This window comes from Algoriphagus alkaliphilus (assembly GCF_900103735.1).
GTDB classification, from domain to species: domain Bacteria; phylum Bacteroidota; class Bacteroidia; order Cytophagales; family Cyclobacteriaceae; genus Algoriphagus; species Algoriphagus alkaliphilus.
The window spans coordinates 1-57671 of the sequence record NZ_FMXE01000002.1; the positions used below are offsets into that span (position 1 = coordinate 1).

The 57671-nt window shown below is 42.4% G+C and carries 46 protein-coding genes and 3 pseudogenes (1 of these 49 running past the window's edge); 17 read left to right on the forward strand and 32 right to left on the reverse strand.

Annotated features, from left to right (window positions below):
- Positions 1–108 precede the first annotated feature (108 nt).
- From BLQ81_RS00010 to BLQ81_RS00035, 6 genes are read right to left on the reverse strand one after another with little or no spacing between them, the layout of a single operon-like run.
- Positions 109–699: a hypothetical protein gene (locus BLQ81_RS00010; RefSeq protein ID WP_092727904.1), complete on the reverse strand. Its 591-nt coding sequence runs from the start codon at positions 697–699 to the stop codon at positions 109–111.
- 29 nt (positions 700–728) lie between these two features.
- Positions 729–1055: a hypothetical protein gene (locus BLQ81_RS00015; protein WP_092727905.1), complete on the reverse strand. Its 327-nt coding sequence runs from the start codon at positions 1053–1055 to the stop codon at positions 729–731.
- Between the two features lie 17 nt (positions 1056–1072).
- Complete coding sequence (locus BLQ81_RS00020) at positions 1073–1987, reverse strand: DUF4268 domain-containing protein (RefSeq protein ID WP_092727906.1); 915 nt, start codon at positions 1985–1987, stop codon at positions 1073–1075.
- A gap of 5 nt (positions 1988–1992) precedes the next feature.
- Positions 1993–2640 carry a hypothetical protein gene (locus tag BLQ81_RS00025; protein WP_139183534.1) on the reverse strand — a complete coding sequence of 216 codons (648 nt, stop codon included), beginning with the start codon at positions 2638–2640 and terminating at the stop codon, positions 1993–1995.
- Positions 2641–2658: 18 nt separating this feature from the next.
- Entirely contained in the window at positions 2659–3822 is a 1164-nt protein-coding gene (locus BLQ81_RS00030) for an HNH endonuclease family protein (RefSeq protein WP_092727908.1), read from the reverse strand.
- Positions 3819–4943: an adenine-specific methyltransferase EcoRI family protein gene (locus tag BLQ81_RS00035; protein WP_092727909.1), complete on the reverse strand. Its 1125-nt coding sequence runs from the start codon at positions 4941–4943 to the stop codon at positions 3819–3821. The genes BLQ81_RS00030 and BLQ81_RS00035 overlap by 4 nt, the downstream gene beginning before the upstream one ends.
- 421 nt (positions 4944–5364) lie before the next feature.
- Here BLQ81_RS00035 and ileS point away from each other — a divergent pair, with 421 nt between their 5' ends.
- The 4 genes from ileS to BLQ81_RS00060 all read left to right on the forward strand — a co-directional run bounded on the left by ileS (position 5365) and on the right by BLQ81_RS00060 (position 14099).
- Complete coding sequence (gene ileS, locus BLQ81_RS00045; protein WP_092727911.1) at positions 5365–8763, forward strand: isoleucine--tRNA ligase; 3399 nt, start codon at positions 5365–5367, stop codon at positions 8761–8763.
- 5 nt (positions 8764–8768) lie between these two features.
- Positions 8769–9389 carry a lipoprotein signal peptidase gene (locus tag BLQ81_RS00050; RefSeq protein ID WP_092727912.1) on the forward strand — a complete coding sequence of 207 codons (621 nt, stop codon included), beginning with the start codon at positions 8769–8771 and terminating at the stop codon, positions 9387–9389.
- Between the two features lie 204 nt (positions 9390–9593).
- A complete protein-coding gene (locus BLQ81_RS00055) occupies positions 9594–12530 on the forward strand; it encodes a DEAD/DEAH box helicase (protein ID WP_092727913.1) in 2937 nt (978 codons plus the stop codon).
- A 219-nt stretch (positions 12531–12749) separates the two neighbouring features.
- Positions 12750–14099, forward strand: a complete 1350-nt coding sequence (locus tag BLQ81_RS00060) for a PhoH family protein (protein WP_092727914.1) — start codon at positions 12750–12752, stop codon at positions 14097–14099.
- 127 nt (positions 14100–14226) lie between these two features.
- Here BLQ81_RS00060 and BLQ81_RS00065 read toward each other — a convergent pair whose 3' ends face one another.
- Together BLQ81_RS00065 and BLQ81_RS00070 are read right to left on the reverse strand one after the other, a co-directional pair.
- Positions 14227–14784 (reverse strand): hypothetical protein, encoded by a 558-nt coding sequence (locus BLQ81_RS00065; RefSeq protein ID WP_092727915.1) that lies wholly within the window; start codon positions 14782–14784, stop codon positions 14227–14229.
- Positions 14781–15866, reverse strand: a complete 1086-nt coding sequence (locus tag BLQ81_RS00070) for a hypothetical protein (RefSeq protein WP_139183535.1) — start codon at positions 15864–15866, stop codon at positions 14781–14783. Before BLQ81_RS00070 ends, BLQ81_RS00065 begins: the two co-directional genes overlap by 4 nt.
- Before the next feature lie 768 nt (positions 15867–16634).
- On the opposite strand from BLQ81_RS00070, the gene BLQ81_RS00080 reads away from it, so the two are divergent.
- A complete protein-coding gene (locus tag BLQ81_RS00080) occupies positions 16635–16865 on the forward strand; it encodes a hypothetical protein (protein WP_092727918.1) in 231 nt (76 codons plus the stop codon).
- Positions 16866–17008: 143 nt separating this feature from the next.
- Here BLQ81_RS00080 and BLQ81_RS00085 read toward each other — a convergent pair whose 3' ends face one another.
- The 5 genes from BLQ81_RS00085 to BLQ81_RS21880 form a co-directional block, all read right to left on the reverse strand.
- Complete coding sequence (locus BLQ81_RS00085) at positions 17009–17761, reverse strand: LytR/AlgR family response regulator transcription factor (protein WP_092727919.1); 753 nt, start codon at positions 17759–17761, stop codon at positions 17009–17011.
- Positions 17762–17885: 124 nt separating this feature from the next.
- Positions 17886–18620, reverse strand: coding sequence for a LytR/AlgR family response regulator transcription factor (locus tag BLQ81_RS00090; protein WP_092727920.1), 735 nt, complete (start codon positions 18618–18620; stop codon positions 17886–17888).
- A gap of 14 nt (positions 18621–18634) precedes the next feature.
- Positions 18635–19687 (reverse strand): sensor histidine kinase, encoded by a 1053-nt coding sequence (locus tag BLQ81_RS00095; RefSeq protein WP_092727921.1) that lies wholly within the window; start codon positions 19685–19687, stop codon positions 18635–18637.
- Between the two features lie 77 nt (positions 19688–19764).
- Positions 19765–22602 carry an excinuclease ABC subunit UvrA gene (uvrA, locus tag BLQ81_RS00100; protein WP_092727922.1) on the reverse strand — a complete coding sequence of 946 codons (2838 nt, stop codon included), beginning with the start codon at positions 22600–22602 and terminating at the stop codon, positions 19765–19767.
- Between the two features lie 371 nt (positions 22603–22973).
- Positions 22974–23171, reverse strand: coding sequence for an aminopeptidase P family N-terminal domain-containing protein (locus tag BLQ81_RS21880; protein WP_139183536.1), 198 nt, complete (start codon positions 23169–23171; stop codon positions 22974–22976).
- Between the two features lie 7 nt (positions 23172–23178).
- On the opposite strand from BLQ81_RS21880, the gene BLQ81_RS00105 reads away from it, so the two are divergent.
- On the forward strand, positions 23179–23487 hold the full coding sequence (locus tag BLQ81_RS00105; protein WP_092727923.1) for a hypothetical protein: 309 nt from the start codon (positions 23179–23181) through the stop codon (positions 23485–23487).
- Positions 23488–23871: 384 nt separating this feature from the next.
- Here the strand turns inward: BLQ81_RS00105 and BLQ81_RS00110 are convergent, their stop codons facing one another.
- Positions 23872–24813, reverse strand: a complete 942-nt coding sequence (locus tag BLQ81_RS00110) for a lytic transglycosylase domain-containing protein (protein ID WP_092727924.1) — start codon at positions 24811–24813, stop codon at positions 23872–23874.
- 183 nt (positions 24814–24996) lie between these two features.
- On the opposite strand from BLQ81_RS00110, the gene BLQ81_RS00115 reads away from it, so the two are divergent.
- Positions 24997–26181, forward strand: coding sequence for an ATP-binding protein (locus BLQ81_RS00115; RefSeq protein ID WP_092727925.1), 1185 nt, complete (start codon positions 24997–24999; stop codon positions 26179–26181).
- A 284-nt stretch (positions 26182–26465) separates the two neighbouring features.
- Here BLQ81_RS00115 and BLQ81_RS00125 read toward each other — a convergent pair whose 3' ends face one another.
- From BLQ81_RS00125 to tpiA, 7 genes are all read right to left on the reverse strand, one after another.
- A complete protein-coding gene (locus tag BLQ81_RS00125; RefSeq protein ID WP_092727927.1) occupies positions 26466–26693 on the reverse strand; it encodes a hypothetical protein in 228 nt (75 codons plus the stop codon).
- Positions 26690–28210, reverse strand: coding sequence for a GH3 auxin-responsive promoter family protein (locus BLQ81_RS00130; RefSeq protein ID WP_092727928.1), 1521 nt, complete (start codon positions 28208–28210; stop codon positions 26690–26692). The genes BLQ81_RS00125 and BLQ81_RS00130 overlap by 4 nt, the downstream gene beginning before the upstream one ends.
- On the reverse strand, positions 28211–28948 hold the full coding sequence (gene lptB / locus BLQ81_RS00135; RefSeq protein ID WP_092727929.1) for an LPS export ABC transporter ATP-binding protein: 738 nt from the start codon (positions 28946–28948) through the stop codon (positions 28211–28213).
- Position 28949: 1 nt separating this feature from the next.
- Positions 28950–30674, reverse strand: coding sequence for a single-stranded-DNA-specific exonuclease RecJ (recJ, locus tag BLQ81_RS00140; RefSeq protein WP_092727930.1), 1725 nt, complete (start codon positions 30672–30674; stop codon positions 28950–28952).
- A gap of 106 nt (positions 30675–30780) precedes the next feature.
- Positions 30781–30972 (reverse strand): hypothetical protein, encoded by a 192-nt coding sequence (locus BLQ81_RS00145; protein ID WP_092727931.1) that lies wholly within the window; start codon positions 30970–30972, stop codon positions 30781–30783.
- A 95-nt stretch (positions 30973–31067) separates the two neighbouring features.
- Complete coding sequence (gene prmA / locus BLQ81_RS00150) at positions 31068–31895, reverse strand: 50S ribosomal protein L11 methyltransferase (protein ID WP_092727932.1); 828 nt, start codon at positions 31893–31895, stop codon at positions 31068–31070.
- 87 nt (positions 31896–31982) lie between these two features.
- Positions 31983–32744 carry a triose-phosphate isomerase gene (gene tpiA / locus BLQ81_RS00155; RefSeq protein WP_092727933.1) on the reverse strand — a complete coding sequence of 254 codons (762 nt, stop codon included), beginning with the start codon at positions 32742–32744 and terminating at the stop codon, positions 31983–31985.
- A 71-nt stretch (positions 32745–32815) separates the two neighbouring features.
- On the opposite strand from tpiA, the gene BLQ81_RS00160 reads away from it, so the two are divergent.
- The 3 genes and pseudogenes from BLQ81_RS00160 to BLQ81_RS22885 all read left to right on the forward strand — a co-directional run.
- Complete coding sequence (locus tag BLQ81_RS00160; protein ID WP_092727934.1) at positions 32816–33316, forward strand: regulatory protein RecX; 501 nt, start codon at positions 32816–32818, stop codon at positions 33314–33316.
- Between the two features lie 99 nt (positions 33317–33415).
- A pseudogene (locus BLQ81_RS22880) lies at positions 33416–33550 on the forward strand (four helix bundle protein); the annotation flags it as partial.
- Positions 33551–33635: 85 nt separating this feature from the next.
- Positions 33636–33770 (forward strand): annotated as a pseudogene (locus BLQ81_RS22885) (four helix bundle protein); the annotation flags it as partial.
- Positions 33771–33848: 78 nt separating this feature from the next.
- Here the strand turns inward: BLQ81_RS22885 and crtD are convergent.
- Positions 33849–35312: a 1-hydroxycarotenoid 3,4-desaturase CrtD gene (gene crtD / locus BLQ81_RS00170; protein ID WP_092727935.1), complete on the reverse strand. Its 1464-nt coding sequence runs from the start codon at positions 35310–35312 to the stop codon at positions 33849–33851.
- Between the two features lie 304 nt (positions 35313–35616).
- On the opposite strand from crtD, the gene BLQ81_RS00175 reads away from it, so the two are divergent.
- Positions 35617–36525, forward strand: coding sequence for a hypothetical protein (locus BLQ81_RS00175; protein WP_092727936.1), 909 nt, complete (start codon positions 35617–35619; stop codon positions 36523–36525).
- 302 nt (positions 36526–36827) lie between these two features.
- Positions 36828–38296, forward strand: a pseudogene (locus BLQ81_RS00180) (IS1182 family transposase).
- A gap of 336 nt (positions 38297–38632) precedes the next feature.
- Here the strand turns inward: BLQ81_RS00180 and BLQ81_RS00185 are convergent.
- The 3 genes from BLQ81_RS00185 to BLQ81_RS00195 form a co-directional block, all read right to left on the reverse strand.
- Positions 38633–40174: a RagB/SusD family nutrient uptake outer membrane protein gene (locus BLQ81_RS00185; RefSeq protein ID WP_175454127.1), complete on the reverse strand. Its 1542-nt coding sequence runs from the start codon at positions 40172–40174 to the stop codon at positions 38633–38635.
- 116 nt (positions 40175–40290) lie between these two features.
- Positions 40291–43365: a SusC/RagA family TonB-linked outer membrane protein gene (locus BLQ81_RS00190; protein ID WP_092727937.1), complete on the reverse strand. Its 3075-nt coding sequence runs from the start codon at positions 43363–43365 to the stop codon at positions 40291–40293.
- Positions 43366–43858: 493 nt separating this feature from the next.
- Positions 43859–44407: a 2'-5' RNA ligase family protein gene (locus tag BLQ81_RS00195; RefSeq protein ID WP_092727938.1), complete on the reverse strand. Its 549-nt coding sequence runs from the start codon at positions 44405–44407 to the stop codon at positions 43859–43861.
- Between the two features lie 320 nt (positions 44408–44727).
- On the opposite strand from BLQ81_RS00195, the gene BLQ81_RS00200 reads away from it, so the two are divergent.
- Entirely contained in the window at positions 44728–45642 is a 915-nt protein-coding gene (locus tag BLQ81_RS00200) for a universal stress protein (RefSeq protein ID WP_092727939.1), read from the forward strand.
- Here BLQ81_RS00200 and BLQ81_RS00205 read toward each other — a convergent pair.
- Positions 45632–46552 (reverse strand): class I SAM-dependent methyltransferase, encoded by a 921-nt coding sequence (locus BLQ81_RS00205; RefSeq protein WP_092727940.1) that lies wholly within the window; start codon positions 46550–46552, stop codon positions 45632–45634. The two genes, BLQ81_RS00200 and BLQ81_RS00205, sit on opposite strands and share 11 nt — an antisense overlap.
- A 5-nt stretch (positions 46553–46557) precedes the next feature.
- Complete coding sequence (locus BLQ81_RS00210; protein ID WP_092727941.1) at positions 46558–47928, reverse strand: exopolysaccharide biosynthesis polyprenyl glycosylphosphotransferase; 1371 nt, start codon at positions 47926–47928, stop codon at positions 46558–46560.
- A 155-nt stretch (positions 47929–48083) separates the two neighbouring features.
- On the opposite strand from BLQ81_RS00210, the gene BLQ81_RS00215 reads away from it, so the two are divergent.
- Entirely contained in the window at positions 48084–48755 is a 672-nt protein-coding gene (locus BLQ81_RS00215) for a class I SAM-dependent methyltransferase (protein WP_092727942.1), read from the forward strand.
- Here the strand turns inward: BLQ81_RS00215 and BLQ81_RS00220 are convergent.
- The 3 genes from BLQ81_RS00220 to BLQ81_RS00230 all read right to left on the reverse strand — a co-directional run bounded on the left by BLQ81_RS00220 (position 48752) and on the right by BLQ81_RS00230 (position 52390).
- On the reverse strand, positions 48752–50539 hold the full coding sequence (locus BLQ81_RS00220) for an ABC transporter ATP-binding protein (RefSeq protein WP_092727943.1): 1788 nt from the start codon (positions 50537–50539) through the stop codon (positions 48752–48754). The genes BLQ81_RS00215 and BLQ81_RS00220 overlap by 4 nt on opposite strands.
- Before the next feature lie 68 nt (positions 50540–50607).
- Positions 50608–51744 carry an N-methyl-L-tryptophan oxidase gene (solA, locus tag BLQ81_RS00225; RefSeq protein ID WP_092727944.1) on the reverse strand — a complete coding sequence of 379 codons (1137 nt, stop codon included), beginning with the start codon at positions 51742–51744 and terminating at the stop codon, positions 50608–50610.
- 49 nt (positions 51745–51793) lie between these two features.
- Entirely contained in the window at positions 51794–52390 is a 597-nt protein-coding gene (locus BLQ81_RS00230; protein WP_092727945.1) for a hypothetical protein, read from the reverse strand.
- A gap of 167 nt (positions 52391–52557) precedes the next feature.
- Here BLQ81_RS00230 and BLQ81_RS00235 point away from each other — a divergent pair, with 167 nt between their 5' ends.
- On the forward strand, positions 52558–53754 hold the full coding sequence (locus BLQ81_RS00235) for a tetratricopeptide repeat protein (RefSeq protein ID WP_092727946.1): 1197 nt from the start codon (positions 52558–52560) through the stop codon (positions 53752–53754).
- A gap of 1 nt (position 53755) precedes the next feature.
- Here BLQ81_RS00235 and BLQ81_RS00240 read toward each other — a convergent pair whose 3' ends face one another.
- The gene (locus BLQ81_RS00240) at positions 53756–54982 is read right to left on the reverse strand and encodes an FtsX-like permease family protein (protein ID WP_245693113.1); all 1227 of its coding nucleotides are present in this window, start codon (positions 54980–54982) and stop codon (positions 53756–53758) included.
- Positions 54983–54992: 10 nt separating this feature from the next.
- On the reverse strand, positions 54993–55379 hold the full coding sequence (gene rbfA / locus BLQ81_RS00245) for a 30S ribosome-binding factor RbfA (RefSeq protein ID WP_092727947.1): 387 nt from the start codon (positions 55377–55379) through the stop codon (positions 54993–54995).
- Between the two features lie 85 nt (positions 55380–55464).
- Here rbfA and BLQ81_RS00250 point away from each other — a divergent pair, with 85 nt between their 5' ends.
- Positions 55465–56856 carry a hypothetical protein gene (locus BLQ81_RS00250; RefSeq protein WP_092727948.1) on the forward strand — a complete coding sequence of 464 codons (1392 nt, stop codon included), beginning with the start codon at positions 55465–55467 and terminating at the stop codon, positions 56854–56856.
- Positions 56857–56942: 86 nt separating this feature from the next.
- Positions 56943–57671, forward strand: partial view of a S8 family peptidase gene (locus BLQ81_RS00255; protein WP_092727949.1) — the beginning only. The gene runs 906 nt beyond the window's last position; the window shows 729 of its 1635 coding nt (coding positions 1–729); its start codon is at positions 56943–56945; its stop codon lies beyond the right edge, outside the window.

Below are 57671 nucleotides of genomic sequence, written 5' to 3' on the forward strand. Positions count from 1 at the left end.
ATTGTTGCTATGAAACAAGAAAAAGATCTCATTATCAACAAGATCTGAAAATTATATATCGCTAAGTTAACGCCAATGCCTGAAAGGGTTGAACTTAAAGGGAGAAAATTATTTTATTTCAAACCCACTCCAAATTGACCATGATGCAATTTCTTTTCCTGACTGTTTATCCAAAAATTCTATGGAGCTATTTTCCCCTCTTCCTTCAAAAACTTCAGTATAAATTAATAATGTTAAAGCTACTTCCTCTTTTCCTGAAATATCCACGGAATTCCAAAGATCTGGAGAAATATATACTTTATAATTTGACTCAAACTTTAAATATCCAAGAGAAATCCATCTCTCCACTCTATCATTTGATGTTTTTACGGCTTGGCTTGAATATTTAGAGCTATATGGGAGGGAAGGCTTAGTCGATTGTTCAGGAATATTCTCTTTTGTTTGTGATCTTAAAGTTTGTATCGAATCATTTCTTAATTTTGAAAATTCTATCTTTTCCTCTTTTAAAATTTCTGCTCTGCTTTTCAGGGCTTGTGCCTCTTGATAAGAGTCACTTGATTCAGGAATTTGGGAAAACTCATATATAGCACTTTCATATTCTTGCTTATCAAAAAAATCATTTCCTCTTTCAAGACGATTTTTATAAGAAGATTCACAAGAAGCAAAAATGAATAAGATTATAATTACAGAATTTCTCATATTTTTTGAAATTATAGAAATTTAAGAATTTATAATTTATAAGTATTAATTATTTCTTTCAATGTCTTTTTATAATTTGATACTATGTAAATAGAGAATCCTGTATCTTTATTTTGAATATTTTCAGAAATCCAGTAAAAATAAAAATCAAGTCTAATTCTTTTAGATATAATTGGGGATTGAATTTCTGGACTACCGCTTTTTTTATGAAGTTGATAATGCCAATTAAAATACTTTAACCATGAAAGTATTACTAAAAACTCATCTTCAGTTAATTCAAAGGGAGTTTGATTTATTATCCTGATGTCATCAGGTAAGCGATTTTGAATTTCCTTTAAAATTTTTTCCTTGTCCATTTCAGCTAGTTGAGTACTTAAAACTTACTAAACACATTTTGAAAATGAAGAGCATGTTCTCCCAGCCATTTAAAATATTCTGGCCATGATTCCACCTTGGTTAAATCTCCTTTTATTACTTTTTTAATTCTACTAGCCTTTTTTGCAGGTAATTCCATCCAATCCAACTCTTCAATTCTTGAATCAATCTCTGATTGGTGTTTCAAGAAAGTTTGATAGGTTTCTGGTGAATCTGGAATATAAACTTCACAGCCTAGCTCATTTTTTTGGGAATGAATCGTCAATGCGATATGGCAATCCGATCTTCCAAAACTTAAATCATACCAGTGTTGTGGATAGGTTTTTCTCAGTCTTAGTTTCCAATTATTTGTCTGTGCATAAGCTTTAAATCCATCCCAAAATTTATGTTGAAGCAATTTAGTATCTGTAAACTCAGCGTTTTGAACAGATTGTTTGACTGATTTACTCCAATCATTCGGCTTGGAAATTATGTGAAACTTTGGGGCTGGATCTGATTGTCCTATCCGCCAAACTTCCATTCTGATCGCAAAAAAATTAATATGTTCATCGGTATGCTCGTTTAACCAGTCAATAGCTTGTCGATGCTCTTCCAATACATCCTTCACAATCCAAATAATGATTTCAGCTTCTAGACCTGAAGCATAGGTAATCAACTTTCCTAAGTGATCATGATTTGTTTTTTCCAGTTGGTTTTCAATAATTACCTTTCTTCCCCCAATTGACTCTTCAGCGAAAATATCAACTTTAAATCTGCCTACATATTGCTCAATTCCAATCAAGGAGAGTTCAATATCGATCTCCTCACTTAGCAATTCTAGGTTCTCTGGCATAGCTAGCCAGGTAGTGAAGTTGTAAGCTTCATGCTTCCAAATCTCCTTTAACTCGACTTGTCTTAATCTTCCTAGGTTCATTTTATCTAATTTTTAAAAGCCTCAACTAGTTTATCCCAATCTATAATTAACGCTAATAACAAGGCTAAAACAGCAACCATAAGACCTAAAATTTCAACCCATTTGAAGTTTTTTAATTTCCAAAGAATATTCGTTTTTGGATTTACTTTTGATTGTAAGTGAATCCACTCATCAATTATTTTTTCAAAATTCTCAAAAGTAATATGTTGGTTCTGAGGTATAATTTTATCCTTGGGATTCTCCATTTTTGTTTTACATATCGGGAGAATTTGGTGTTTTATATGGGACAAGAAAAGAGATTTTTTCCCTTTATAGTAATGAAAATGATAATCCAAGAGTCCAGTACACCTGTATATAGGATTAAACCTTAAAAGCTTTTCTGAAAATAGTTTATCGATCGTGTGATTTAAATCTTGAAATTGAGCACTGGGATTACCTTTATTAAAATGCCAAGATGTGTATATAAATGATGGATATAAATCGATATCAAAAATTGTCTTTCCAGATTCATCTAATTCATAATTGACAGTTATCTGATCTCCATATATCAATTTGGATTCTTCTAAAAATACTTCCGTCCAATCCATATTTTCTGGATCTTTATTTTTGGGTAGATGAACCCGAAAAAAATCATGAAATTTTAATTGATACATATATATACAGTTTACTTCTTACCTATTCCCCTTCGCTCGATTATGACTCTTACAAAGCATTTCACAATTGGATGGATCGGTACCGCCTCCTTTGCTCCAAGCTGTGACATGGTCTGCATCCATATCTGCAAGTGCCCAGATTTTGGCTTTGTTGGATTCTGATCCTATGGCGCAATAGGAACAATTGGATATCCCTTTGGCTTCTGCCTCTGCTTTTTGCTTGGCATAGACAGATCGCTTGGTGGCTTCATCAAAGACTCGGATATCCAAGAGCTTGTGGTCTTTCATTCCTTCCAAAATGAATTCAAAAACTCCCCTTCGGTTTTTAACATAGGGATCTGCATATAGTCGATGGACTTCTTTGGAAACTTGCTTCGGATCGTAGGGATTTCGGCGGTAGTCCTCATACATTCTACCCCATTCCAAACCTCTCATTTCCTTTTCCACATCTTCAAATACGGTCGAAACCCAATCAATCACGGTATTGAAATAAGTTTTGACGGGATTGATTGAAGTCTCGTAGCGGTGGCGACTCATGTAATCTCCGATATTTCCTTTGCTGACCCAATCCAAAGCCCGCTCCAAGAATTCTTGCCTGTTGGCTGAACCTGAGATATAGGCACTCCATTTTTGGATATTGGCATTTTGGGAGTTGCTGAATTCTTCTTTCAACAGCGTGACAAAGGGGCCGGAATAGACTGCATTCAGGAGTTCTTGCTCATTAAGCGGTACTCCTGCGATATTGATCGTCTTAAACCATTCCTTGATTTCGCTTTCCTTTCCCTCACATTCGTAGATTAGGAGTTTGGTTTCCAGGATTTTTTGCTGTTTGTCGGCTGCCAATCCGCCAAAGTATTGAGGAATACCTGCGGCATCCATGATTGCAAACTTCCCCGTCAGATACCGACCGAAACTAGTAATCCGTTGCTGTCCGTCCAAGACTTCAAACTTGCCCGGAGCAACGGTATTGAAATAAATCAAACCTAAGGGATAACCTTTCAAGATCGATTCGATCACTGCCACATCCTTTTTTCCATCTGCATAGATGTAATTCCGCTGATATTCCGGTTGAATAGTCAGCTTTCCAGAGAGCCCAAAAAGTCCCTTCCCCTCCAACTCATTGTACACAAATCCCTCGCATATGTCCTTGACAGTAATATCAGTTCGAAGCGTTGTTTTCATGATTGCTGGTTTTTGTGTTTAATTAATAATCGAGCATAAACAGGCTTCAATTCCCCATCAATAATCAAAGCAGCTCTTCTATTCAGATCCCCATATTTTGGGGAGTCCTTTTTGGTATATGTTTTTGTTCGTATAGAATTATCTTTTTCTCGGTCTGTAATTCCTTCAATCTCAAATTGGTAAGGATTATATTTTTCTAAAAAACTAATTGGAACACCCATTATTCCAGTATAATCATTTGGAATTGCTTCAGTAAAGGGAACTTCAATTGCGTCATAATTATCATATTTGAAGTAACTCCCAGCATTGTTCTGAATTTTTTTATTAAACCGCTTATTGTCCAGTAATGTCATCAGTTTCAGTGGTTGATGTCTTCTTCCATGATCCAAATTTGTAAACCAGCAAACATTTCTGAATTTCACCAGACCTGTTTCCGGATTATAAACTCCTTCCCCATATTCCTCAGCAAATGGAGTTGAAAAAAAAGCGTTTCCTGCATGGAAACCATTGCCAAGCCACATTTTGTTTTCTTTGATCAAAGGGAATACTTCCTTGTATGTAATTGCATTCATGTTCCCAATAATCACAAACTGTTTCTCTGCTTCAATAATCCAAGCCAGAAAATCACGAAATAATGAAAAAGGAGGATTAGTTATAATTATATCAGCTTCATCCCGGAGTTTTTTAACTTCCTTACTTTTAAAATCCCCATCTCCGTCCATATAACGCCACTCTAGATCATTTACATCAATTTCCCCATCACCTGAGGTATCACGAGTGAGTGTGAAGATTTTTCCATGTTTGGTAGTTTTGAGCCGATCATATTGAGGGGCACTTTCTTCAAACATGGTTACTTGATATCCTTCTTTTATAGGCTTACTGTCTATGGCATAGCTGGTGCTGACAAGTTTTTTCAAACCCAATCGCTCAAAGTTTTGCGCGAAGAACTTGGTGAAGTTGCTCCACTCTGGATCATCACAAGGTAGGAGTAACGTTTTTCCCCGAAAGACATTCGGATCGAAATCGAGGTAAGCATTGATTTCTTTCTCGATGTCGTGGTATTGGGTGTAGAACTCGTCGTTCTTCGCTTTCTTCGCTGCGGTCAGGTTACTATTGGCCATTTTTCAGAATAAGGTATTGGAGCTGGTCATAAAAAAAGGAAATCAGAAACTGATTCTTAAAGATATTAGTTTACCTGAGAACGAAAAGCAGTTTCAGGGAGATAGACGAAAATTGTCGGGGAGCCGCAAAAAAACCTTCGAAGGCTGTGATTTTACCCATTACAGAATCCTTTAACTCCTGCCTGCCGGAACCGAAGATTGCCATTTTAACGGTATTCGCATTTTCTTTCCCCGAAAAGGGCTTTTCTTCTATCTTTGTGCCTTGTTTTGAGCGGGATGCCCGCGTGAGGGATAGAAGCGGCATCCCGACTCTCTGATGGTAATCAGGGAGACGGGATACAGCGGATAGCCCGACCCGCCTTTTTTCAAGGCGGGGCACGCCCAAAAAGTCCTTTTCTTCAAGTTCACCAGACCATAAACAGTGAAAACATACCAAGAATTTAAGCAAGTAGATTATCCGAATATCGGGGAGTCAGTACTTCAGTATTGGAAAGAAAATAAGGTTTTCGAGAAATCGGTCGCCAATCGTGATGGGGCAGAGACCTTCACTTTTTTCGAGGGCCCGCCCTCGGCCAACGGTACACCGGGAATTCACCACGTGATGGCCCGTACCCTGAAGGATATTTTTTGCCGATACAAGACGCTCAAGGGGTTTCAGGTGAAGCGAAAAGGCGGTTGGGATACGCATGGTCTCCCTGTAGAGCTCCAGGTGGAGAAGGAACTGGGAATAACAAAGGAAGATATTGGTAAAAACCCGACACCTGGCCGGGCAGGAATCTCAGTCGAGGAATACAATCGCAAGTGCCGGGAGACGGTCATGCGATTCAAGGACGAATGGGATGACCTGACGGAGAAAATCGGCTATTGGGTGGATCTGGACGATCCGTATATCACTTTTGACTCCAATTATATCGAGAGCCTTTGGTCTCTGCTGCGCAAACTCTACGACAAAGGCTTGCTCTACAAAGGCTATACCATACAGCCCTACTCTCCGGCGGCAGGCACGGGTTTGTCTTCCCACGAACTGAATCAGCCGGGCACCTACAAGGATGTCAAAGACACCTCAATCACGGCTCAGTTTAAGCTAAAAGGGCAGGAAAACACCTACATCCTCGCCTGGACTACTACGCCATGGACGCTGCCTTCCAACTCGGCCTTGGCGATCGGTGAAAATCTGGACTATGTGAAAGTGAAGACTTTCAACCCCTATACTTACGAGGCTACAAGTGTAATTTTGGCAAAAGCCAGAATGAGTGCTTACCTCAATCCGAAGGCTGCCGAATTGAAGCTGGAAGACTACAAGCCGGGCGATAAATTGATCCCCTTTGAAATCGTTGAAGAATTCAAGGGCAAATCAATGCTGGGCTGGGAATACGAGCAACTTTTCCCAATCGCGGGTTTGGCATTGCCTCATCCTGCCTTCACCGTAGTGGCTGGGGATTATGTGACGACCGAAGACGGTACCGGAATCGTTCACCTTGCCAAAGCTTTTGGCGCAGATGACTTCCGAACTCTGGTACAGAATAATGTACCTGGCGTATTTGTCAAGGACGAACTTGGAAATGACATTCCGGTGGTTGACAAGCAGGGAAAATTCCTTCCAATCGTGGGAGAATACCTCGCGCTAAAGATGAAGGAACATGGAATCATAGCCCATAAAGAATATGGTCCGAATGATTTCTTTGTGAAAAATTACCCAAAGGATGATGAAAGTGCCGCCGACTACAAAAACACGGATGTGATCATCTCCATCATCCTGAAAAATGAAAATAAGGCCTTCAAGGTCGAAAAATACGAGCACACCTATCCGCACTGCTGGAGAACGGACATGCCGATACTGTACTATCCGATGGAAAGCTGGTTTATCAAAACTACAGCCTACAAGGAACGGATGGTCGAGCTCAACAAAACCATCAACTGGAAGCCTGAAGCAACCGGTACGGGGCGCTTTGGCAACTGGCTGGAGAATCTGGTGGATTGGAATCTAAGTCGATCCAGATTCTGGGGGACACCTCTTCCGATCTGGAGAACCAGCGACGGAACGGAAGAGAAATGCATCGGCTCGATCGCTGAACTGAATTCGGAAATTGAAAAGTCGGTAGCTGCGGGTTTCATGTCCAAATCGCCTTATGAAGGCAAAGAACTCGACCTGCACAGACCTTTTGTGGATGATGTGATTTTGGTTTCTGCCAATGGAGAGAAGATGTTTCGCGAGCCGGACTTGATCGACGTGTGGTTTGACTCGGGTGCGATGCCTTATGCGCAGTGGCACTTCCCGTTTGAAAATGAGGACATCTTCAAAGCTAACTATCCGGCGGATTACATTGCCGAAGGCGTAGATCAAACAAGAGGATGGTTCTTCACCTTGCATGCTATTGCCGTGATGCTTTTTGACAGCGTGGCATTCAAAAACGTCATTGCCAACGGACTAGTCCTAGACAAAAACGGCAACAAAATGTCCAAGCGACTGGGCAATGCCGTGGATCCCTTCAAAACCCTGAAAGAATACGGCCCGGATGCTTTGCGCTGGTACCTGATCAGCAATGCCAATCCTTGGGACAACCTCAAATTCAACTTGGATGGTGTAACCGAAGTGCAACGACGCTTCTTCGGCACGCTTCAGAATACGTACAATTTCTTCGCGCTCTACGCCAATCTGGATGCTTTTGTCTATGACAAGGCTAAAGCAGTTCCGGTGACTGAGCGTGCAGAATTGGATCAATGGATCATTTCCAAACTTCAGACGCTAATCAAAGAAGTGGAAGAGGCGATGGACAACTACGATTCGACCAAGGCCACCCGTGCCATCATGAATTTCACGGTAGATCAGCTGTCCAACTGGTACGTGCGATTGGCAAGGAAGCGATTCTGGAGAGGTGAAATGAATGCGGATAAGCAGGCAGCCTATGAGACCTTGTATGAGGGATTGCTCACGCTGACCCAATTGATGTCCTCTTTTGCACCTTTCTATTCGGACTGGATGTACAAAAATCTCCACGAGACCAATGAAAACGGATTGGAGTCTGTGCACCTTACCGACTGGGTTTCGGCTGATCAATCCTTGATCAATACCGACTTGGAGGAAAGTATGGACTTGGCTCAAAACGTTTCTTCGCTGGTACACTCTCTGAGGAAGAAAGAAAAGCTGAAAGTCCGTCAACCGCTTCAGCGTATCCTGATCCCGGTGCTTTCTGCTAAAACCAAAGCACAAATCGAGCATGTGGAGGATCTAATCAAATCCGAGGTGAATATCAAAGCGGTCGAGTACCTGGACGATGCTTCGGGGATTTTGGTGAAAAATGTAAAACCGAATCTGCCCCTACTTGGCAAGAAACTTGGCCCAAAGATGCGGGTTGTAGTGGCCGCCATCAACGCTTGGGGACAGGAGGAAATAGCAGAAATCGAGCGCGAAGGTAAAATCGCAGTGCAGGTGGAAGCCGAGACCATTGACCTCCTCTTGGAAGAAGTCCTGATCACTTCACAGGATATTCCGGGCTGGTCGGTCGCTTCCGATCAGGGTGTGACTGTAGCTTTGGATGTTACTTTGACTGAAGAACTGAAGCAGGAAGGTGTGGCCCGTGACTTAGTCAACCGAATCCAAAATTTACGGAAGGAAATGGGATTGGAAGTACAGGATAAAATCAAGATCATTGTATCCGAAGACAATGAATTGGCAAAAGGTGCCATTTTCTCATTTGGTGGCTATATCCAGGCCGAAACTCAGGCGGTAACTTTGGCACTCGGTGTGGTAAGTGATGGGACCGTTTTGGACATGGATGATTTTGAATTGACTGTAAAAGTAGAAAAGGCTGAAACCTGAGTTAGATGAATATATACCTAAAATATTTCGGAATTGCCTTTTTGGTGATTGCCCTAGACCAAGTGGTCAAAATGCTGGTCCATTTTGAAATGGATTTTGGCACCCCGGGACAGATTCCGATTTTCGGAGACTGGTTCAAGCTTCATTACACGACCAACCCGGGCATGGCCTTCGGCATGGAGTTGGGTACTGAGTACGGAAAAATGATCCTCACCTCTTTTAGATTGGTGGCCATGGTGGGTATTGGATACTATTTATGTTATATCATTGAAAAGAAAAACCATCCGATATATATCCTTTGCATTTCCATGATACTCGGTGGAGCAATAGGCAATTTGGTTGACTCGGTATTTTATGGAGTTTGGTTAAACAATGCGCCCTACAATGCACCAACGCCTTGGTTTCATGGGCAGGTTGTAGACATGTTCTACTTTGATATTTGGGAAGGCTATATCCCTGATTGGGTACCGCTTTGGGGTGGCAGCTACACAGCCCTGTGGCCGATATTCAATATCGCAGATGCCTCTATTTTCATTGGTGTTGGCATTATATTGATCTATCAGAACCGTTTTTTTCCTGAGAAAAAAGAGGAGATCTCCATACCAGAATCAGGGCCCGAACTTTAACACGCAAAATATCACCGGTTCAAAGCCCGAAATTGAAAATATTCGGGCTTTTTTTTGCATTTCTGTTAAATAAAAGCGGCTTTTTATAAAAGCAAATGCCTTTTTCAGTAATTTCCAACTTGTATATTCTATTGTTAACCCAGTACTTATGAAATATAGTAATTGGAATATTTTCCTTTTGCTATATATGCTATAAAACTAACTATGATAGTTAATTCCGATCAACCCTTTCAAATAGTTTATTCCATATTCAGTCACGAATTTTTAGGGTTACTTTTTGAATCCTTTGTAGTCCAATTGGATGATAAGGGAAGGCTATCTCTGGCTAATCAGAATATCAGTTCTGCCAATGCCTCCGAATTTGATTCAGGCTTGGACAAAGCGGATTATGAGTTGATTAAAATCATGGATTCCATGCAGCCGGAGGTGGTAATCAAACCTTATATCAAAAAGGGTAATATCCGTCCCAAAGATTTTTTACCGAAAGTGTTTGACCCAAAAGTAGTGGATAGAACTATTCCTGATTTAGTACTTAAAAATCTCGAAATCAAACGGTCTCAGATCCTGCCACTCCTGATTGGGAAGCGGCTTTTTGAAATGGGATCAGACAATAATCCAACTTGGAAAGAAATCAAAGTAAATGCCGAGCGGGCTACAGTCGTATTTCACTTTGACAAAGGAGAATACAACACTCAATATTATCCAATCGTCAAATTTCGGGGGAAAAGACTCGAATGGCAGCACAAAAACGGCTATTTAATCTGCAAAGACCCGGCTTGGTTGATTGTTGAGGAGCAACTTTACCACTTTGAAAAGGGAATCGACGGCAAAAAGCTTCAGCCATTTCTGAACAAAAGCCGGATCATGATTGAGCGCAAGTTTGAATTGGAGTATTACAGAAAATTCGTCACCAACCTGATCACTCAATTTGAAGTCCAAGGCACAGGTTTTGAAATCAACACCGAACAGGGTACTCCTCAGGCTTTGCTCACCTTCAGTGAACTGCCGGGAGGGGCCAATGAAAATCTTTTCGGTGAGGAATTGGAAAATACGAATGAGGACATCATCGTCTTCGAACTCCGATACAAATACGGGGAATTTGACTTTGGCATCATGTCAAAAGATGGAGAGGGAAATGGAAATTCATGTCGGTTTGAGGAAAAAGACGGGAATTTCACTTTCTATAAAACTGTCCGTACTCCTCAGGTAGAGAAAAAATTTGAAACCATTCTGAAAAAAAAGGACATGGTATTCATGCATGGGAAATTTGCGCTTCCCAAGACCCAAGCCTTCGAATGGCTGGGCAACAACGAAGACTATCTGGAAGAAAATAAAATCAAAATCGTCCAGCGAAGTAGCCTCACCGGAAAAACCTTTCACATTGGCCGTGCTCAGATCACTATTGAAGTCAATGAAAATATTGATTGGTTTGATGTCAGGGCACAAATCAAATTCGGAGTTTATCTCGTCCCTTTTGCCAAAATTCGAAAATTAATTATGCAGGGGAAGTCAGAATTTGAGCTCCCCAATGGTGAAGTGGCTGTGATACCCGCAACTTGGTTTGTCAACTATTCCGAACTATTTAACTTTATCGAAGAGCGATCTTCTGAGGAATTGGTCCTTCGAAAGCATCACTTGGCTTTTGCCCGCGAATTACAAAATGGAGAGCTGATCAAGCTAAACCTCAGCTTGAAGTTGGAGCGTCTGCGAAAGTTTGATGCCATTGATGAGTATGAGCTTCCGGAAAGTTTTGAAGGCACGCTAAGGCCTTACCAACATGCAGGATACAATTGGCTGCGCTTTCTGAATGAATATCAATTCGGCGGTTGCCTCGCCGATGACATGGGATTGGGAAAGACGGTGCAGACTCTTGCACTCTTAGCCCACGAACGAGAGGAAAATCCAGGATTTACTTCCGTGTTGGTCATGCCGACTTCCCTGATTTACAACTGGGAATTGGAGGCCAAAAAATTTGCTCCTGACCTTAAAGTCATGGTGTATTCGGGCACTTCAAGACTCAAAGATCCCTGGAAATTCAGGGGCTATGATATTGTGCTGACCTCCTACGGAATCGTCCGATTGGATATTGATATTTTGAAGGACTTCTATTTCAACTACATCATCCTGGACGAATCCCAAGCCATAAAAAATCCGAATTCAAACATTGCTGTAGCTGTCAATAAGCTGAAAAGCAAACGAAGATTAATCCTAACGGGTACGCCTGTCGAGAACGGCACCATGGATCTTTGGTCGCAGATGAACTTTGTCAATCCGGGATTGCTTGGAAATCAGAATCTGTTTAAAAAACAATACCTCATTCCGATAGAAAAACAAAACGATAAGGAAAAAGCAATCAGGCTCAATGCCATGATCAAACCTTTTATCCTTCGAAGGCTGAAATCTCAAGTAGCGAAAGACCTGCCGGAAAAGCTCACCAATGTGAAGTATTCTGACATGACTACTGCGCAAGAGAAGGTCTATGAGGAAGTGAAAAGCTACTATCGGGAAAAAATCATCGGCGAACTTGCAGGAACAGGTAGAGGATCTCAGCAATTCACCTTGCTCCGTGGCTTGACCCAATTGAGACAGATCGCCAACCATCCCAAGCTGGTCAGGGAAGACTACGAGGGGGAATCCGGGAAATTGGAGGACATCACATACATGCTTCAGGAAACCATCTCCGAAGATCACAAAGTCCTTGTCTTTAGCCAGTTTGTAAGGCATTTGAGCATTGTCAGAAAGTACCTCGACGAACAAAATATTCCTTACGCTTATCTCGACGGATCGACAAGAGACCGTCAGGCCCAAGTGGAGAAGTTTCAGGAAAATCCCGAGGTAAAGGTATTTCTCATTTCACTTAAAGCCGGTGGTGTCGGTCTCAACCTGACCAAAGCAGAATATGTCTTCTTGCTCGACCCTTGGTGGAATCCTGCCGTGGAAGCTCAGGCAATCGACCGCGCACACCGAATCGGTCAGGAAAACAAGGTCATCATCTACAAATTCATCACCCGTGGGTCTGTGGAGGAAAAAATCATGGCGCTTCAGGATCGTAAGCTGGCCCTTGCCGGCGAATTGATCAGCAATGAAGAAAGCTTCATGAAGAGCTTGGACAATGATGATATTCGGGCGTTGTTGGATTAGGAGATTGAAAGTGGTAAGGTGGCAAAGTTGCAAAGTTGGGTTCACGAACTTTGCAACTTTTGAACTTTCCAACCTTACAACCCTTTTTTATCATTTTGATTCTCAACCCCCTAACCGGACTTGACAAATCTTAACCATTTTTTATTGGCAGTTCCTAGCTATTGATGGGGATATTTTTCTAATTTAATTGAACACAGTACCACTACAATTTACCTGCACATGCCTAGAGCCAAGTCCGATAACGATCGGAAAATATTTGTGCTGGACACTTCCGTGATCCTATACGCACACAACTCCATCATGAATTTTGCCGAGCACAATGTAGTGATCCCGATCACCGTGCTGGAGGAACTCGATCAGTTTAAAAAAGGCAATGATACCAAGAACTTCGAAGCCAGGGAATTTATTCGTCTGCTCGACAAACTGTCCAAAGATCAGCGGATTGATGAATGGTCTCCTTTAAACGGGAAGACCAGAGGAGATTTCAAAGTGATGATGTATCATCCTGTAAATGAGAAAAATGCCAATGTGATCTTTGGGGAAGACAAAAACGACCACAAGATCCTCAATGTCGCACTGCATCTTCAGGAAAAGGAAAAGTCCAAAAAGGTGATTCTCGTTTCCAAGGACATCAACCTACGACTGAAGGCTAAATCGCTCAACATCCAAGCGGAGGACTACGAGACCGGCAAAATCAAAAACATCACCGAACTCGAAAATACCGGGAAGTATGTGATGGACAATGTCGATCCTGAGGCAATCAACAAGCTGTATGAGCAGGGATTTATCGAAGCAAAGACGATACTTGGTACAAGAAAGCGAAAGTCAAATGCCTACTACATCCTCAAAAGCGACAAAAACTCCGTCCTGGCATTTTACAATTCGGAGGAAAATGTGCTGGAACGCGTGGACAAACGATTGGCTTACAACATCAAGCCGAAGAATGCCGAGCAGACATTTGCCCTGCATGCGATCATGAATCCTGACATCAAGTTGGTATCGATTCAAGGGGTGGCAGGAACTGGAAAGACGCTATTGGCACTTGCCGGAGCTCTTGAGCAGCGAAGAGAATACAAGCAGATCTTCCTGGCAAGGCCAATCGTTCCGCTTTCCAACAAGGACATTGGATATTTGCCAGGTGACATCAAGTCCAAGCTCAATCCTTACATGGAGCCGCTGTGGGACAATCTGAAGTTTATCCAAAACCAATACAAGGAGACGGACAAAGAGTTCCAAAAAATCACAGAACTCGTCAATCAGGAAAAGCTGGTGATTCAGCCCTTGGCTTACATTCGCGGGCGCTCGCTTTCCAATATCTTCTTTATTGTGGATGAGGCGCAAAACCTGACTCCACATGAAATTAAGACGATCATCTCACGTGCAGGTGAAAACACAAAAATCATCTTCACCGGTGATGTCTTCCAGATCGATACGCCTTATTTGGATTCACAATCCAATGGGCTGTCCTATCTGATCGACCGGGCAAAGGACCATCCCCTCTACGCACACATCAAGCTGGAGAAAGGCGAGCGATCAGAGCTGGCCAATCTGGCGAATGAGTTGTTGTAATCTTTGGAAATAGTTTTAAAACAAAAATATCCAAGGTAGGCTCGATCAACTTGCCTACCTTGGAATATAGATTTTTGATAAAAACTGGGATTGATTAGGTTACAGCAGATTTAGACTTCTAGTCAAATCAAAGCCGAATACCTAAGGCTAACGAGTTTATCCAATGAAAGCTGGCTTTCTCATAGGTATAGGAAAGGACTAAAGGCATTTTCAGGGGCAAAATATACCCTAACCTCAGTCCAAAAACTTCCTGCCCATGATCTGCGACGTCATACCGGATTACTTCCCCATTCCCATTTAACAGGGATGCCTCATTCCTTTCAAATCCCACCCTTCTATACCTCAGTTGGGCCATAAAAGTATCTTTAGACTTGACTTGGATCGTTTTGGAAAGTCCAATCCCCATCCAATATCCATTTTGAAACCATTCGGAATAGCAGGTAGTACAATTCGGCAATAGCTCATAACCAAGGCCTCCCAAACCATTCAAGCCGATTTTTTTGACTATCGGAAATTGATACTCAGCTCCGAGTCCGATACCGGAATCTGAAAAACCTCTTAACCTACTGGTTACCTGTAGGTAGCTTAGATTGACCTGAAATCGCTTTTCCTTTTGATCTTGAGAAAAAAGATCAGTTGGCCATAAAAAAAGGGTTAAGCAAATTATTACTATAAAATTTTTCATAGTCTTGTTAGTCTTGGTTCAAATGTAAATTGAGCCCTTCCATCTCTGCCTGTGAATTGCCAAATTGCATTCCCTCCATAAAGTCCAAGACCATTATCAATTTTGTGCCCCCCATTAATCTCAGCACATCGATACCATGTTTGAGAACCAAAGGACATTGTATCACCCTGAGAAACTGTCTGTTGCGAATTGGTTGTCGTCCCTGTATTTGGATTGAAACTAACTGAGGTAACAGTCTGTGTCATAACATGATTATTCCTCTGATAGGCAACTATCATTTGTATTGATATATTTGAATCATGCCAATGAGTAAGGATTGGTTGGGCCAGAAAATCGGTTTTCCATCCGAAATCGCCTCTGTTTATCTTTTTTTCGTGGACTAGCCTATTTACATTAAATCCAAGGGATGGCACACCCGAAGCATTTAAGTTATAAGTACCATAAGCTACCCAAACCGTGATAAAATTTCCTGAAGGCCATCCTTTGGTATTATCCAAAATTCTGAAATTTGGCATATGATATCGGACCACGTCAGTTGACTGAACCTGATCACACGTTATTCCTTCATTGTATGGTATTACATTGGTTAAGCTTAGATTTTCACTATTCAATTCCTTTTTGCCAAATGATCTGTCATAAAGCCCTTCTCCAAATGCTCCAAACACTATTGTAGGATTTTCCATCGCATACTCATCACTTCCCATAAATACCTCCAGCGTTTGATTTTCCAAACCTTCCAAAATTGAATCTAGAGATCGATTCTCTCCTAGTTTTATTTTAAAAGCGGGAGTCTCACCTTTCCAATTAGGATCTTTTTGAAATCCTTCATCCTCCATCTCCTGAGTCCACCAAGAAATTGTCAACTCATCAATTTCCTCGAGGGAGAAGTTCCTAGCTAGGTATGGTGCTAAAACTTCCAAATCGTTTTGTTTGATGAAATCAATAAAATAATCTGAGTCATAGGAAATGTTTTGAGTCCTTTGGAATGCTCCCTGATTCTTAAAAACTGAAACGATTGATGACTTCTTTCGAGACATGATGTCATTTTCAGTTTCAAAAACCCTTTTTAAACTAAATTCCAATTCACCTTCATTCCCATCAAGCCTGGAGTACCCATAAAACTCATTTAATACATCCGGGGTATCTAATATTGAGGCAAATATGGCCTAAAGATGAATCAAGTCATCTTCATTTATACTTTGAGAATCACTTGTCGAAATCTCGTCCAATTCCGACATCGATGGCTGTGGATCTATTTGATTACATGCCCCAATTAATAAAACAAGAGAGAGAGAGAGAGAGCAAAATTCTCCCTCTTCGTTTTTCATTTTTCATAAAATAGAAGTTTGTTTAAAAGTATATCTGAAAATTTTTGTAATGTAAATAAAGTTTCAGAATTTCCAATTCGGTCGTCAACTATTTAATTTCATATTAATAATTTTTTTTTAATCAATGCAGTTCTAATTAATTATGATAGAAAAAATAAGTAATTCCTTTTGTTCCCTTCATTTATTGCGTGGATATCTGTGTACCATGCATTGAAAAGGAGAAAAAAAAATCTGAGATGGATAAGCTGACAAATGAGTTATTGCAAATCGATTTAAAAGCTATTTTCAAAGCTGCCTTAAAGGCAACTTTTCATTTTTGTGTGTATTATTTGTTAAATTTTCGCAAACCGGGCAACCAATTATCATTCGGTAAATTTGTCCGCCACTGACAGAGTAGTGTTCGATAGCGTACAGTGTTTTTTGGAAAAAGTGCCCCTGAAGCTATTTTTAGGGTTTTTTCGAGTTTGGTCGCCTTTTGGCATATTCCCTACATACGAAAACAAACCAACATATTATTAAGCCATGACTACTGCAATCTTTTCTCAAAAAAACGTCTGTGCGGCACTGGGATTTGCAATGGCACTTACTATCGTACTCAAAGCAAAAGCTGAAACCAGTCTTGCACAGCAAACTGCCCGATTTGAAACTACTAAACCAACTCCACAAATCGGATCCAAAAATAAAAAAGGTCCTGAAACTCTTCAGGTAAACATCTACAAAACAGAAAAGTCCCGGGAGTCCGGGACTTGTTAAAGACAATTATCCGTAAGGGTTAATTTGGTTGATTGTTTGGTTAATCTAAAGAGGAGGATCCTGTCCGCCTCTTTTTTAGTTTTCACGGTCATGAAACTACCCTCCAAGGGTTCAGAACCCTTGGAGGGATTTACCATACCAACTCAACTTTCCGTAATCGTATTCAGTTTCGCCAGGAAGCTGTTGTAATACTGTCTTCCCACTTGAATCACCCCCCCTTGCCGCAGCATGATCTCTTTGGTATTGAAACTTTCGATCTGCCCGAGATGGACGATATATGATTTTTGAACACGAAGAAACAAATGCGATGGAAGGATATCCTCGATTTCTTTCATGGACTTTCGGATGCTGTAGTCTCTGTTTTTGGTATAAATAGTGACCATGTTACCATTGGCCTCGATATAAAAAATGTCATCGTAAAGAACTCGCTCAAAGGCATTATCGGCTTTTATAAACACTGCATCTACTACCAAAAATGGGCTTTCGTTACCATGTACTACCGCCACTTCCGGAGTAGGCTTTGTTCGTTTGTTATACAGCACGATTTCGACAATCGCATGAATATCGTTGGTATTGAAGGGCTTTACGATAAACCCCGCAGGAGCAATTCGCTTTGCCCGCTCGATGATGGTAGGGTCACTGTAGGAAGTCACAAACACGAGTGGGGCATCCACCATTTGCTTGACAATCTCACCTAGCTCTATCCCATCTTTATCACCTTTCAGCTTGATATCCATAAATATCAGATCCGGGCGATATTTTTTGATCACCTTAATGCACTGATTGGCTGAGTTAGCGATGTCAATATTTACATAGCCTAAGAGTTCAAGTATTTCCTGGATGTTTTCTGCAATACTTAAATCGTCCTCGACGATCAGAATTCGTTCTTCTTTCATAAGTTTAAGCAATTGAAGTGCTGATGGGGTTCAAAAATAGATATTCTGCTAATGGAGCGAATAGTTACCCTAATGTCAAAATTTTCTTTTGAAAATCAAATGCTTTTTTTTGTCTATGAAAGGTTTACAGACTCATCATTTCCTTGAAACGTGCTGCCTGTCTTCGACTTACCTCAATTCTGTCGCCTCCTTTGAGGGTCACTACAAGGCCTCCGTTGAACCAAGGTTCTATGGCTTCGACCCAACCCAGATTAATAATATGCTTTCTGCTGGCTCTAAAGAAGGATTTCTCATCCAAGCGTTCGTCCAATGCGTTGAGTGATTTATGAATCATTGGCTTGAAGTTGTCAAAATAGACCTTGATGTAATTGCCGTCTGATTCAAAAAGGCGAACATTGGACAATCTCACAAACCAGCATCGGTCGCCGTCTTTGACAAAAACCTGATCTTCCAAGGTCAGTTTCTTTTGATTAGAGAAAGCTCCTTCCTCGTCTCTTTTTGACCCACTCTCGATTTTTCCAAGCAACTTGTTAATTGCATCTTCAAGCCTTTTTGGTTCAATTGGCTTGAGAAGATAATCCAAGGCATTCACCTGAAAGGCCTTCAGGGCATACTCATCGTAGGCAGTAGTGAATATGACATGCGGCACATGATCCAATTCTTCGAGGAGATCAAACCCTGTTTTCTCAGGCATCTGAATATCCAAAAAGATCACATCAGGCTGAAGCTGTTCGATTTTTTCTTTGGCATCATCTACGTTAACTGCCTCTCCGACCACTTCCACGGTTTCAAGTTGGTTAAGCAGAGTGATGAGTTCCTTTCGGGCTAGTCTCTCGTCATCGATTACAATGGCTCTCATAGTTATTGAGTTTGTTATTCTAAAGTAACTCTTTGTTTCGGTATTTTTATTTCGGTGATCACGTATTGGTTTCCTGAATTGAATATTCGGAAGCTGGCCTGATCACCATAGAGCAATTTCAAGCGTTGACGGGTGTTCTCGATTCCATGTCCTCCATCATCCTTTTTGGATCTGGTAGTACCCGGATTGAGGTACCCGCTATTTTTCACCTGAATATACAACTCGTCATTCAATCCCTCGCGACATTTGATTTCGATCAGTCCTCCTTTCACCAAATTGGAGATTCCGTGTTTAATGCCGTTTTCCACGATGGTCTGAAGCATCATCGGGGGGATTTTGTAGCTGAAGGACTCGTCTTCAATATGGTAAACCACTTCCAGACGCTCCTCAAACCGGATTGTCTCCAAGGCAAGGTAATCCTTGACCGTCGACAATTCGTCGGCAAAGTCAATCACCTGTTTTTTATCCATCATCAGTGAGAACCTGAGCATATTTGAAATCCGCGTTATAGCTGATTTGGCTTTCTCAGGATCCTCATCTACCAGAGCCCTAACAGAATTCAGCGCATTGAAGATGAAGTGGGGATTAAGCTGACTCTTCAGATGGTTGAGCCTAATTTCATTGATTTTTGCCTCATACTTGAGACTGTTGTTGTAATTATCAAGGAAATGGAATAAAAAGTAAAGCAAAAACCAAAAAGCATAGTACAAAAAGCTAACGAACAGATTCACTGCAATCACTAAAGTCCTGAAATCCTCATCAGGCTTCAATGTGCCAAATACCAAATTAATGAGGATCTGTGCCAACACGTTTGCAACAGACATCGCCAACAATGCCAAAATAGTCTGAATCAGGAGACGTAAAATCCCCAACTTGAACCATCCGTAAGACTTGACCACATGACGCATTGCATGTGTAGAAAGCAAATAAAAAGCCGCCCAGACTACAAATGCCATGACCTGAACTGCCGTAATACCCTGAGAAAGTGAGGCAAAAAAGATATTGACAAAGGCGAAGCTTCCCCAACCTATGAGCTGCAATATCCAGTAAAGCTTGACCCTTTTCATACTTGCCTCAAAGGTAGAAATGGTTAGGGATCGGCCACTCTTAATTTGATAAAAGGACGAGGCACTTGATTTTTGCGTCAATTTCTGCGTTTGAGTTCGGCCTTCAGGAATCTTCCGGTATGACTTTTCGAATGTGCGGCAACCTCTTCGGGAGTTCCTTGAACCACGATTGCTCCTCCCTTATTGCCTCCTTCAGGTCCGAGATCTATCACTCGGTCAGCGACTTTAATCACATCGAGGTTATGCTCAATGATCAAGACGGTATTGCCCTTCTCCACCAGCTTTTGCAAAACTCCCATCAGTAAATCAATGTCTTGGAAATGCAAACCTGTCGTCGGTTCATCCAGGATGTAGAAGGTTTTTCCTGTATCTTTTTTCGAAAGTTCAGTGGCCAGCTTTACCCGTTGGGCCTCCCCTCCGGAAAGTGTGGTCGCATGCTGGCCCAAGGTAATGTATCCTAGTCCTACCTCACTTAGGGTCTTGATTTTTCGAAGAATTTTAGGCTGAAACTCAAAAAAATCAACCCCTTGCTCTACTGTCATGTCCAAGACATCGGAAATAGACTTTCCTTTGAAGCGAACCTCCAGGGTCTCCCGGTTGTAGCGCTTGCCTTTGCAGGTTTCGCAGGGGATGTGTACATCCGGCAGGAAATCCATTTCGATCAACTTCATCCCTGCGCCTTCGCAATCCTCACATCTTCCGCCTTTGACATTGAATGAAAAACGTCCCGGTTTGTAGCCCCGGATTTTTGATTCCGGCAACTCAGTAAACAATGTGCGGATATCCGAAAAAACCCCGGTATACGTCGCTGGATTTGATCTGGGAGTCCGTCCGATGGGCGATTGGTCGACTTCGATGACTTTGTCCAATTCCTTGAGTCCCTCGATGCTTTTGAATGGCATGGGTTCCTTTTTGGAATTGTAAAACTCCCGGTTCAAAATCGGATAAAGCGTCTCATGAATCAGCGTACTTTTCCCGCTTCCTGACACCCCTGTCACCAGAATTAAAGTGCCCAAAGGCAGCTCTAAAGTCACATTTTTCAAGTTGTTTCCGGTAGCCCCCTTCAGAATCAAACTTATTCCTTTTCCTATTCGACGCACTTTTGGAATGGGAAGCCCAAGCTTTCCGCTCAGGTATCTGGAGGTCACCGATCCATTGTTGAAGATTTCACTCGGATGACCTGCCGCTACCACATGTCCTCCGTGACGTCCTGCTCCGGGGCCCATATCGAGGACATAATCCGAGGCCAACATCATGTCCTTGTCATGCTCGACCACCAAGACAGAATTGCCCAAATCCCGCAGGCTTTGCAGGGCCTTGATCAGCTTTTCATTATCCCGCTGATGAAGTCCGATACTGGGTTCGTCCAGAATGTAGAGTACACCTACCAATTGTGTTCCGATCTGAGTGGCAAGCCTGATCCGTTGCGCTTCTCCACCTGACAGGGTCCGCAAGGGGCGATTGAGCGAAAGGTAGTCCAGGCCAATATCCAGCAAAAACCCGATTCGCTTACGGATTTCTTTCAGGACTTCCGCACCGATGATGTTCTGCTTATCAGTGATGCGGCTTTCCAATCCTTCAAACCAGTCGGACAATCCCCGGATATCCATCACCGCCAACTCACCGATGTGCTTTTCGTCGATTTTGAAGTGCAGGGCTTCTTTTTTCAGACGATACCCTTCACAGTCTGGACAAGTTTTGGTCACGGTGAATTCAGAAACCCAATCTTGAATCTTATCCGAGCTGCCTTCCTGATATTTCTGAAGAAAATTGACTATGCCCTCAAAAGTCGTATTCCATTTCGTCCCGGGATATTTCACCGAATCGACTGCCACCTCCACTTTGTCGCCAAAAAGCAACACCTCCACCACATGGTTCGGGAGATCCTTAATCGGTGAACTCATGCTGCACTTGTAGTGCTTGAGTATGGCTTCAATTTTCTTGAAAATCCAGATGTCGCGGTATTCACCCAAGGGCGCAATTCCCCCTCGGGTAATGCTGAGGCCTGGATCAGGAATAATGCTCTCCCGGGTGATTTCTTCGATTACCCCCAAGCCATTGCATGTAGGACAAGCTCCGTAGGGGGAGTTGAAGGAAAATGCATTGGGTGCCGGTTCATCGTAGGAAAGGCCTGTCTCCGGATCCATCAGGTACTTGGAGAAATGATGATTCTCTCCGTTTTCCTCACGAATCATAAGGATGCCTTTACCATGCTGTAATCCTGATTTTAGCGATTGAGTGATTCGGAACCGATCTGATTCATCCGCCACGATCCGGTCGATGACAATCTCGATGTCGTGTATTTTGTAGCGATCCACCTGCATTTTGGGTACGATGTCCAGGACGACTCCGTCGACACGTACTTTGGAGAAACCCATTTTCCGGATTTGCTCAAAAAGCTCCCGGTAGTGGCCTTTTCTTCCTTTGACTACGGGGGCTAGGATGTAGAGCTTTTTGCCAAGAAACTTGGTGAACAACTGCTCTATGATTTGGTCTTCGGTCTGCCGGATCATCCGCTTTCCGGTCAGGTAGGAATACGCTTCCCCTGCCCGCGCATACAGCAATCGCATGAAATCATAGATTTCAGTGACTGTGCCTACGGTAGAACGTGGATTTTTGGATGTGGTCTTCTGCTCAATGGCAATCACCGGGGAAAGACCATTGATCTTATCCACATCCGGACGCTCCATTCCTCCCAAAAACGAGCGCGCATAAGCCGAGAAACTCTCCATGTACCGACGCTGCCCCTCAGCATAGATGGTATCGAAAGCCAGAGAGCTCTTTCCGCTACCACTCAGCCCGGTGATCACCACTAGTTTGTTGCGTGGGATCTTGACATCGAGGTTTTTGAGGTTATGCTCTCGGGCTCCAAAAATTTCAATATATTCTTCCTGTGAAGCAGGGGATTGACTCATGAAAGTGGGGAATTATTAATCGGCGAAGGTACAATTTTTTGAGGGGAGGAGCGATGCCCGACCCAAAGATTGTAACCTGAAAGCGGAGGAGATGTTTCTCGGCAGTTTACACTTCGAAGTGGGCGAAGTGGTGTGTGTCTCCACACACCACGGCGGAAATTTCTGGACAAATTAGATTTCAAAGGGCTGCGAAATCGTTGGACCCGGCTTCGAAAACCAAACCGGTCCAGATTCGGTCATGTACACACAATCCTCATGTCTGACACCAAATTCTCCGACGATTAGATTTTCTCTCCGATTTTATTTCCCATCTGTATGATCTCCTCCAGACGGGCCTCCTCATACTTCGGACAGATATAGCTCACCTCACCCTAGGCCGGAATGACGGCCAACATCGGACGCTCGCTTTGCCCCCAAGTCATCGCCGTGAAGTAATTCATGGAAGTACCGGAATCAAGGACAATAGCGCTAAATCCATTTTTGTCCATCAGGCACTGCGCTTTAGCGATACGGAATCTTCGTTCCTCTAGCGATATTGGAACAATATCGAATGAGTTCGATGTTGGCAAATTTTGAATGGGAGAATTTGAACTTAGTGTTTCTTTGAAACTATATGCAGAACTTGTGAAAAAAGTAGTCCCTGCAGCGAGTGCAGAAATGTTTATAAAATTGCGTCTGTTCATTTTAAAAGGGGATTCTGGTTGGGGTTTGAAGGTAATTAAATTTCCCTTTGAAAATGAATTCCTTCCTTCGCAAACTCTGCTAAAAAGCTTTTTTCTCAATCCTAACTTTAAACCCGAGATCAATTTGCAGGGCTCAACTCAATTATCGTCTTTACCGTGGCAAATAATGTTGGTTGAAAATCAAGTAAGGATATCTTCTTGAATAGTTAGAATAATATCACCCCTTCGGGGTTTTGGGACCGTCATTTCCAACTGTCCTCTATAATTATTTCATCCCTTCGGGATTACAAATCCGGTCCAGCCAATTCAAAGAATGGGATTTGAATATATCCTTCTGTGCCAGTAGATAACAATGCACTAGCGTTGGATCGAAATGCTCACTAATCTTCGCTCGGCCACCGGATTTCAGGTTTTTAAAGAGAAAAACCCCGAAGGGGTGTAACTATTCTAGAAAAACACAAATTGAGATCGTGAATCAAACCCTGAAAGGGTGAAATTATATGAATGACAAGCCGGTTATTTCATCCCTTCGGAATTACAAACCCAGTCCTTCCAATTTAAAAATGGGATCTGATTATGAATTAAACTACTCCGGAAGTAAGATCTCATACGATTTTCCTCTTTTCACATTGAGATTCCGATCTCGCAACCACGGATTGTACAGCTTTAGGTCTTTGTAAGAACTTCCCTGGTCTTTAGCCCATTTTGGAAGATCTTTGATATCCTCATCCACACGAATCGTCCTCAACACCGGGGTTTGGTAATAATCACTTTCCCTGAAATGGTAACCAAAGGCCCCGGGATTTTCAAAAATTATTTTGAAAGCCAAAATGCGAAAAAGGTATCGGCTCGTCTCCTCGTTCAGGTACAATTCGTAATAATTGCTGTGTAGCTGCTCCTCTTGTCTTTTACTAAACCCTGATTGTCCCATATTGTAACTGGCTGCCACGGCAGTCCAATCGCCAAATTTGGCATGCGCTTTCTTAAAATACTTGGCGGCTGCCAAGGTAGATTTTTCGAAATGATAGCGTTCGTCTACATTGTTGGTAATTTCCAGTCCATATTCTTTGCCTGTGCTTTCCAATATTTGCCAAAAACCCCTCGCTCCTGCCGGAGAACCCACATTCATCAAAGCACTTTCGGCGATCGCCACATATTTGAAATCATCCGGAATTCCATTTTCCTTCAACATCCGTTCAATTTCCGGTAGGTATTTGGCAGACCTTTTCAGCAACAAAATCATATTGGATTCCCAATAGGCATTGACATAGATCTCACGCTCCAATCGCTCAAAAATGTCACCTTTTTCCAATGGTACTTTTTCTCCGGCAAAATCCAATTTCTTTGGGATATCAAACAACCGTATCGAATCGCGGGTAATTGTAAATGCCTGGACCGGATAGGATCGCTCGTCCAATAGATTTTCATTATTCCCCTTCTCGATTGGTGATTTCCAAATAGCCCAAGTACCTAGGCCAATTGCCAGAAAAAGAAGAAAGTAAATTAAAAAGAGGTGATTTCTGCTCATAATTCAAGTTAAACCCAGAATGGAAGTATTCCTAGGCTGTTTTGTAAACGGCAAAAAATTAACTCGAGTGTATAAGAAGGGGTTTTTGAATTTGAAGAATATTGTTGTTTGTAAACAACATTTTTATATATTGTTGTTTGAAAAAAACATTTAGTATTTTTGTTGTTTATAAAAAACAATATCATGGATCGGCTCTTGACAATTTCAGAACGCAAACTTCAAGCAAGCATGCCTGCATTTGTTCGGTACCTAATGGAAAAAATCGACTGGAACCAGCGTCTGATTTTGATTTTGGGCCACAGAGGGGTAGGCAAGACCACTCTGATTTTACAAAAACTGAAAACGGTCGTCGCAAAAAAGGTCTACCTTAGTTTGGATGATTTTTATTTTGAAGAAAACCGCCTAATCCTACTTATTGAAGAGTATTACCAACTTGGATATAGATATTTTTATTTGGATGAAGCCCATCGATATGCCCATTGGTCAACAGACCTCAAGTCGATATTCGACATTTATGATGATGCCTTTTTTGTAGTCTCAGGATCTTCGATTTTGGAATTGAAAAAAGGAAATGCGGACTTGTCCCGAAGAGCCGCAGTTTATCACTTGGCAGGACTTTCGTTTCGAGAGTTTATCAATATTGAAAAAGATCAAGTGCTCTCTGAAATCTCTTTGGCGTCAATAATAGAAAATCATACACGAGCGAGCGAGGAACTGACCGATCGATTTGATATTCTCCGGCTTTTCGAGCAATACCTGAAGTATGGATATTACCCTTTTTCCCGCATGGGAGCCGACTTGTATTATTCCAGATTATTGGAAACTACTCACTTGGTATTAGAGATGGATATCGGTCCTTTTGAAGAAGTCTCATACAAAACTGTCCGAAGTATGAAAAAGCTTCTTTACATCATCAGTGAGTCTGTTCCATTTACTCCAAACATCAGTAAACTGGCCGAAAAGCTGGAGACTTCAAGAAATACCATATTGAAAATTCTGGATATGCTTCAGCAAGCTCAAATCATCAATCTGCTGTACCAATCAGTTCACGGAATTTCTTTTCTCCAAAAACCTGAAAAAATCTATTTGCAAAACCCAAACCTTGCTTTCGCATTAAGCCCTTCCGAACCGAATACGGGAAACCTCCGGGAGACTTTTTTCCTGAATCAAGTGCAGGTCTCACATCAGGTGACATTGCCGAAATTCGGTGACTTTATGGTAGGTGATCAGTTTGTATTCGAGATTGGCGGGTCTAATAAAACCACACAGCAAATTCAGGGAATCCCAAATGCCTATTTAGCACTTGATCAGATGAAAATTGGTTCTGGTGCCAAAATTCCGCTCTGGCTATTCGGCTTTTTGTATTAATTGATCAAGAAAAAAATCTAAACTCACTCAAGCTCTATAATCCTGATAATTTCTCGTTCAGTCCTCAAATAAGCCTTTCGGTCTTCAAAAGTTAAGGGTGGATTACAGATTCTGAGCGATACCTTTCCATCTTCATCACGATTAGCCAAGACAAGGTATTTCTCACCCACCTTGAAACTATCCGAACAAATCGAAATAGGTCCTTGGTATTTAAAAAGATCCTGTCCCATCTCCTTTTTAAGATCTCCTTTCAGAACATCAATCACTCGAAATTGAGGGTGATATCATGACCTCGTTTTATCGAGCTGTTCAAATCCGTATTCTATATATGTTTGAGATCTTGGCTTGGCTTTGTCAATGTCTGCTATGGAAACCACCTCACCATAAAAGATCACAGAAGCTATTTCAACTTTTTGCTTCAGGGTCTCAGTAAGCTCCTTAATACGCTCACAAGCCCAAGTGCATCCGAGTGAAAGCCCCATCAAAGCAAGTGTCAACCCATATTTTCTCATTTCATCATCCCCAATATCTCCTCTAAAAACTCTCGGGTATTGGAAAGTCTCGGCACTTTATGCTGGCCGCCAAGTTTGCCTTTTTTACTCAGCCAAGACTCAAAAAGTCCTTCGGGCGCCTGATGCATGACTGGAAGAGTCAGCGCCAAATCCTTGTACCGCTTCGCATCATAGTCTGAGTTGATTTGCCTGAGTTTTTCGTCCAATAGACGCGTAAATTTGTCCAAATCAGCCGGAGGGGTACGGAATTCCACAATCCATTCATGTGCTCCTTTGGAGCCATTTCCCTCAAAATAAACCGGAGCAGCTGTAAAATTTGCAATGGTGGAGTGGGTTTCCTCTGCAGCAAACTGAATCGCAGCTTCTGCATTTTCTACGATCACTTCTTCACCGAAGGCATTGATGAAATGCTTGGTTCGTCCTGAAATTCTAATCCGATAGGGAATCGTTGAAGTGAATTTGACGGTATCCCCTATTTTATATCGCCATAGTCCTCCGTTTGTGGAGATGACCATTGCATAGTTTTTCCCGATTTCGACCTCTTTCAAGGAAATGACTTGTTCATTTTCTTTTCCCCACTCATCCATTGGGATGAATTCATAGAAAATACCATAATCGAGCAGCAGTAACAATTCATCCGAATCAGGCTGATCCTGAATCCCAAAAAAACCCTCGGATGCATTGTAGGTCTCCATGTAATGCATCTTTTCTGAAGGAATCAACTCCTTGAACAAACTGCGGTAAGGCCCAAAAGCAACCGCCCCGTGGAAAAACACCTCCAGATTTGGCCAAACTTCCAGAATGTTTTTTGCCTTTTTCAGTTCGAGAATTCGCCGAAGCAACACGATAGTCCAAGTGGGAACACCCGCTATGCAGGTCACATTTTCGTTCATCGTCTCCCGGGCCATCTTTTCGATCTTGGCTTCCCACTCCCCCATCAAAGCTGTTTCTAAGGATGGAGTTCTCGCATATTGCGCCCAAATGGGAAGATTTTGCATAATCACAGCCGACACATCTCCAGCCTTGGCAGTACCTTGGGGATTCAGTGGATTCTTCTCCAATGTTCCTCCGATGGTCAGGCTTTTGCCTGTGAAAAGCTTTGAGTCCGGATAATTGGAAACATACAGCGACAGCATGTCTTTTCCACCTTTGTAATGACACTCCTCCAGACTTTCCTCCGACACAGGAATATATTTACTTCGGCTGCCGGTGGTACCTGAGGATTTGGCAAACCATTCAATCTCAGTATTCCAGATCACATTTTGACTGCCCCGCATGGTTTTTTCGATAAACGGCTTAAAGGATTCGTAATCAAAAACCGGAACCTTCTCCGCAAAATCGCTGTAGGACATAATCCTGTCAAACTGATATTTTTTTCCGAATTCTGTCCGCTTCCCAGCTTCGATCAACTCTCGAAATGCAGCCTCTTGAACTTGGATGGGGTTTTTCTTAAAATTTTCGATTTGACCCATTCTATTTTTAAATATCCAGGTCATGAAGCTGTTGATCACATCCATCTATTTAAAAATTTTGCGTTTCAGCTCAAACTGACTGCCTAAGTAAACTTTACGAACCTGCTCATCGGCCGCCAATTCCTCAGCTGTTCCGGCTTTGAGTAGTCGGCCTTCAAACATCAGGTAAGCACGGTCAGTGATGGATAATGTCTCGTTTACATTATGATCGGTGATCAAAATGCCAATGTTTTTGGTTTTTAATTTGGCGACAATGGTCTGAATCTCTTCCACGGCAATCGGATCGACACCTGCAAATGGTTCATCCAGCAGTACAAACTTCGGGTCTACTGCCAAAGCCCGTGCGATTTCTGTACGCCTTCTTTCTCCTCCTGAAAGAACCATACCCAAGTTTTTCCGCACATGAGTCAAGCTGAATTCTTCCAAAAGGCTCTCCATTTTTTCCTTTTGCTGGACTTTGGGCAATTTGGTCATTTCCAGGACGGCAAGAATATTTTCTTCCACCGATAGTTTGCGAAAAACCGAGGCCTCCTGTGCCAGATAGCCTATTCCAAGTTTTGCCCGCTTGTACATGGGCAAGCTGGTGATTTCGTCATTTTCCAGAAAAATCTTGCCTTCATTTGGTTGGATCAACCCTACAATTATGTAAAAGGAAGTGGTCTTTCCGGCACCATTAGGGCCTAAAAGACCGACGATTTCCCCCTGCTCCACTTGCACGGAAATATCATTGACCACACGGCGGCCTTTGTAGATTTTGACGAGGTTTTCGGCACGAAGCATCATATCAGTCAAATTTGATGTCTTTAACGTAGAGTTGCAAGCTACTTTTATCACGAAAAAAATTCTCACGCATTTCCACGACCAAGTCAAAACGCATTTTCCCGCGAAGCATGTTGACGGTAGTCAAATCAGGGTCCTTTTCCCGATCGGCCATCCCAAATCCCAGACAAACGGGAGTAGTCACCTGACCGTCTTGGACGATTTTAAACCGCAAATGCCTGTCTTTCAGTACGGTGACTTCTTCAGCATAGACATTGGAAATCTGGAAAACCGGCTCGGTATTGCCAGGTCCAAAAGGAGCCATCTGCTTCAAAATATTGTAAAACTTGTAATTGATTTGATCCAAAAGCAATACATCATCGACTTCTATCACTGGCTTCAGATGAATTTCCTCAATTCTGCTGCGAACCACCATTTCAAATTTTTCTTGAAATGCGGGCACATTTTCTACTGAAAGTGTCAATCCTGCCGCATACTTATGTCCTCCAAACTGATCCAAAAGATCGGCACATTCTGCAATAGCTTCGTAAATATCAAAGTCTACGACAGAACGCGCGCTTCCGGTTGCTTTGTTATTGGATTCGGTCAGGATGATCGTAGGGCGGTAATATTTCTCAATGCATCGACTCGCCACGATTCCGATCACGCCCTTATGCCAATCCTGCTTGAAAAGAACTGTAGAGTTCCACCGGGCAGTTTCTTCCTGAATGGCAAGCATTTCGAAAGCCTCTTTGGTGATGTTTTCGTCAAAGTTTCGACGGGTGGAATTTACCTCATCCACAAGCTTTGCCCGCTCTATTGCTTCGTCTAGATTGGGCGCAATCAACAGTTCCACAGAGGCCTTGGCATGCTCAAGTCTACCGGAGGCATTGATTCGGGGACCAATTTTGAAGACGATGTCCGAGATTTGAATATCCTTTTCGACTTTGGCCTGAAGGATCAAGGCCTTTAGTCCCGGTCTGGGAATATTGTTGATTCGGTCCAATCCGTAATAAGCCAAAATTCTATTTTCCCCGGAAATAGGGACAATGTCCGCCGCAATACTGACGACCAAGAGATCGAGGTAATTGTACAGATTGGATTCTTCGATTCCATTGGATTTGGCATAAGCCTGAATCAACTTGAAGCCTACTCCGCATCCACTCAATTCCTTGTAGGGATACTTGCAGTCTTTTCTTTTAGCATCCAAAACCGCCACTGCTGCAGGTAATTCATCACCGGGAGTATGGTGGTCACAAATGATGAAATCCACTCCAAGTTCAGCCGCCAATTTCACTTTGTCGATGGCTTTGATTCCGCAATCCAAAGCAATAATGAGGGAAATACCTTTTTCAGCAGCTACTCTTACCCCTCGATCGGAAATGCCGTAGCCTTCCTTGTAGCGATCAGGAATATAAAATTCAACATTGGGATAGAAGGATTTCAAAAAGCCATACATCAAGGCGACCGCAGTCGTCCCGTCTACGTCATAATCACCATACACCATGATTTTTTCCTGATTCAAGACCGCCTTTTGAATGCGCGTGACTGCCGCTTCCATATCCTTCATCAGAAAAGGATCATGGAGTTGACTTAGACTTGGGCGGAAATAATCTTTTGCCTGATCGAAACTCTCCACGCTCCGATTGATCAGCATATTTGCGAGTGTAGGATTCACATTGATTTCCTTACCGAGTCGCTCGATTACTGCTTGTGAGGCTTTGGGTTTTTGTTTCCAGACGTATTCCATGATTCGAAATTACAAAAGTAATTGGGATGAGAATTATCTTGACATGAGTTGGGGGGATCACCTGTTGGCGGACAATTTGGACTAAAAGTATCCTTTCTGAATGGATTTACTTCTGTTTTTGCTTTTGATACTGCCACCAGAAAAATCCGGGAAATATCAAAGACTTGAGCTTCCAGGCATTCTTTTCTCTAAAATTTAAGCCTGCATCCTGATGCACAGCACGATACATCTTACCCGCCAATAGGCAATGGCCAATCAGCAGTACAAAAACGATCGCATAAATGATCAGTTCATTCATTTGGGAAGAATATTTGAAAAGTTATACCTCTCAAAAGTTTAACAGATGATCCGGTTTTTATTGGAAGGTTAACCACTTTTTAACCTTTTCACTCCTTAATCTTTTTGTAAAATGAGTGCCGCCCAGTTGTCTTTAGAAGATTTTTGTTGAAGAACCAAGCCATGAGGAGTCGCCGCAATAATCAAATCTTCGATGTCCTCTGTGTAAAATCCACTCAAAAGGAGAAATCCCTTCGGTGACAGCAATCCTACATAGATCTGAATTTCATCGAGGAGCACATTTTTATTGATATTGGCCAGAATTATCTCAAAAGGCCCTTGGGGATTGACCTCGCGAATAGTGCCAAATCCCATTCTGGTGCTTAAGCCATTCAAATCAAAGTTTTCGTTACCATTGTCCACACACCAGTCGTCGATATCAAAAGCTTCTACTTCCCTCGCTCCCAGCAGATGGGCCATGATGGCCAGAATGCCAGTTCCGGAGCCGATGTCTAAGACTCTTTTTCCGGCATGATCCAATTCTCCCTGATGTCGAAGCATCTGATAGGTCGTGGCATGATGCCCGGTGCCAAAGGACATTTTGGGATTGATCACGATCTCGTAACTAAAGCCCGGCTGCGGCTGATGAAATGAAGCCCTGACATACACTAAATCCCCAACTTCAATGGGATCATAGTTTTTTTCCCATTCTTCATTCCAGTTGACCTTTGGCATGACCTCCTCTGTTAGATAGATTTCTGCTGCTTCCTGATAACCAGAGATGATTTCGGTGAATTTCTCCCTGTCAAAATTACCCTGTAGGATATAGGCATCAATTCCCTCCTCGGTCTCTTGGAAGGAATCAAAGCCTATTTCCGCCAATTCTGCAATGAGTATTTCCCGGAATTCTTCCAGGCACTTGATCTTAAACTCCAGGTAATCCATGGGATTGGGTAATGAAAATGTAAATAATATACAGGTCTGCTTGGACACAGACCTGCTATAATTGTGTTGGTTGATTTTAAATGGTTTTTAAAAGGACTTGGCGATATCAATGAAGTCTCTAGACTTAAGAGAAGCACCTCCTATCAGTCCACCATCTACATCTTCTTTAGAGAAAAGCTCTTTGGCGTTTCCCGGATTTGCACTACCCCCATAGAGTATTGAGGTATTGTTGGCCAATTCCTTACCAAACTTAGAGGCAATATGCCTTCTCAACGCAGCATGCATTTCTTGGGCTTGATCAGCCGTGGCAGTTTTGCCGGTTCCGATGGCCCAGATGGGTTCGTATGCAATCACCACTTTTGCCATGTCTTCAGGACTCAAATCAAAAAGGCTCGCCGTCAACTGGAATTTCACGTTGGATTCGTGGGTTCCGGCCATTCGGATTTCCAAGGATTCTCCACAGCAAAAAATCGGGGTCAATCCATGAGCAAGAGCCTGCTTTACTTTCAGGGCCAATAATTCATTGTCCTCTTTAAAATATTCTCTTCGCTCAGAGTGACCCAAAATCACATATTGAACGCCGAAAGAAGCTAAGATTTTGGCAGAAACTTCACCTGTAAACGCTCCTGATTCCATTGCGGAGCAATTTTGAGTGCCGAGTGCAATACCGGGAGTATCGCCAATCAGTTTTTTGACAGGAAAAATATGGGGAAAAGGAGGGTTCAAGACAGCAATGACATCTTTCACGGCTTCGTCTTTAAACATATTTACAATTTCGGATGTGAGTTTTTGACCTTCATCAAAGGTCATGTTCATCTTCCAGTTTCCGGCAATGATTTTTTTTCGCATGGTAGGTATAAAATTTTGAGAGGTTGGAAAAATAGCGTGAGCTGAGGTACTTTGGGCTAAAATTACCAAAAATGTCCGGTTGGGGAAAAAATAACCCAGATCAAGCTCCAAAAAAGTATTGGTCACTCGATGAAGCCAAAGGAAAACTCGAAACCTATTGCGCTTATCAGGAGCGAAGTCAATGGGAAGTCAGGCGCAAATTGTACGAAAAAGGCATCAAGGGTGATGATGCCGAAGAATTGATCGCAGAAATGATCGGAACTGATTTTTTGAACGAGGAACGCTTTGCCCGGGCATTTGCAAGGGGAAAGTTCCGGCTGAAGCATTGGGGGAGATTACGGATCACCCGAGAACTTAAAATGCGGGATATCAGTCCCCGATTAATTCAATATGGGCTTTCGGAGATCGATCCGGAGGAATACTACGATACCCTTTTGACCCAGACAGAAAAAAAGTGGGATAAGACGCTTGAAAAAGATCTCTTCAAAAAGCGATACAAAGTGATTCAATATTTGATGAGCAGGGGTTTTGAGCAAGACTTAGTGCAGGAGGCGGTTTCTGGTTTGCAGTAAGCAAGATTTCAGATTGTCAACAGACCACAGTCCACGGTCGACAGCCTGCACAAAGGACTTAAGATTTTTATTTCATAAATTCATCCAAACTTTTTTCCTATGGCATTCAAATTCGAAGAACTACGGGTTTGGGAACTTTCCATCAACTTAGCAACCGAAATTAACGGACTTATAAAAACTTTTCCTTCTGAAGAAAGATTTGTGCTATCGTCTCAAATTCAACGGGCTGCAGATTCAGTTGCATTAAACATAGCAGAAGGGTCTACAGGCCAATCCAACGCAGAATTCAAAAAAATTCCTTGGGTATTCCAACCGATCAGCAATAGAAGTGGTTTGTTGTCTTCACCTAGGGCGAAAAAGAAACCTAATTCAGGAAGAAGCCTTTTTCAAACTCTATTCTTCCTATGAGCTGTTGATTAAAAAAATTCAAGCCTTAAAAAATTCAATAGCTTAAAATTACTATGGCACAATGATAGAAAAAGGACTGAAGTACTCGAATCGGAGCCGTGAACCGTCGTCTGTGGACCGTTGACTAACTTACCAATTCCGTCATAATCTTCGCCGAAAGCAGCGAAAGCGGAATTCCTCCTCCCGGATGCACTGAGCCTCCGCAGAAGTATAGATTTTTGATATCGGAGGAAAAGTTGGCGTGGCGCAGAAATGCAGCAAACTTATTATTTGAGCTATTGCCATACAATGCGCCTTGGGCGGAAGAAGTTTTGGATTCAATGGTTCTCGGATCCAGGATTTCTTCAACTTCAATCAGCGGTTCCAGGTCTGTTTTCAGAATTCTGCTGATTTTTGAAATGATGTTTCTTCTCGCCTCGGCGATCAGCTCATCCCAGTTTTGGCCTTTATTATTGGGCACATTGATCATGGTAAACCAATTCATGCAGCCTGCCGGGGCATCGTCTGCTTTGTAAACCGAAGTGATATTGATGTACACGGTCGGATCGGAATAGATCGAGCCTTTATTGAAAATGTGATCAAACTCCGTCTTGTAATCTTCCGAGAAAAGAATGTTGTGAAGATCCAATTCCGGAAAATTCTTTTTGATGCCCCAATAAAAGATCAATGCCGAACTGGATTTGGGTTGGTCGAGCAGAAGTTTGGGTTGTTTTTGTTTTCGCAGGATAGTCTTGTAGGCATTGACCATGTCCATGTTGTTCACCAAGATATCCGATTTGATTTCTTTGCCCTGAACCAGCACTCCTACTGCTTTTCCATTTTCTACCAATATCTCCTCTACGCGAGCATTGAAATGGAAGTGTACTCCCAGAGATTCCGCCAGTTTGTATAAACTCATGGTGATATCGTGCATCCCTTTTTTTGGAAAAAATGCACCGATGTTAAATTCCAGATGCGGAATGATATTCAGCGTGGCAGGAGTTTCATAGGGATTCGAACCGTTGTACGTGGCATATCGGTTGAAAAGCTGCACCAGTTTTGGGTGTTGAAACTGCCGCTCGTTGGCTTTATTCATGGTAGAAAAAATACCGAGCTTGCCCATCTTTAGATACGATTTCAGTGCCTGAGGATTGGTCCAGGTGCCGAACTTATGCAGGGACCGATGCATAAAAAGCGGTGCCAAATGATCATAGATAAAAGCCGATCGCTGAAGTGCTTCGCGAATATGACCTGCAGGCTCTCCTAATTTCGTTTCTACTTCCTCAGCAAAACGATTGAGATCCGCCCAAGCTTTCAACTTTTTGCCATCCTCCCAAAAATAATGACAGGCCACATCCAACTTGAGGTACTCGAAATGATCCTCGGTTTTTTGACCTGCCAAGCGGAAAAGTTCGGCTACCTGCTCGGGCAAAGTAAACAAGGATGGACCCGCATCGAAGCGATACCCTTGGATGAGGAGTTCCGAAAGTTTTCCTCCGGGATAGGCATTGGACTCAAACACTTCCACGTCAAAGCCTTTAACCGCCAAGCGAATGGAAGCCGCAATTCCGGCAATTCCAGAACCGACAACGAGGGCTTTCTTCTTCATTTAGTTTGAATTGAAAGATGAAACTGGCGAATTGTGACTTGAGTTTTATTTTTCTTCAAAATAATTTCAATTTTTTTAAAATTTTTTGCTTTTGAAATTTTTCCACGAATTGAGGATTTATAGAAAAAACACTAGAATTATGGGGAAACTTTTTCTCGAAATATTACCAAAAAACCCATTTTTTAAGTTGGCATGAAAAATTGTACCTATGAATTTCTACTTTCTATCAAATTCGGTGAAAAACAATTTTAAAAACATTTTTTTGTATGTATTAATCATCTTAATTTGTTTCAAATAAAAAACTATGAAAAACTTTAAAATCAAATTTTTGGGATTAGCCCTTGCGGGGATGGTTCTGGGAGCGTGTAGCCAAATGGGTACGTACGAAAATGCTGACTTGATGAACGAGCAAGCAGAAGCAAATAAGGCGGGAGCAAAATTGACTCCTTTGGGTTCAGGTAATGAGAATGCCAGAACTTACTCGGCGACTAATTGTGTAGACTTCTGCATTGATCTGGTTAAACCTGAGTATTCTATGCAAACTGCTACAATTTCTAATAATTCCGGTCCTCAGACCCGCGTATTTACATACACAGTTCACAACACACTCACAGGATTTGAATTGGCATGGAATTATGACGCAACTAACAATGCTGCCAGAAAGTTAAGAATAACTGTATCAGGTGCGGGATTTACATCCCCTCAAACATATACTTCTAATAAGGTGCAATCAGCTGGAAATGGTTCAAATTCATTCACTTTTGATGCATCATGGGCTGCGTGTGGCGTAGTTAACATAGTAGCAGTAATGCTTGATGGTAATAATGTTATGGTATCTGCACCAATAACCACTACTTATGGCCTAATAGGTGCATGTGGTGGCTGTGATGAATCATTCACTTATGTTGACAACGGTGACAAAACCTATACTTTCACTTACACACCGGAGGAGAATATTGCCAATGCTGCATTAGTTTTCACTTTTGCTCAAGGAACTGCAATTTCTGGTCTTGATGCTTCATGGTCAGTAAATGGTCAGACTAGACAAAAAACAATGAGTCTTACATCTTGCACGTCTTATACATGGACTGTGGCCTTGAATGGTAATTGTAGTGGCAATTCGAGATCTTCCAACGTATGGACAGACTTCAAAGTGAACGATGTTTCCAAGAAGAATAATCAAGAAGATAAATTCACTCAAGTTTGTGACTAATCAATTGTAAATTATATTTTATGTGTATTCGGTTAGCTGCACGTACCCAAATAAAGGTAGAATTAAGTTCCAATTGAATGTGCTGTGGACTGTTGACAGTCGTCTGTGGACGTGTATCCGCATACAAAATACCCCAAATCTAGTCCACGTGCATCAGTGCGGATACACATATTATATTTCAAAAACCCCCGAAGGATGCTCGAGGCCACTGAAAAAGTCTCTTGATGCTAAATTGTTATTAGAAAAGGTGTAGGAAAATAGTTTTCTACACCTTTTTTGTATATTTTATATACAATTCCCTCATTAACAACCTATTACACCAACAAAGGATTAAGTTCAGTGAGCATGGTTCCATCTATGATTTGATAGTGCCAAAGGACAATCTTCTTCGAAAGATTAATGACATCATAGATTTTAGTTTTGTTTACCAAGAGCTGGTTAGTAAATACTGTACTACTAACGGACGTATGGCTCAAAGCCCTGTTCGGATGTTTAAGTACCTGTTGCTTAAAACCATCTATACCTTGTCAGATGTCGATGTGGTGGAGCGTTCACTTTAAGACATGTCTTTCAAATATTTTTTAGAAATGTCCCCCGAAGAAGAGGTCATTAATTCCAGTTCGTTGACCAAGGTTCGAAAGCTTCAGTTAAAAGACACCGATTTGCTGAACCTGTTGATCAACAAAACAGTCTCTGTTGCCATAGAAAAAGGTGTAATCCGCTCTAAATCGATCATAGTAGATGCCGTAGATGCCACACATACGCTTTCAAGAACCAATCCATTTTCAGCCTTAGCAGTATTAAGAAAACGTTCAAAGCTACTTCGCAAAACTATTTATTCGTATGAAGAGAGCTGGAAAGAGCGGATGCCAAAAAAGAACACGGATAATGATCTGCAAAAGGAGTTGTCCTATTGTAAGGAGTTAGGACGAGTTATTGAGCAGGATGAAACTATCAACGCTATACCAGCAATAAAAGAGAAATTAAACCTTTTAAAGGAAACCGTTGAAGATACCCAGGAAAACATCACATCAGCAAAAGATGCTGTATCCAAAACAGGCTATAAGTCAGTAGACAACCCTTTTTTTGGAAACAAGACCCACTTGGCAATGACCGAAGAACGGATCATCTCAGCTGCTGGTAACCTCTGGAGAGAGAGGAGATGGTCCGGAACTCCCCAAGCTCATTAAAATGAGTCAGGAAAATGGGCTTGACTTTGATACCGTTATCGGGGATGCAGCATACTCTGGAAAAGAAAACATCCAGCTGGCAAAAGACCAAGACCTTAAAATCGTAGCAAAACTTAATCCCTCAATCACACAGGGATTTAGAAAGGATGAAGATAAATTTGATTTCAATAAAGACGCTGACATGTTTGTATGCCCAGCCGGGCATTTAGCCATACGCAAGACAAGACAGGGGAGAAAGAAGGTGGGTAAAAATCAAGTAAACATCTACTATTTTGATGTAGAAAAATGCAAAACGTGTCCATTAAAAAACGGCTGTTATAAACAAGGGAGCAAAGGCCAAATCGTACTCTGAATCCATAAAATCAGACCTTCATAAAGAACAAATGGTTTTTCATGAATCACCCTACTTCAAAGAAAAAGCAAAGGAACGGTATAAAATTGAAGCCTAAAACGGAGAGTTAAAAAACGCACATGGATTTGGAAGGGCGAAAGCTTACGGGATAACTAACATGGAAATGCTAGCCGCCATAGCTTTATTCACCGTCAATGTTAAAAGAATCTTAAAACTAGCCCGGTTATAATCAAAAAATCGTTTACAATCGCTGAAAATCATCAAAATTAGCTCGGTATAGCCTTTTATAGAGAAATTTTAAAGCAAGTGGCGAAAAAAAGAAAGCAACTAAGTCAAACTTGTCCGTGACCTAATCGCTTTCAAAATTTTACCTTCAGTTTTAGCTGCTTTTTCAGTGGCCTCATTAAGTAAACGGGGGCATTTTGGAAGCTCTGCTTAAGTTCTTCTCCAAAGCTCATTTCAGAAGTGGATACTCAAGATTTAGAAACCTTCCAACACTACAAGAAAAAAAATCCGGTTCCACACAAGCGGAACCGGATTTTTGGATTTTTACTGTGTATTAAAATTAATACCCGGGATTCTGCGTCAATGGTGCAGTATTGTTGTTGAGGATTTCTTCCAATGGAATAGGCCAGATAAACAAGTTGCTGGCATAAGGCAAGGAGTGATCGGTTGGAATAGGACCTGTACCTGTATAGAACGCGATTCCTGTGATCGATCTTGAAGTAGCCTTAGGAGGAATACCAGGCATTCTACCTTCACCCGCTAATCTGTGGATGTTAGGGAATCTTCTGCCTTCTGCAAGGAATTCGATTCTAGTCTCCTGAATTATCGCATCAATCAAGGCATTAGCATTTGCAAAGCTACCCACTGTAAAAGATGCTACAGTAGCCGGCAGAGCTCTGCTCCTTACGGAATTCAATAAGGTAACAGCAGGGGCCAAATTACCCAGTCTTGCATTTGCTTCAGCTGCCGCCAAAACAACCTCAGAGAATCTCATAACGATAGATTTATCAGAGAAAGTCACGTTGTCAATGTACTTGTTGGTAAACATCCCAAGCGGACCTTGACTTACAAACCCGTCAGCTGCGCCTCTTAAACTTCTTCTGGTATCCTCAGGATGCCAAAAAGATGCTCTCCAGATCAGTGGGCTTATCTTTACCAGACCCCTTGAACCCAAGTTTGGATTACCATACATGTTTGCCAAGGCACCGTTTACACCCGGATTGGAGTTGGCAGTATTTTCAAAAGAGAAAATATTGTCAGTACTTGTTCCGCCGCGGAACGGAGCCAATGGATTTGCAGTAACGGCATAGATGCCCTTTATCTTGTCGTACTCAGCCAGGACACCTGCCCAGTCTTTCATGTGCAATTTCACTCTTGCTTTCAGGCCGATTGCGGCACCTTTCTGCGCTCTGAAAGGATTCGTGCTGGAGTTTAACAATGTTTCTGCCTGATCTAGATCAGCCAAAAGTTGGGTATAAACTTCCTGAACGGTGCCTCTTCCTACTGCCTCACCTGCTCCAACTTTGGACACATCATTGATGGCAAAAGTTCTGTAAGGAATACCCATGGAAGATGGATTGTCAGAATATGGTCTAGCGAAATAAAGCACCAATTCATGATGTGCGAGGGCTCTTAGGTAGAGCGCTTCACCCATAAACTGATTCATCACCGCTGCCGTTATTGCACCCTTTGACTGTGCAATAGGCAAATTCTCAATTACAATGTTTGCACGGTTGATCATTCTGTAAAGAGCGATCCACTGTCCGTTGTTGTTGGCAGTCTGAGGATTCTGACCATTGATATAGGTGATTTCATAAAACAACTGATCGTTGTACATATCTTCACCTCTCATATCTCCCTGCTGAATGGAAGCTGCTCCGAATGGATAGCCCCGCTGGACAGCTCCTAAGTAGAATCCACGCTGAGCAGATTCATAGATACCCAACACGGCCGCATTTACCCTGTTAGCATCCGCAAAAGCTTCAGCATCAGGAATGATGTCGGCAGGCTGCAGGTCAGTCACATCGCAAGAGGAAGTAATTCCCAACATCGCCAAGGCAACAAATGCTGTCTTTATATTATTTGAAATTATTGTTTTCATGTGTTTGTCATTTTTTTTTCAAAGGCCACATGGAATCTCGCATTTTTTGAAGTTGTTCCAGCTATTAAGGCCAGGGCAATGCTCGATTTCATCTAGTTCGATTTTAGGAGGTTTGATTAGAATCCAACATTAAGACCCACAGACCAAGTTCTGATGATCGGTGCAACGTTCCAGTCAACACCGAAGCTCAACTGACCGCTAAACTGGTTAGATTCTGGATCAATTCCGGAATACTTGGTGAAGATCAATGGATTCTGAACTTGTGCAAAGAATCTAGCTGATCTGATATTGCCATTGAAGGCACTGTTCAGGGTAGCGGCCGGAATTCTGTACCCCAACGTCATGTTTTGAACCCGTATGAAGTCGCCTTTTTCGATGAATCGGCTGTTGGAAGCAGAAGTCTGCCAAGTATTGGCATCACGTCCTGCATACAATTTAGGTACGTCAGTTACCTGACCGCTTTCCGTCCATCTACCCAAGATCTCTCTGTGATTGTTGGAGAATCCAAGACCCATCAGTCCTCTCAAAGATTCATTCATGATGTAGTTACCACCTGAATATCTGATGAAGATTTCAGCGTCAAAGTTTCCAAAAGTGAAATTGTTAGACCAGCCACCCTGATACTTAGGAAGCGTATTGCCCAAGAAGAATTGAGATGGGGCAGTTCCTGGAGTAGTAGTTACCGCTGGGTTAGCAGGGTCAAACGCTCTCCAAGTAGCAGCGCCTAACAATTGCACAATGTTTTCACCGCTGTAGTACATTGCGTTACCATTGGCCGGGTTTACACCTGCCCACTTAAATCCATAAAGCTGTGCAATCGGGCCACCAACAACAGTTCTGTTGTAAGTTCCTGTCAATGGCCGAACCAAGTTGGTCACTTCATTTTCGATGAATGTAAAGTTGAAGTCAGTATTCCAAGAGAATCTACCTTTGTTAACGACATTGGCAACAGCTCTCAATTCAAGACCTTGGTTATACATTGCACCTACGTTTTGGCTGATTGTGTTGCCGGGAATACCCAAAGAAGGAGCTGTTGGCGCGTTCAATACGATACCGTCCACATTGTTTTTGAAGTAATCTGCAGAGATGGTTACTTTACCAATAGTCATATCCAAACCAACGTTAAACTTCTTGGAAGTCTCCCACTGCAAAGCCACGTTGGCGACATTGGAATAACCAATACCTGCACCGGCAGCAGCCTGTACCGGTCCAAATCCACCCGCATAAGGGAATGATCCTCCCGGTAAGCTTACGTTACCAACTTCGGCGTAAGATGCTCTTACTTTGAAATCAGTGATCAGTTCAGAATTGAAGAAACCTTCATCTGATACTCTCCATCCGATAGATCCGCCTGGGAATGTACCTCTTCTGTTTTCTGTGGCAAGCTGAGAAATACCGTCATTTCTTACAGCAAAGGACAACAGGTATTTGCCTTTGTAGCTGTAATTGAATCTTGCAAAGTAAGAATCAAAACCTTGCTCCTGGAAACCACCACCTGAGAACTGATTGTTGTATGAGGCAGAGATCAAGTTTCTCAATCTGAAAAACTCATCCGAGAAATCAGTTCCTGATGCTGAGAAGTTGTAGAAATTAGTGTACTGATATTCTACACCCGCAGTCACATTGATGTTATGATCATCAGCCAATATGGTCTGATAATTCAAAGTATTCTGCCAGTTCCATCTCAAAGCTGGGTTAAAAGCTTGGGTTACCGATCCATTGGAACTTCTGCCATCACCATGCCTAGGGTTAAGCGTAGTGAAATCATCTGCCATAGTCAAATCGACACCGATCTGAGTTCTAGCAGTCAAGCCTGTAACAATGTCCACTTCAGCATAAGCATTTCCCAAGAGTCTGTGGTTTCTGGCTCTGAAGAAGTTGTTTTCCAATACATAAGCAATGTTTGGGATATTGTTGTCAGGACCGGCAAGGTTAGCTCCGAATCCGGTAGTAGCACCATTAGCAGTGATATTGTATCCCTTAAACGCAGTGTTCGCCTCATCAAAGATCGGAACGTTAGGCAATGCACGGGTCGCATTGAAGATCGCCCCTGACAGGGAGTTAGCTCCATTGTTCAGCCCTGTGATTTCAGTGTAAGCATATGACATGCTATTCCCGATTCTAATTTTCTTGGAAATTGCATGATCAATGTTTGCTCTGAAAGCATAACGTTTCAAATCGTTGGTTTTTACAACAGACTCTTGGTCAGTAAAGCCCAATGAAAAGAAATATTTGGTCGCTTCAGATCCACCGCTGATGGAAAGGTTATGCTGCTGAGTCACACCTCTTCTAAGCACGGCAGCTTGCCAATCCGTATTTACACCTGGATTTGCCAAAGCAGACGCGTTTACATTCGCTCTTTTCTCATTGGCTATTGGAACCCACTCATCACCGGTCAAAAGGTCAAATTGAGCTACGGCTTCGTTGATACCGGTGCTTCCGCTATAGTTAACCTGAGCTTTACCGGTTTGTCCTCTTTTGGTAGTGATCAAAATCACACCGTTGGCAGCTCTGGAACCGTAGATCGCAGTAGCCGAACCATCTTTCAATACTTCGTAAGACTGGATATCCGCAGGGTTAATGTTTGCCAATGGATTGGAAGCAATAGCCCCCGATCGGTCGGAATCAACTACCGGTACACCATCGATTACGATCAATGGATCGGCTCCCCCGGAAAGGGAGTTCACACCTCTGATTCGGATGATTGGTCTTGCACCCAAAATACCACTGGGTACCGTCACAGATACACCGGCAGCTCTACCTGCCAACTGAGTATCGAATGAAGGAGAGACAAGATTTTCGATTGACTCATTGCTGATTGATGCCACAGAACCTGTGATATCTCTTCGCTCCTGAGTACCGTATCCGGTTACTACCACTTCATTTAGGACTTTGATGTCGGTAGTCATGCTCACATTGATCACGGAATTTGAGCCAATTGGCATTTCCTTAGTGAGATAGCCAACGAAGCTAAATACAAGTGTCGTTGCATTTTCAGGAACAGTGATTGAATATGACCCGTTCAGGTCAGTGATTGTTCCTTGTGTGGTGCCTTTTACCACCACACTGGCGCCTGGTATACCTTCAGGCTCTTCGGCCGAAGTTACCCTGCCAGTGATCGTTTTGGATTGCGCGAGTACTGACACGATCGTCAGAAAACTCAATACAAAGCCTAATAAAACTTTCTTCATAGGTAATTGATTTAGTTTTTTTAACATTCAGGAAAGCAATATGCGACCTTGTAATGCAATGAAACAAATCTCAAAAAACAGCCTAGAGTCTCACAAAAAGGAATTTTATTTGGCTAAAAAGTCTTTTTATTAAATTTTAAACTAAATATCAGGGCTTAGTCCCTGTTCTCATAATAAACTCATTGTATTTCATCCTAATTGAGATTTAAATTTCATTATATCAGATAAAATCAAACATAATTCTGAGCCTTAGATTTATCCAATTTAAAAAATCAAAAGATTAATTATTAATAATAAAATAATATTAGGTTAATAGAATGCTAATTGACTTAAAACAATTTATTCTTTTGACAAAATAAAATTTAGAGAATCTAGAATCAAAATAATTGAATATGAAAAATCGAATTGCCCAAATTTTATTAAAATTCAATTTTTTTGAAAAATCTGTAATTTTTTGTCTTTAAAGGCTTAAAAAGTGCCTTTTTACTAAAATTCAAGCTCCAAATTTTATTTTCCTAAATAAAACCCATTCTCCGTTTATTCGCTTGAGTAGCACCAAGTCCAACGCTGAAAATTCAGTCGCAAAACTCAGCTTTTCTACCAAAAGCAAAACCTCCGAAAAATGAATTGGCTTAATGTCCTTGAATGCAACGGTCATGTGAGGGTGGTAATTGCGATCACTTAGTTCCTCTACTAAATGAAGTTTGCGTTTGCAGAACTGCTTTATTCCTTCCTGAAAATTTTCGAGTTCGGATGTTTTCAAGATAATTAGGTAAACCACTCTTTTTCCAAAGTTTCCTACGCCTGAAACCTGAATCGGAAAGGATTTCCTATCTTTCAAGTATTCGTTTAACTTATCAATTAATAGCCCCTCCTTAGCCTCATTGTAATTAAAGGGCATTTTGACTGTAATATGGGCAGGCGACTTCAAAGCATACTTTACCCCAAACTGATCACGAATCAGGAATTTAATGTCCTGAACTTTTTCAATAATAGACTCAGGTGGAACTAAGGCCAAAAAGTACTTTTGGATAACTTTCATCACTTGAATTTAACCTTGAAAACATTCTCTTTGCGTCATTTAAAAAAAAACTATTCGATTTCCTCAATCAATCTTTTAACTTAAGGCTAAATATTGAAGAATCTATGAAATCCAACCTGTAAGGGGGGCGATACTGGGAGAAATGATATCCTATTTGCCTTAGCAGACAGTCCTAATCTACGGCAGGCAGATATACCCTTTGAAAAACAAGTAAGAATCGCATGTAATGCCTATAGTCCCGTAGGCACGGGATCACACAGGGGAATGATTATTCTGCATGCGAGATTCCAAGTGACCACTGAAAAACAAATTATAAACAGATGAAATTCTTTTCCAGAGCCATGGTAGGTCTTGATCTCACCGAAATGGATGATATCCTGATCAAAAACACGGCAGTATTTGTGAAATTTTTAGGAATCAATAAATGCTACTTCGTTCATGTGGCAAAAAACCTGGAGATCCCCAGAGAAATTCTTGAGAACTATCCGGATCTCCTTGCCCCGACAGATGAATCTATAGAGGCCATCATCACAAATAAGCTGAAGGAAAACAATTTTCCTGAGGATATCGAAACCGAAGTTTTCGTGGATGAAGGAAGTCATCCTTTGGACTCCTTCCTACGCTGGGCAAAAATCAAAGATGTGGATCTGATCATTATGGGCCGCAAAGACAGCTTGCCCGGTCACGGAGTCTTAGCCGATGGTGTAGCCAAGAAGGCTCCTTGTTCGGTGCTTTTAGTTCAGGAAAAAAGGCCAATAAAATTCCCTAAAAAAGTCCTGATCGCAACGGATTTTTCATCTCACAACCATTTGATCTATGAGTTCGCTGAGCAAATTACAAATAAACTAGGCTCCGAACTTATCCCTCTTCACCTCTATGAGGTTCCGCACGGATATTCAAAAACAGGGAAAACTTACGAGGAATTCTCTGAAATCATGAAAGAAAACGCGAAGAATGATTTCAAAAAATTTGTGAGTAAACACCACCATCCAGAACTCACATGTGAAATGCTACTCAACGATGGCAAAAACCCGGGTAACTTAATATTGGAGTTTGCAACTAAGATTGAGGCCGATATAATTTTGCTGGGATCCAGAGGAAGAACCACCTCAGCAGCGATCCTTTTAGGAAGTACTGCGGAAAAACTAATTCACGTAAACAAGCATCTCCCCATGCTGATATTTAAAGAGAAAGGAGAAACGATGGGATTCTTTGATGCCCTGTTTAAGCTTTGATGGGTTTTCTCAAGTAAAAGCAAGCCTGATCGCCTTTGCCCTCTTGGTTATACCGGAGGGCTTTTTCTTGCATGGATGACCTGACATCCTTGGTAAGAAAGGCCGTGGTCTTTCCCTCGTCCAATAGTTCACCTCGACGGTACAGTTCTGTTCCCCAAAACTGGAAATCAGTAGAATCAAATGCTACCTCATCCAACACAAAGCCGAGCTGCTCTGCTTTAATTTTGAACCCTTTCAGAGTCGGAATAATCAAATGACGGGGTGCATCAAGTTGAACCCAAAACTCACAACTTTCTTTCCAGACTTCCGCATCAGCCACCGGACAGCGAATGAGTAGCTTTCCTCCAGGCTTTAGTTTCTCATAGCATGATTTCAATACACCATTTGGATCCTCCATGTGCTCAAACGAATGGTGCATCATAATCCAGTCGAAGGAAACTTCGGATTCTTCGATTCGCTTTTTCCAAAGGTATAGTCCGGGAGCGATTTGAGTATCTTCTGCTATGAATGGATCAAAACCCTGCAAATCTGTAAACCCCCCAGCATGAAGTTCATATAAGAGCTGCCCATTGCCGCAACCTACATCGGCAATACGATCCGAAAACCCAGGCTGAAGCTTTACAAGCCAATAGCCATATTCAGGACTCAGCCATTTAATGCCAAACCTGAGAAACACACGCATCCGAAATTTTTTCAGAAATCGAGCTATTGGGTTGGACTTTTTGAGCTCCGCAAAGGAATAATAATCGGCAGGGTAGTAGCTCGAAAGATCAGCAGGAATGGAATCTAATTGCAAAGACCCACAGAAAATGCATTCCGCATAGCTGAAATTTCCACCCAAGCCAAACATCCGTTCCTTAGCCTGAAAAAAACTCAGATCGGAACTCTCACAAAACTTGCACTTGGACATCTAGGTTAATAGGCGTTTTCCCGGTTGAAAATCAGTTCGTGTATGGTTTTCACCATGATTCCCATATCAAGGAAAAAAGACCAGTTGTTGATATAAAAATAATCCAATCTCACTCTGGAACGAATTTGATGGGTATTTTCAATCTCACCACGGAAGCCCCTAACCTGTGCCAAACCCGTAATTCCGGGACGGATTTTGTGTCTGGAATTGTACCGCTTGATTTGCGTTTTAAAGGTTTCATTCATTGGGATCGTGTGGGGTCTAGGCCCAACGATGGACATATCACCCATCAGCACATTGAGAAATTGAGGCATTTCATCCAAAGAAGAATTCCGAAGAAATGATCCAATTCGGGTGACTCGGGGATCATTTTTGGTGGCTTGTTTCGTGTCGGCATAATCGTTTGGAGTCATTGACCTGAACTTCAGACAATTAAACACATTGTTATTCACCCCATTTCTTTTTTGGATGAAAAATACAGGGCCTCGTGATTCCAATTTGATCAAAATTCCAACCAAGGGAATCAACCAAGAGAGAATGAAAATGGTCACCAAACTTGCAAAAACCAAGTCAAAGGTTCGTTTGGCTAAACTATTCAAGGGATTATCAAGTGGGATTTCGTTGACATTGATTACAAAGAAATCCCCATACTTTGAAAATGAAAGATTCTTTTCCAACTGAAGACTTCCGCCGGGAATCATCTTGACTTTGATGTAGTTCTCATCGGCAAAATCAATGACCTTTTTGACTAACGAAGGATCGAGTTGCTCTTGAATGTAAATGAAGTCCAAGTCCAACTTGGGAGCCTCTCCAAAAAAATCCGTGATTCCTCCCCGTGTCTGATTGCAATCTGCCTCATCGTCAAAATATCCAAGAAAGTTTATTCCAAAATCTTTTCTGATTCTAAAAACATCAGCAAGTCTCGGACTCGTACCTCCTTTGCCAACGATCACAGCATTTCTGTAGTTATTCCCTTTGGCACGGTAATGACGAAGAAACAAATGCACAAGCACACGAAAACTGCCCATGAGGAAAATCATGGTCACCCCTAATCCAGCGATCTGTATCCATCGGAAATTCCCATTTTGAAGCGGCGTCCAAAGGATGGCCGTAACACCCAAAAACCATAAAAGGGTGGCTATTAGATTTCTGATAGTGTGATCATACTCATCTGTTCGCCCGATTCTGTAGTCTTTCCTCAGGGACGAAATGAGCAGCCATAGCAGTGAAAGTGGCAGATATGCCGAAAAACTTCCTCCCTCGAATACGCCTGTCAGCTGAAGAAAAACATTGGCTATAGATAATGAAATCAGCGATACCAGAAAATCACTGGTTATAAAAAGCCAAGGAAAATAGGTGTCGAATCTTCTCTTCATAAAAATAAATCCATACTAGTCCTGTCCATTAAAAACAAAAACCTGACAATTTTAATATTAACCTTAAAGTTTTGTGTCTCAAAATTAACAAAGAAATTCCGTCAGCTGCTTACTTTTGAATTTATTTGTAATCTCAAAACGCCAATGGGCTACTAATGAATTTCATAATCGATCTTTTTGCATCATCCGATCATCCCGATTCACTTGGTGCCAAATTCCGAGCCAAACGACTTCGCAAATTCGAAAAGCTTTTTTTTAGAAATTTTAATCCGGAAAAACGAATTCGAATCCTCGATGTCGGAGGGACAGCATGTTTCTGGAAAAGAAGTCAAATTCCAAATATTCCCGGTGTGCGGATCACCCTGCTCAACCTCCATCTGGAGCAATCAAGACATCCACACATCAGCTCCATGATCGGTGACGCGACAGAGATGAAAAATTTTGAAGACAACGAATTCGACTTGGTTTTTTCTAATTCAGTGATAGAACACCTGTATACTTTTGAAAACCAAAACAAGATGGCCAGGGAAATTCAACGAGTCGGAAGAAAATACTTTATCCAGACTCCAAATAAGTATTTCCCAATTGAGGCACATTATGCCCTGCCTTTTGCCCAGTATCTGCCTAAAAGACTGCTCTTATTTTTATTGACTAACACAAAACTTAGCAGATTCAAACGTTGGGATCGCCAAGTTGCTCAGCAATATTTGGACGAGATCAGGTTACTGAATGAATCTGAAATGCGGATGCTCTTTACCGAATCAATAATTTTGAAAGAAAAGACAATCGGATTGACCAAATCCATCACAGCACATAATCTCCGCTAATCCGCAAATTGCAAGCGCACCAAGTTGGCATAAAAGCCTCCTTCATCCGCCAACAGTTCCTTGTGGCTTCCCTGTTCCACAATTTTCCCCTCACTGAGTGCATAAATGCGGTCTACTTTTCGAATTGTAGCCAGACGATGGGCGATGATCAAAGTGGTACGGCCTTTCATCAGTTCATCGAGGGCCTGCTGTACCAGAGATTCGGATTCGGCATCAAGTGATGATGTGGCCTCATCCAAAATCAAAATAGCGGGGTCTTTCAAAATTGCCCTTGCGATGGCGACCCGCTGCCGCTGACCTCCCGAAAGCTTCACCCCACGTTCTCCAACCAAGGTTTCCAGGCCTTCGGGGAATTGTGTGATAAATTGCCAGGCATTTGCCTTTTTTGCTGCCTGGATGATTTCATCCTCGGTTGCATCAGGTTTTGCATAGGCGATATTTTCCCGGATGGAGCCTCCGAAAAGCAAAACTTCCTGAGGTACAATTCCTATTTTGCTGCGTAAGACCTTCAAGTCCCACTCTTTCAAATCTCTGCCGTCAATAAGCACCGATCCTTTTTCAGTTTCATAAAAACGGAGGAGCAGCTGAATGATGGTGGACTTACCCGCGCCTGAGTGTCCTGCCAATGCAATTTTTTCACCGGGTTGCACCTGAAAGGAAACATTTTTCAAGACCTCTACCTCCGGACGGGTCGGGTATCTGAAACTTACCCCTGCAAATTCTATTTTCCCCTCAAACTTATCTGTAGTTGCTCCAAACTCAGCCTCAGGCGCTTCGTCCATGATCTCCAGCACCCGCTCCGAGCTGCCGATCGCTTTCTGTAGCTGACTGTAGATGTCCCCCAATCCTGCTATCGATCCTCCAATGAATGTCGTGTAAAGCACGAAGGAAACCAACTCCCCCACGCTCATTTGTCCGGCGGCTACCAGGCTAGCTCCGTACCACATTACTGCGACGATTCCCCCAAAAAGCGCGAAAATAATGAAAGATATAAAAGCCCCTCGATATTTTGCTGTGGTCAAAGCCACCCCAACCACCGCGTTGAGGCCTTTTCCGTATCGGGCCGATTCGTACGATTCGCCTACAAATGATTTGACAGTACTGATCGACTGTAGGGTTTCTTCGACGATGACATTGGCCGCGGCCAGCTCATCTTGGGTTTTCTTGGAAAGTTTACGAATAAAGCGACCAAAAAACATCGCAATTAATATTAGAACCGGAAAGGTCCCCAGCATAAAGACGGTGAGTTTGGGTGTATTAAAAAATAAAAACCCAATCCCTGCAACCAAGGTAATGACCTGACGGAAAAGCTCGGCTAAGGTCGTGGAAAACGTATCCTGCAATTGGCCGACATCGGCAGTAATTCTGCTTATAAGTTCACCGGTCCTTCTTTTGTCAAAGAAAGTCATCGGGAGCCGTACCAGTCTGCCATAGAGCAGGTGTCGGATATCACGCATCGCCTGCTCGGAGACGAGGGCAAAAAGCCAGACTCTGAAAAAGGAAAAGATGCTTTGGACTGCCAGGATTCCGATCAGGATTAGGGCAATGGAATTGACATCATTGACAATCCAGGATGATCCCTGTGCGGTATCGATGAGCTTGCCCGCTACAAATGGAAATGTCAATAAGGTAAGTGAAGAAAAAAGCAGGAAAATCAAACCGGATATAAATGCCAACCTGTAGGGCATCAAAAACTGAAATATCCCGCCCAGCTTACTTAGATTCTGCTTATTCAATTTTCGCTTTTCCTCCGGCTCCAGTGCAGTTCCTCGTTTTTTGGCCATTCTGTTTTGTGGTGATTTGGTCGCAAAAGTAGCGTATTAGAAAGAGAAATGACAGAAAAAAAGAAGGGCTATAGTTCCATACCTTCGACCAATGCCTTTGCCAGCTGCTCTCCCAATGCCGCCGAATGCTTGAACCCATGTCCGGAGCATGCGGAAACAAGTAATACATTTTCCATTTCAGCCATAGACCTGATAACAAACCGGGCATCTTCAGTCACCGTATAAAAGCAGACGACGGACTTACTAATATTAGGTTTTAGGCCCAAAATTTTTCCTGATACCTTTTCCCTCAAAAACAAGGCTTGCTCTTCAGCACTTACTTCTCTGCTTAAATTATCCGGATGGCTGGAATCCACAAAAGATTCGGTTGCCATTTTAACTGTTTTTCCATCCAGGGAAGGGAAACCATAGATGAAATCCTCCGGATCGGGACCAAAGCCCCACATCCAGACAGGGTAGCTGGTCCAATCTGTGAAATCAGGTTCTATTTCCAGCCAATACAGCACTTGTCGACATATTTTAAACTTTAGTCTTTCCGGTTCGGGCAAAAAATCCCTGATCCAACCTCCTGCACTAAGGAGAACTTTGCCGGCAAGAATTTCCCTTTCTCCACTGCGGATCAAAATGGAATCCCCCAGCTTGGTGAGCTGCTCCACAGGCGAATTTAACAGCAGCTGTGCCCCGTTTTTTTGGGCCAAATCCAATTGTGTGTGGATGGCTAATTCGGGGCGAAGAAAACCGGCATCATGCTCCAAATAGGCTTTGCCGGAAGATCCCAACTGAAAAGCCGGAAACAGTGCCTTCAATTCTTCGTGATCGAGAATCTGATGTCCTACATTTTGCCTTTTGGCAAAAGATACCGTCTTATCCCAGAAACCTTCCGATCCATGTTTGGCCCAGGGTTGAGCCCCAGAATCCAATAAAATCCCCGACTTAGTCGACATAATTTCCACTCCAGCTTCCGCTTCAATTTCTCTCCAAAGCTTATGGGATCGTTTGGCCAAAGCGACATAATCTTCCCCTTCGCCGACGGCAAGGCGAGTGATTCGGCTTTCTCCATGACTGGAGCCAAAGGTGTGGGGAGGCTCGTAACGATCAATACCAAGGATTGACTTTGAGCTTTTACTTAAGTGAAAAAGTGTGGCGCTTCCGACGGCCCCAAGCCCGATAACCACCACATCGTATTTTGATCGGAAACTTGTCATGGATGAAATTTACAGCGATTAAAATCAGGCGGCAATTTCCACTTGTTGGTCAGCTTCTCCCCATTTGTGCGTCGATCAATTCGCGTTTCAGCTTGCGTTCTCGCTCCAAGGTGTTTTTGCGGTGCTGCTCAAATTCCTCCTGAACTTCTACCAGATCCTTTTCTGCTTTTGAAATTTTGCTGGAGCTTCTGAAATATTGCACCGCAAAAAAAGACAAGGCTCCCGCTATAACCAGTACCAAGGCCCACATCATCGATGAATACGCTGTTTTTTGAATTCCAATTCCCAAAAAATTGAAATTTTCCCGATCTGCGATTGCCTGATTTTTCTCTTCAATTTCTGCTGACAGCAGATTTTGCATGATCACCACTGAGTCCCTCATGGTGGACATTTGAAGTTTCAAGGCTGAAACTTCCTTCGACATGGTGCGAATAGAATCCAAAACATTGGACTTAAGCTTCTCAAGATTTGATTTTTTGACTACTTCATGGTCCTGAAAACTATTGGAAACACTGTAGATATAGTCAAATTGACTGGTGATGGTACCGGAGCGCAGGGAATTTTGTGTGGCCGTGGAATCTTGAGCAAAAGAAGCTGCAAATCCGGTCCCAAAAAAAAGTAAAATCAGGATGAGAGATTTGATCATCTTAAGGGATATGTTAGGGAAGAAATAGAATTTCCAAAATTTAACAATAAACATGCCTTAGATCAAAATAAAATAATTTTCAGCAGTAAAATTCAACTAACATTAAACAAATTATAATTTTAATCATTCTTCTGAGGAATGATTCCTATCAGCCAAGTTGTCTAATTATGAGATTAACACTTGCTTTTTTCTTTTTAATCCAATTATCAGGCAGTGCTTTTTGCTTTCAAAGAGTGGCCACACAAAATTACTTTAATTTGGGAAAGGCCGCCTTTGAAAACAAGAAATGGAAAGAATCTCAGGATTACCTGGATCAATGGCTACAGACTCATCCTGCGGATCAGGAGGCTTATTGGATAAGAGGACAGGCCTTCCAAAATCAGGGCAATTTGGATCGGGCTTTAAGTGATTTTAGCAGTTTACTCATCTTAAACCCAATTCATGCTGAGGCCCATTTCGAGCGAGGGCGAGTACGCTATCAATTGAAGCAGTATGAAGAAGCCATGGTAGATTTCGAGAATTTCCTGAAAACTCCGCCGGGAGAGACCACGAGGATTCTCTTCAAAATTTCCCCGGGAGACAACGCAGTCTCCGGTATTACCACGGCACAAACTTCCAGTCAGGAAGACGCCTACTATCATCTTGGACTGTGCAGCATCGCGTTGGAGGAGTATGATTTTGCGCTATTGTATTTGGATGAAGCCATACTCCTGAATCCAAAACAAGCTGATTTTCATGCAGAAAAGGGTCGGGCACTTGCAAGACTTGGGGATAATGTCCCCGCTATCGAATCCTACGAGACAGCACTTCAGTTGGGCCCGGATCATTTGCCTGCAAAGCAGGGCTTGGCTCTTGTGAAAACAGGAGGCGATACCGTACTATTGGAACAATTGGATCAAGTGATTTCGGATTCCGCCGGTAATTCCCAAACCTACAAACAACGTGGATTTTACAGGATGAACCACGATGACTATGCAGGAGCCATTGAAGATTTTACCATTGCAATTACGATGGATCCCGATGATTCTGAATCTTTTTTTTATCGGGGCATGATCCGTTCCCGCCAAAAAAGCTGGGCCAAAGCTGAGGAAGACTATTCTGAGGCGGTGGACCTAGAGCCTGAAAATCCGGAATACTTCTTGGCTAGAGGTCAAGCCCGATATGTCAGCCAACGTTTAGAAGCTGCTTTGGCGGATTTCACGGTGACAGTTTCGCTTGATCCCGAACATGCCTCCGGATATTATCACAGAGGGATTACCCATCAGCGGATGGGGAAACTCAAGGATGCCTGCGCTGATCTGCTCAAAGCGAAAGAGTTGGGAATGGAGGCGGCGGAAATCGCTTGGCAAAAAGTCTGCAACTGATTTAAAGCTCTCGAACGGTATCCACCTTGGAAGCAATAATTGCCGGTCTCCAGGATGCCAAAAGGGTTATCGATACCACAGCAACACTGATCCAGATGAAATCTGTCATGACAATCCGTACAGGATAGGCATCAACCACAGCGGAGGAAATCCCCAAAGAAACCAATCCAAAGGTATCTTGGGCCAGAACAACTAAATACCCCAAAACCAAACCAATGACTGCACCACTGAATGCAATCAATGCTCCTTGCTTCAGAAAAATCCCTCGAATCAATCTGTCTCGCGCTCCCATGGCCTTGAGTACTGCAATGTCTTTTTTCTTTTCGATGGCTAGCATGCTCAGCGAAAAAAAGATATTGAACGAGGCAATGGCCAATATGAAAGTCAGCGTGAGAAAAACGAATAGTTTTTCAAGTTTGACTGTCCGGATCAGACCGGCGTGCTGTTCGTCTGCATTTTTCACCAAATATTCAGGCCCCAAATAATTTTTCAGTCGTTTTTGAACGTCTTTGATGGCATAACCTTGTTTTACTTTGATTTCCAGGGAGGTGCGTTTTTCCCCATAATTCAGCAGATCTCTGGTAAAATCGAGGGGAGCAATCACGTATTCATCGTCAAATTTCTGGTCAATACTGAAAAACGCCCGGGGCTCAAGCTGCGCGCTGGCATAGAGCTGACTTGGGTCGATGCTGGCAGCCGATCGGGGTGCCTTGGGATAAAAGACTTTAATTGTCGAGTTAACCGCATCGAGATTGACAGAAAGAAAAAAACCAACCCCTCTTCCTAGGATAGCGCCTGGTCTGATGGCTGTGCCCAAGGTCGTATCACCCCAAAAATATCCTCTTGAAAATCTCCCCTGATCTAGAAAGTTGTCTGAAACACCTTTGATTTTTGCGACAATCTGACTTCCCCCATTCTGAAAGAGCGCATTGTCTTCGATCACCTCGGTCAGGATGGCTACTCCTTCGATTTGTTCGATTTCACGGAGCCATTCTTTTGGAGCTAAAAAACTTTTTCCGGCTACAGGCTCCACTTTCAATTCCGCATCAAAACTTGCGAACAGGCTCCGAATCAAATCTTCCAATCCATTGAAAACAGACATCACAACGACTAAAGCGATGGTTCCCACTGCCACACCCACCATGGAGATCATGGACAGGACAGTGATGAAATTCCGCTTTTTCTTACTGCGAAAATATCTGCCGGCAATAAATGAACTGGAATTCAAAATATATAAGTTAATTCTGTTCGTCTTCCTCTTCTTCCTCTGGCGGGGCAGGAGGAATATTGAGATCAGAAATTACCTTATCCATGTATTGGGCATAAGTAGCAGAATCGTCCGGAAAGAACGCAATTTCAGGAATAACCCTGACGGACTTGCCAATTCTTTTGGATAGGTGATGCCGGATCTCCTTTTTATGCTCATTGACGAGCTCATAAGTAGCTTTGGGATCAGCTAATAGGAAACTCACATAAACCTTGGCAAACCCTAAATCAGGGCTGACCATTACCCGTGTGATCGTGATCATTGCTTTCCCAATGAGGTGTTTGGCCTCTTTCTGAAAAATATCTCCAAGCTCTTTCTGAAGCAGCTTAGCATGTTTTTGTTGTCTTTTGCTTTCCATTTGAAGTATTTGTGGTACAAATTTAGCGAAATACTTGGGCAAGCTTTAATTTCGACCTAATCCAACACAATCCAAAGCAGAAACCTTGTTAAGTTTTTTCAAAGTAAACGATCCTTTTAGACTCATCGGTGTAGCGATCTACCTGATTTTACTCGCCATAGTAATGCTTGGGTTTTTCTCTTTCCCTCTTACGCAACCCCAATTGATCTATATGGTTTTGGGAGAGAGATTAAGTGACGGATTTTTCCTTTATCAGGATATCATCGATGATACAGGGCCTTTGTCTGCCGGGTTCTTTACGTTCATAGATTTCCTTTTTGGGCGAAACCAATTTGCATACGAGCTAATCGGCCGAATGCTGGTGCTGTTTCAGATCATCTATTGGAATACTGTTTTGATTCGCTACCGGGTATTTGAAGAAAACACCTACTTGCCCGCCATCATTATGGCTGCGTTATTTCACCTCTCCTTTGACATGGCGACATTATCCCCTGCCTTGCTGGGAAGTACATTTTTGGTTTTGGCTATTGGACAGCTTTTTTCTCAAACAGTCCTACAAAAAGAGACGAGTGAATCGACCCTTTTGATCGGAATTTATGGTGGTATCGCCACCGGATTTCATTTGAATTTTGGGATATTCCTTCCCTACATGATTTTCATGGGGATTGCCATCAGTGGGTTTTCTATCCGACAGCTTCTTTTATCACTGATTGGGTTCTTCCTACCGATTCTCCTGGTGATGATGTTTTACTTTTGGAATAATGGGCTGACCGAGGCGTTTCAGATCTGGCCCCTGATATTCACCTATGAAAAGTACAATTATCAATCTTTGGTGATTTGGGCTGTGTTGGGAGCCTTCCCTTTGATACTGGCTCTGGTGGGGTATTTCTACAGTGCAGTCCTGCGCGGCTCAACGATCAATCAGCAGAAACAGCGTCAAATGATCATTATATGGATGGTTTTTTCGCTGGCAGAATTTTTCCTGATCAAACGGCAAGCAACCTATCAGCTGTTAATTTTTATTCCGGGTTTGACCTTTCTGATCACTCAGTTTTTTCTGAACACAAGTAAAAGTTTGATCGGAAAACTGGCGTTTTTAATCCTCCTTTTTGGACTTCCTATCGCAGGCTGGTGGTTTTGGCAACAAGAATTAAAATCTGAATCAACCTATTTTGTGAGATCGAAGGCTGATTATCAAATCAATCCCGGGGAAAAAATAATGGTCATGTCCAAAGACTCTTCCCCTTATCTTGAAAATCCTCTTGGGGGACCATTCCTAAACTATAATCTCACAAAGGCGTTTTTGGAATCTGAAAAAACACTGGAACAAAAGGCCAAGATTTTTCAAAATCTAACTTCACAAAAGCCCCAAGTAGTCATCGACCCATCCGGGATGTTCAAAAACCTCCTGAATGAACTTCCTGCGCTCAAAAGTCTTTACACCGAAACTCATCCGGGTGTTTTCCGGTTGAAGTAATAGTTCATTTATGTACTCCCTGTAGGTTTCACCCTTTTTAACATGGGTTGAATGCTTAATTATCCATTTAGGACTTAAATTTACAAATGATTAAATCCCTGTCTAAATCACTGGCTGGCCTGAGTATCGGGTTGATCGCCATGGGTTGCAGCACTTCTGCTGTGATTACCGCACTTCCAATTAGCTACACAAATACCTCCGAAAGGATCTCCGAATTGTCCGAATCAGATACTCAAGGTTGGGGTCATCTGGATTTGATCAAAGACACTGTTCCGGGGATGAGTGTAAATCGGGCCTATGCCGAGCTTTTGAAAAAGCGAAAAGGCCAGACTGTCATCGTGGGAGTCATCGACTCGGGTATCGATCTGAATCATGAGGATATCCGGGATGTCCTTTGGGTAAATAAAGGAGAAAAACCCGGTGACGGCATTGACAACGACGGAAACGGCTATATAGACGATGTGTACGGTTATAATTTCCTCGGGGAATCTTACCATGAACAATTGGAAATCGCCCGAATCATCCGCCTCAAAATCGGAGATGAAGCCTATCAGGCAGAGGCGAGAGCCGCCCTGGAATCCAAACTTCCTGAAGCGCAGGCAGGACTTCCACAGCTTGTGCAGATTGAGCAATTTGTCAGTATGGCTCATCAGAATATCCAAAAACAACTGGGGAAAGAATATTATTCCATGTCCGAGCTTGAAAAATATCAGCCAAAAAGCCCTCAGGAAGAACAGCAAGTGGGAATTTTAATGCAGGTAATGGCTATGGGACAGGATATTCCTGCTGCTTTGGCTGATCTGAATGAAGGAATA

Excerpts from the sequence above, each read along its gene's own strand:
- BLQ81_RS00090 (WP_092727920.1), bottom strand. The coding sequence starts at position 18,620 with ATGAGAGCCATTGTAATCGATGACGAGAGACTAGCCCGAAAGGAACTC.
- prmA (WP_092727932.1), bottom strand. The coding sequence starts at position 31,895 with ATGGATTACCTGGAGTTTAAGATCAAGTGCCTGGAAGAATTCCGGGAA.
- BLQ81_RS00015 (WP_092727905.1), bottom strand. The coding sequence starts at position 1,055 with ATGGACAAGGAAAAAATTTTAAAGGAAATTCAAAATCGCTTACCTGAT.
- BLQ81_RS00115 (WP_092727925.1), top strand. The coding sequence starts at position 24,997 with ATGGATCGGCTCTTGACAATTTCAGAACGCAAACTTCAAGCAAGCATG.
- BLQ81_RS00035 (WP_092727909.1), bottom strand. The coding sequence starts at position 4,943 with ATGGCCAATAGTAACCTGACCGCAGCGAAGAAAGCGAAGAACGACGAG.
- solA (WP_092727944.1), bottom strand. The coding sequence starts at position 51,744 with ATGACAAGTTTCCGATCAAAATACGATGTGGTGGTTATCGGGCTTGGG.
- BLQ81_RS00145 (WP_092727931.1), bottom strand. The coding sequence starts at position 30,972 with ATGAATGAACTGATCATTTATGCGATCGTTTTTGTACTGCTGATTGGC.
- uvrA (WP_092727922.1), bottom strand. The coding sequence starts at position 22,602 with ATGAGTCAATCCCCTGCTTCACAGGAAGAATATATTGAAATTTTTGGA.
- recJ (WP_092727930.1), bottom strand. The coding sequence starts at position 30,674 with ATGGAATACGTCTGGAAACAAAAACCCAAAGCCTCACAAGCAGTAATC.
- BLQ81_RS00160 (WP_092727934.1), top strand. The coding sequence starts at position 32,816 with ATGTCCGGTTGGGGAAAAAATAACCCAGATCAAGCTCCAAAAAAGTAT.
- BLQ81_RS00110 (WP_092727924.1), bottom strand. The coding sequence starts at position 24,813 with ATGAGCAGAAATCACCTCTTTTTAATTTACTTTCTTCTTTTTCTGGCA.
- lptB (WP_092727929.1), bottom strand. The coding sequence starts at position 28,948 with ATGATGCTTCGTGCCGAAAACCTCGTCAAAATCTACAAAGGCCGCCGT.
- BLQ81_RS00050 (WP_092727912.1), top strand. The coding sequence starts at position 8,769 with ATGAATATATACCTAAAATATTTCGGAATTGCCTTTTTGGTGATTGCC.
- BLQ81_RS00230 (WP_092727945.1), bottom strand. The coding sequence starts at position 52,390 with ATGATCAAATCTCTCATCCTGATTTTACTTTTTTTTGGGACCGGATTT.
- BLQ81_RS00105 (WP_092727923.1), top strand. The coding sequence starts at position 23,179 with ATGGGAGAATTTGAACTTAGTGTTTCTTTGAAACTATATGCAGAACTT.
- tpiA (WP_092727933.1), bottom strand. The coding sequence starts at position 32,744 with ATGCGAAAAAAAATCATTGCCGGAAACTGGAAGATGAACATGACCTTT.
- BLQ81_RS00215 (WP_092727942.1), top strand. The coding sequence starts at position 48,084 with ATGAATTTCATAATCGATCTTTTTGCATCATCCGATCATCCCGATTCA.
- BLQ81_RS00030 (WP_092727908.1), bottom strand. The coding sequence starts at position 3,822 with ATGAAAACAACGCTTCGAACTGATATTACTGTCAAGGACATATGCGAG.
- BLQ81_RS00205 (WP_092727940.1), bottom strand. The coding sequence starts at position 46,552 with ATGTCCAAGTGCAAGTTTTGTGAGAGTTCCGATCTGAGTTTTTTTCAG.
- BLQ81_RS00010 (WP_092727904.1), bottom strand. The coding sequence starts at position 699 with ATGAGAAATTCTGTAATTATAATCTTATTCATTTTTGCTTCTTGTGAA.
- BLQ81_RS00055 (WP_092727913.1), top strand. The coding sequence starts at position 9,594 with ATGATAGTTAATTCCGATCAACCCTTTCAAATAGTTTATTCCATATTC.
- BLQ81_RS00020 (WP_092727906.1), bottom strand. The coding sequence starts at position 1,987 with ATGAACCTAGGAAGATTAAGACAAGTCGAGTTAAAGGAGATTTGGAAG.
- BLQ81_RS00175 (WP_092727936.1), top strand. The coding sequence starts at position 35,617 with ATGAAAAACTTTAAAATCAAATTTTTGGGATTAGCCCTTGCGGGGATG.
- BLQ81_RS00220 (WP_092727943.1), bottom strand. The coding sequence starts at position 50,539 with ATGGCCAAAAAACGAGGAACTGCACTGGAGCCGGAGGAAAAGCGAAAA.
- BLQ81_RS00025 (WP_139183534.1), bottom strand. The coding sequence starts at position 2,640 with ATGTATCAATTAAAATTTCATGATTTTTTTCGGGTTCATCTACCCAAA.
- BLQ81_RS00200 (WP_092727939.1), top strand. The coding sequence starts at position 44,728 with ATGAAATTCTTTTCCAGAGCCATGGTAGGTCTTGATCTCACCGAAATG.
- crtD (WP_092727935.1), bottom strand. The coding sequence starts at position 35,312 with ATGAAGAAGAAAGCCCTCGTTGTCGGTTCTGGAATTGCCGGAATTGCG.
- BLQ81_RS00195 (WP_092727938.1), bottom strand. The coding sequence starts at position 44,407 with ATGAAAGTTATCCAAAAGTACTTTTTGGCCTTAGTTCCACCTGAGTCT.
- rbfA (WP_092727947.1), bottom strand. The coding sequence starts at position 55,379 with ATGGAAAGCAAAAGACAACAAAAACATGCTAAGCTGCTTCAGAAAGAG.
- BLQ81_RS00130 (WP_092727928.1), bottom strand. The coding sequence starts at position 28,210 with ATGGATGTGATCAACAGCTTCATGACCTGGATATTTAAAAATAGAATG.
- BLQ81_RS00190 (WP_092727937.1), bottom strand. The coding sequence starts at position 43,365 with ATGAAGAAAGTTTTATTAGGCTTTGTATTGAGTTTTCTGACGATCGTG.
- BLQ81_RS00185 (WP_175454127.1), bottom strand. The coding sequence starts at position 40,174 with ATGAAAACAATAATTTCAAATAATATAAAGACAGCATTTGTTGCCTTG.
- BLQ81_RS00095 (WP_092727921.1), bottom strand. The coding sequence starts at position 19,687 with ATGAAAAGGGTCAAGCTTTACTGGATATTGCAGCTCATAGGTTGGGGA.
- BLQ81_RS00235 (WP_092727946.1), top strand. The coding sequence starts at position 52,558 with ATGAGATTAACACTTGCTTTTTTCTTTTTAATCCAATTATCAGGCAGT.
- BLQ81_RS00065 (WP_092727915.1), bottom strand. The coding sequence starts at position 14,784 with ATGAAAAATTTTATAGTAATAATTTGCTTAACCCTTTTTTTATGGCCA.
- BLQ81_RS00085 (WP_092727919.1), bottom strand. The coding sequence starts at position 17,761 with ATGAAAGAAGAACGAATTCTGATCGTCGAGGACGATTTAAGTATTGCA.
- BLQ81_RS00080 (WP_092727918.1), top strand. The coding sequence starts at position 16,635 with ATGACTACTGCAATCTTTTCTCAAAAAAACGTCTGTGCGGCACTGGGA.
- BLQ81_RS00125 (WP_092727927.1), bottom strand. The coding sequence starts at position 26,693 with ATGAGAAAATATGGGTTGACACTTGCTTTGATGGGGCTTTCACTCGGA.
- BLQ81_RS00060 (WP_092727914.1), top strand. The coding sequence starts at position 12,750 with ATGCCTAGAGCCAAGTCCGATAACGATCGGAAAATATTTGTGCTGGAC.
- BLQ81_RS00210 (WP_092727941.1), bottom strand. The coding sequence starts at position 47,928 with ATGAAGAGAAGATTCGACACCTATTTTCCTTGGCTTTTTATAACCAGT.